At 64.8% G+C, this 55,800-nt stretch carries 56 protein-coding genes, 1 tRNA gene and 1 riboswitch (1 of these 58 only partly in view); of the genes, 17 read left to right on the forward strand and 40 right to left on the reverse strand.

The features are described 5' to 3' along the window. A protein-coding gene (locus AC4D2Q_RS08065) for a Bax inhibitor-1/YccA family protein (RefSeq protein ID WP_490927083.1) crosses the window boundary here: on the reverse strand, positions 1-376 show its 5' end (the start). Its footprint begins 473 nt before the window's first position; the window shows 376 of its 849 coding nt (coding positions 1-376); the start codon lies at positions 374-376; its stop codon lies off the left edge, out of view. A gap of 374 nt (positions 377-750) precedes the next feature. On the opposite strand from AC4D2Q_RS08065, the gene AC4D2Q_RS08070 reads away from it, so the two are divergent. The 4 genes from AC4D2Q_RS08070 (at position 751) to AC4D2Q_RS08085 (ending at position 4,850) form a co-directional block, all read left to right on the forward strand. Then, positions 751-2,058: a branched-chain amino acid ABC transporter permease gene (locus AC4D2Q_RS08070; protein WP_490946216.1), complete on the forward strand. Its 1,308-nt coding sequence runs from the start codon at positions 751-753 to the stop codon at positions 2,056-2,058. A 13-nt stretch (positions 2,059-2,071) separates the two neighbouring features. Then, positions 2,072-3,052: a branched-chain amino acid ABC transporter permease gene (locus AC4D2Q_RS08075; RefSeq protein ID WP_490927082.1), complete on the forward strand. Its 981-nt coding sequence runs from the start codon at positions 2,072-2,074 to the stop codon at positions 3,050-3,052. 107 nt (positions 3,053-3,159) lie between these two features. Then, on the forward strand, positions 3,160-4,107 hold the full coding sequence (locus AC4D2Q_RS08080) for an ABC transporter ATP-binding protein (protein WP_490927435.1): 948 nt from the start codon (positions 3,160-3,162) through the stop codon (positions 4,105-4,107). Next, positions 4,104-4,850: an ABC transporter ATP-binding protein gene (locus tag AC4D2Q_RS08085; protein ID WP_490927081.1), complete on the forward strand. Its 747-nt coding sequence runs from the start codon at positions 4,104-4,106 to the stop codon at positions 4,848-4,850. Before AC4D2Q_RS08080 ends, AC4D2Q_RS08085 begins: the two co-directional genes overlap by 4 nt. A gap of 110 nt (positions 4,851-4,960) precedes the next feature. Here the strand turns inward: AC4D2Q_RS08085 and AC4D2Q_RS08090 are convergent, their stop codons facing one another. The 6 genes from AC4D2Q_RS08090 to AC4D2Q_RS08115 form a co-directional block, all read right to left on the reverse strand. Beyond that, positions 4,961-6,361 (reverse strand): ABC transporter substrate-binding protein, encoded by a 1,401-nt coding sequence (locus AC4D2Q_RS08090; protein WP_490945976.1) that lies wholly within the window; start codon positions 6,359-6,361, stop codon positions 4,961-4,963. A gap of 173 nt (positions 6,362-6,534) precedes the next feature. Beyond that, on the reverse strand, positions 6,535-6,918 hold the full coding sequence (rbsD, locus tag AC4D2Q_RS08095) for a D-ribose pyranase (protein WP_490945977.1): 384 nt from the start codon (positions 6,916-6,918) through the stop codon (positions 6,535-6,537). Continuing rightward, on the reverse strand, positions 6,915-7,856 hold the full coding sequence (locus tag AC4D2Q_RS08100; RefSeq protein ID WP_490927078.1) for a substrate-binding domain-containing protein: 942 nt from the start codon (positions 7,854-7,856) through the stop codon (positions 6,915-6,917). The genes rbsD and AC4D2Q_RS08100 overlap by 4 nt, the downstream gene beginning before the upstream one ends. 49 nt (positions 7,857-7,905) lie before the next feature. Then, the gene (locus AC4D2Q_RS08105; protein WP_400926687.1) at positions 7,906-8,904 is read right to left on the reverse strand and encodes an ABC transporter permease; all 999 of its coding nucleotides are present in this window, start codon (positions 8,902-8,904) and stop codon (positions 7,906-7,908) included. Beyond that, positions 8,901-10,433, reverse strand: coding sequence for a sugar ABC transporter ATP-binding protein (locus AC4D2Q_RS08110; RefSeq protein ID WP_490945978.1), 1,533 nt, complete (start codon positions 10,431-10,433; stop codon positions 8,901-8,903). The genes AC4D2Q_RS08105 and AC4D2Q_RS08110 overlap by 4 nt, the downstream gene beginning before the upstream one ends. After that, positions 10,430-11,419, reverse strand: a complete 990-nt coding sequence (locus AC4D2Q_RS08115; protein WP_490945979.1) for a LacI family DNA-binding transcriptional regulator — start codon at positions 11,417-11,419, stop codon at positions 10,430-10,432. The genes AC4D2Q_RS08110 and AC4D2Q_RS08115 overlap by 4 nt, the downstream gene beginning before the upstream one ends. A gap of 290 nt (positions 11,420-11,709) precedes the next feature. On the opposite strand from AC4D2Q_RS08115, the gene AC4D2Q_RS08120 reads away from it, so the two are divergent. After that, positions 11,710-11,982, forward strand: a complete 273-nt coding sequence (locus AC4D2Q_RS08120; protein ID WP_490945980.1) for a hypothetical protein — start codon at positions 11,710-11,712, stop codon at positions 11,980-11,982. An 8-nt stretch (positions 11,983-11,990) separates the two neighbouring features. On the opposite strand, the gene AC4D2Q_RS08125 is transcribed toward AC4D2Q_RS08120, so the two are convergent. The 18 genes from AC4D2Q_RS08125 to AC4D2Q_RS08210 all read right to left on the reverse strand — a co-directional run bounded on the left by AC4D2Q_RS08125 (position 11,991) and on the right by AC4D2Q_RS08210 (position 32,022). After that, a tRNA-Leu gene (locus AC4D2Q_RS08125) sits at positions 11,991-12,063 on the reverse strand. A 117-nt stretch (positions 12,064-12,180) separates the two neighbouring features. Beyond that, positions 12,181-13,569: an NAD(P)/FAD-dependent oxidoreductase gene (locus AC4D2Q_RS08130; RefSeq protein WP_490927073.1), complete on the reverse strand. Its 1,389-nt coding sequence runs from the start codon at positions 13,567-13,569 to the stop codon at positions 12,181-12,183. A gap of 31 nt (positions 13,570-13,600) precedes the next feature. Then, positions 13,601-14,965 (reverse strand): S8 family serine peptidase, encoded by a 1,365-nt coding sequence (locus AC4D2Q_RS08135; RefSeq protein WP_490945981.1) that lies wholly within the window; start codon positions 14,963-14,965, stop codon positions 13,601-13,603. 62 nt (positions 14,966-15,027) lie between these two features. After that, positions 15,028-16,023, reverse strand: a complete 996-nt coding sequence (locus tag AC4D2Q_RS08140) for a Ppx/GppA phosphatase family protein (protein ID WP_490946217.1) — start codon at positions 16,021-16,023, stop codon at positions 15,028-15,030. 20 nt (positions 16,024-16,043) lie between these two features. Then, entirely contained in the window at positions 16,044-16,718 is a 675-nt protein-coding gene (locus AC4D2Q_RS08145) for a DUF501 domain-containing protein (protein ID WP_490927071.1), read from the reverse strand. Positions 16,719-16,843: 125 nt separating this feature from the next. Further along, positions 16,844-17,710, reverse strand: a complete 867-nt coding sequence (locus AC4D2Q_RS08150; protein ID WP_490945982.1) for an FtsB family cell division protein — start codon at positions 17,708-17,710, stop codon at positions 16,844-16,846. Positions 17,711-17,854: 144 nt separating this feature from the next. Next, positions 17,855-19,138 (reverse strand): phosphopyruvate hydratase, encoded by a 1,284-nt coding sequence (eno, locus tag AC4D2Q_RS08155; protein ID WP_490927069.1) that lies wholly within the window; start codon positions 19,136-19,138, stop codon positions 17,855-17,857. Between the two features lie 160 nt (positions 19,139-19,298). Further along, on the reverse strand, positions 19,299-19,991 hold the full coding sequence (locus AC4D2Q_RS08160; protein ID WP_490945983.1) for a MazG nucleotide pyrophosphohydrolase domain-containing protein: 693 nt from the start codon (positions 19,989-19,991) through the stop codon (positions 19,299-19,301). After that, entirely contained in the window at positions 19,984-21,165 is a 1,182-nt protein-coding gene (locus AC4D2Q_RS08165) for an adenosine deaminase (RefSeq protein WP_490945984.1), read from the reverse strand. The genes AC4D2Q_RS08160 and AC4D2Q_RS08165 overlap by 8 nt, the downstream gene beginning before the upstream one ends. A 61-nt stretch (positions 21,166-21,226) precedes the next feature. Further along, positions 21,227-21,949, reverse strand: a complete 723-nt coding sequence (locus tag AC4D2Q_RS08170) for a DedA family protein (protein ID WP_490946218.1) — start codon at positions 21,947-21,949, stop codon at positions 21,227-21,229. Between the two features lie 125 nt (positions 21,950-22,074). After that, on the reverse strand, positions 22,075-23,364 hold the full coding sequence (locus tag AC4D2Q_RS08175; protein WP_490927066.1) for a thymidine phosphorylase: 1,290 nt from the start codon (positions 23,362-23,364) through the stop codon (positions 22,075-22,077). Beyond that, entirely contained in the window at positions 23,361-23,786 is a 426-nt protein-coding gene (locus tag AC4D2Q_RS08180; RefSeq protein ID WP_490945985.1) for a cytidine deaminase, read from the reverse strand. The genes AC4D2Q_RS08175 and AC4D2Q_RS08180 overlap by 4 nt, the downstream gene beginning before the upstream one ends. 49 nt (positions 23,787-23,835) lie before the next feature. Next, positions 23,836-25,119 (reverse strand): ABC transporter permease, encoded by a 1,284-nt coding sequence (locus AC4D2Q_RS08185; protein ID WP_490945986.1) that lies wholly within the window; start codon positions 25,117-25,119, stop codon positions 23,836-23,838. Further along, on the reverse strand, positions 25,116-26,477 hold the full coding sequence (locus AC4D2Q_RS08190; RefSeq protein ID WP_490945987.1) for an ABC transporter permease: 1,362 nt from the start codon (positions 26,475-26,477) through the stop codon (positions 25,116-25,118). The genes AC4D2Q_RS08185 and AC4D2Q_RS08190 overlap by 4 nt, the downstream gene beginning before the upstream one ends. Next, positions 26,474-28,018, reverse strand: a complete 1,545-nt coding sequence (locus tag AC4D2Q_RS08195) for an ABC transporter ATP-binding protein (RefSeq protein ID WP_490945988.1) — start codon at positions 28,016-28,018, stop codon at positions 26,474-26,476. The genes AC4D2Q_RS08190 and AC4D2Q_RS08195 overlap by 4 nt, the downstream gene beginning before the upstream one ends. 168 nt (positions 28,019-28,186) lie before the next feature. After that, positions 28,187-29,269, reverse strand: coding sequence for a BMP family lipoprotein (locus AC4D2Q_RS08200; protein WP_490945989.1), 1,083 nt, complete (start codon positions 29,267-29,269; stop codon positions 28,187-28,189). Between the two features lie 296 nt (positions 29,270-29,565). Continuing rightward, positions 29,566-30,732, reverse strand: a complete 1,167-nt coding sequence (locus AC4D2Q_RS08205) for an amidohydrolase (RefSeq protein ID WP_490927432.1) — start codon at positions 30,730-30,732, stop codon at positions 29,566-29,568. Between the two features lie 153 nt (positions 30,733-30,885). Next, complete coding sequence (locus tag AC4D2Q_RS08210; protein ID WP_490927060.1) at positions 30,886-32,022, reverse strand: mannose-1-phosphate guanylyltransferase; 1,137 nt, start codon at positions 32,020-32,022, stop codon at positions 30,886-30,888. A 235-nt stretch (positions 32,023-32,257) separates the two neighbouring features. Here AC4D2Q_RS08210 and sdhC point away from each other — a divergent pair, with 235 nt between their 5' ends. The 5 genes from sdhC to AC4D2Q_RS08235 all read left to right on the forward strand — a co-directional run bounded on the left by sdhC (position 32,258) and on the right by AC4D2Q_RS08235 (position 36,647). Beyond that, positions 32,258-32,638, forward strand: coding sequence for a succinate dehydrogenase, cytochrome b556 subunit (gene sdhC, locus AC4D2Q_RS08215; RefSeq protein WP_400926906.1), 381 nt, complete (start codon positions 32,258-32,260; stop codon positions 32,636-32,638). 3 nt (positions 32,639-32,641) lie between these two features. Then, complete coding sequence (locus AC4D2Q_RS08220) at positions 32,642-33,121, forward strand: succinate dehydrogenase hydrophobic membrane anchor subunit (RefSeq protein WP_400926909.1); 480 nt, start codon at positions 32,642-32,644, stop codon at positions 33,119-33,121. A gap of 88 nt (positions 33,122-33,209) precedes the next feature. Further along, positions 33,210-34,976, forward strand: a complete 1,767-nt coding sequence (sdhA, locus tag AC4D2Q_RS08225; protein ID WP_490927059.1) for a succinate dehydrogenase flavoprotein subunit — start codon at positions 33,210-33,212, stop codon at positions 34,974-34,976. Further along, complete coding sequence (locus tag AC4D2Q_RS08230; RefSeq protein ID WP_490927058.1) at positions 34,976-35,752, forward strand: succinate dehydrogenase iron-sulfur subunit; 777 nt, start codon at positions 34,976-34,978, stop codon at positions 35,750-35,752. The genes sdhA and AC4D2Q_RS08230 overlap by 1 nt, the downstream gene beginning before the upstream one ends. Positions 35,753-35,852: 100 nt before the next feature. After that, complete coding sequence (locus tag AC4D2Q_RS08235) at positions 35,853-36,647, forward strand: alpha/beta hydrolase (RefSeq protein WP_490945990.1); 795 nt, start codon at positions 35,853-35,855, stop codon at positions 36,645-36,647. Here the strand turns inward: AC4D2Q_RS08235 and AC4D2Q_RS08240 are convergent. The 6 genes from AC4D2Q_RS08240 to AC4D2Q_RS08265 form a co-directional block, all read right to left on the reverse strand. Beyond that, positions 36,644-37,201, reverse strand: a complete 558-nt coding sequence (locus tag AC4D2Q_RS08240; protein ID WP_490945991.1) for a 2'-5' RNA ligase family protein — start codon at positions 37,199-37,201, stop codon at positions 36,644-36,646. The genes AC4D2Q_RS08235 and AC4D2Q_RS08240 overlap by 4 nt on opposite strands. A 21-nt stretch (positions 37,202-37,222) precedes the next feature. Continuing rightward, positions 37,223-38,257 carry a tryptophan--tRNA ligase gene (gene trpS, locus AC4D2Q_RS08245; protein WP_490945992.1) on the reverse strand — a complete coding sequence of 345 codons (1,035 nt, stop codon included), beginning with the start codon at positions 38,255-38,257 and terminating at the stop codon, positions 37,223-37,225. Positions 38,258-38,269: 12 nt separating this feature from the next. Further along, positions 38,270-39,118 (reverse strand): exodeoxyribonuclease III, encoded by an 849-nt coding sequence (locus tag AC4D2Q_RS08250; protein WP_490945993.1) that lies wholly within the window; start codon positions 39,116-39,118, stop codon positions 38,270-38,272. A 109-nt stretch (positions 39,119-39,227) separates the two neighbouring features. Further along, positions 39,228-39,743, reverse strand: coding sequence for a hypothetical protein (locus AC4D2Q_RS08255; RefSeq protein WP_490945994.1), 516 nt, complete (start codon positions 39,741-39,743; stop codon positions 39,228-39,230). Positions 39,744-39,804: 61 nt separating this feature from the next. Further along, positions 39,805-40,167, reverse strand: a complete 363-nt coding sequence (locus tag AC4D2Q_RS08260) for a VOC family protein (RefSeq protein ID WP_490927052.1) — start codon at positions 40,165-40,167, stop codon at positions 39,805-39,807. A gap of 78 nt (positions 40,168-40,245) precedes the next feature. Beyond that, on the reverse strand, positions 40,246-40,998 hold the full coding sequence (locus tag AC4D2Q_RS08265) for an SDR family NAD(P)-dependent oxidoreductase (protein ID WP_490927051.1): 753 nt from the start codon (positions 40,996-40,998) through the stop codon (positions 40,246-40,248). 194 nt (positions 40,999-41,192) lie between these two features. Between AC4D2Q_RS08265 and AC4D2Q_RS08270 the strand changes: the two genes are divergently transcribed. Continuing rightward, positions 41,193-41,774: an O-acetyl-ADP-ribose deacetylase gene (locus AC4D2Q_RS08270; RefSeq protein ID WP_490945995.1), complete on the forward strand. Its 582-nt coding sequence runs from the start codon at positions 41,193-41,195 to the stop codon at positions 41,772-41,774. Here AC4D2Q_RS08270 and AC4D2Q_RS08275 read toward each other — a convergent pair. From AC4D2Q_RS08275 to glyA, 5 genes are all read right to left on the reverse strand, one after another. Continuing rightward, positions 41,740-42,573, reverse strand: a complete 834-nt coding sequence (locus AC4D2Q_RS08275) for an ABC transporter permease (protein ID WP_490945996.1) — start codon at positions 42,571-42,573, stop codon at positions 41,740-41,742. The two genes, AC4D2Q_RS08270 and AC4D2Q_RS08275, sit on opposite strands and share 35 nt — an antisense overlap. Then, positions 42,570-43,475, reverse strand: a complete 906-nt coding sequence (locus AC4D2Q_RS08280) for an ABC transporter permease (protein WP_490945997.1) — start codon at positions 43,473-43,475, stop codon at positions 42,570-42,572. Before AC4D2Q_RS08280 ends, AC4D2Q_RS08275 begins: the two co-directional genes overlap by 4 nt. Next, positions 43,468-44,433, reverse strand: a complete 966-nt coding sequence (locus tag AC4D2Q_RS08285; protein WP_490945998.1) for an ABC transporter ATP-binding protein — start codon at positions 44,431-44,433, stop codon at positions 43,468-43,470. The genes AC4D2Q_RS08280 and AC4D2Q_RS08285 overlap by 8 nt, the downstream gene beginning before the upstream one ends. Positions 44,434-44,533: 100 nt before the next feature. Beyond that, positions 44,534-45,427 (reverse strand): bifunctional methylenetetrahydrofolate dehydrogenase/methenyltetrahydrofolate cyclohydrolase, encoded by an 894-nt coding sequence (locus AC4D2Q_RS08290; protein WP_490946219.1) that lies wholly within the window; start codon positions 45,425-45,427, stop codon positions 44,534-44,536. A 110-nt stretch (positions 45,428-45,537) separates the two neighbouring features. After that, positions 45,538-46,821 carry a serine hydroxymethyltransferase gene (gene glyA, locus AC4D2Q_RS08295; RefSeq protein WP_490945999.1) on the reverse strand — a complete coding sequence of 428 codons (1,284 nt, stop codon included), beginning with the start codon at positions 46,819-46,821 and terminating at the stop codon, positions 45,538-45,540. Between the two features lie 48 nt (positions 46,822-46,869). Beyond that, a riboswitch (ZMP/ZTP riboswitch) is annotated at positions 46,870-46,957 on the reverse strand. A gap of 133 nt (positions 46,958-47,090) precedes the next feature. Between glyA and AC4D2Q_RS08300 the strand changes: the two genes are divergently transcribed. Further along, positions 47,091-48,212, forward strand: a complete 1,122-nt coding sequence (locus AC4D2Q_RS08300; RefSeq protein ID WP_490946000.1) for an NAD(P)-binding domain-containing protein — start codon at positions 47,091-47,093, stop codon at positions 48,210-48,212. Here AC4D2Q_RS08300 and AC4D2Q_RS08305 read toward each other — a convergent pair. Further along, entirely contained in the window at positions 48,137-48,679 is a 543-nt protein-coding gene (locus AC4D2Q_RS08305) for a GNAT family N-acetyltransferase (RefSeq protein ID WP_490927043.1), read from the reverse strand. The genes AC4D2Q_RS08300 and AC4D2Q_RS08305 overlap by 76 nt on opposite strands. 46 nt (positions 48,680-48,725) lie before the next feature. On the opposite strand from AC4D2Q_RS08305, the gene purU reads away from it, so the two are divergent. The 3 genes from purU (at position 48,726) to AC4D2Q_RS08320 (ending at position 51,450) form a co-directional block, all read left to right on the forward strand. Next, positions 48,726-49,586 (forward strand): formyltetrahydrofolate deformylase, encoded by an 861-nt coding sequence (purU, locus tag AC4D2Q_RS08310; RefSeq protein ID WP_490946001.1) that lies wholly within the window; start codon positions 48,726-48,728, stop codon positions 49,584-49,586. A gap of 44 nt (positions 49,587-49,630) precedes the next feature. Beyond that, complete coding sequence (locus tag AC4D2Q_RS08315) at positions 49,631-50,155, forward strand: gamma carbonic anhydrase family protein (RefSeq protein ID WP_490946002.1); 525 nt, start codon at positions 49,631-49,633, stop codon at positions 50,153-50,155. A 266-nt stretch (positions 50,156-50,421) separates the two neighbouring features. Further along, on the forward strand, positions 50,422-51,450 hold the full coding sequence (locus tag AC4D2Q_RS08320) for a Gfo/Idh/MocA family protein (RefSeq protein WP_490946003.1): 1,029 nt from the start codon (positions 50,422-50,424) through the stop codon (positions 51,448-51,450). Positions 51,451-51,514: 64 nt separating this feature from the next. On the opposite strand, the gene AC4D2Q_RS08325 is transcribed toward AC4D2Q_RS08320, so the two are convergent. From AC4D2Q_RS08325 to AC4D2Q_RS08335, 3 genes are read right to left on the reverse strand one after another with little or no spacing between them, the layout of a single operon-like run. Beyond that, positions 51,515-52,123: a DUF3618 domain-containing protein gene (locus tag AC4D2Q_RS08325; RefSeq protein WP_490927039.1), complete on the reverse strand. Its 609-nt coding sequence runs from the start codon at positions 52,121-52,123 to the stop codon at positions 51,515-51,517. After that, positions 52,120-52,539 carry a phage holin family protein gene (locus AC4D2Q_RS08330; protein WP_490927038.1) on the reverse strand — a complete coding sequence of 140 codons (420 nt, stop codon included), beginning with the start codon at positions 52,537-52,539 and terminating at the stop codon, positions 52,120-52,122. Before AC4D2Q_RS08330 ends, AC4D2Q_RS08325 begins: the two co-directional genes overlap by 4 nt. Further along, positions 52,539-53,345, reverse strand: coding sequence for a hypothetical protein (locus AC4D2Q_RS08335; RefSeq protein ID WP_490946004.1), 807 nt, complete (start codon positions 53,343-53,345; stop codon positions 52,539-52,541). The genes AC4D2Q_RS08330 and AC4D2Q_RS08335 overlap by 1 nt, the downstream gene beginning before the upstream one ends. A gap of 262 nt (positions 53,346-53,607) precedes the next feature. Between AC4D2Q_RS08335 and AC4D2Q_RS08340 the strand changes: the two genes are divergently transcribed. Both AC4D2Q_RS08340 and AC4D2Q_RS08345 read left to right on the forward strand, forming a co-directional pair. After that, positions 53,608-54,147: a hypothetical protein gene (locus AC4D2Q_RS08340; protein ID WP_490927036.1), complete on the forward strand. Its 540-nt coding sequence runs from the start codon at positions 53,608-53,610 to the stop codon at positions 54,145-54,147. A 94-nt stretch (positions 54,148-54,241) separates the two neighbouring features. After that, positions 54,242-55,711: a glutamate-cysteine ligase family protein gene (locus AC4D2Q_RS08345; protein WP_490946005.1), complete on the forward strand. Its 1,470-nt coding sequence runs from the start codon at positions 54,242-54,244 to the stop codon at positions 55,709-55,711. Positions 55,712-55,800 lie beyond the last annotated feature (89 nt).

Genomic DNA, 55,800 nt, shown 5'->3' on the forward strand with positions numbered 1-55,800 from the left:
CCTCAAGCGCGGCGTAGGCCAGAATGAGGGCCGGAGACGGTTCCCGCTTGAACGAGTTCACCAGGCCGAGTACAAATCCGCCCAGCGCGCCGATGATCATCAGCGGTGCCGCAGCGCTCTGCAGCACGAGCATCGGGATGGCAGCACCAACCAGCACCACCGCCAGGCAGGCGAGGGTCTTCATGATGACGTCGTCGTACGTCATCCGACCCGTCTGGCTGGGTCCTGCTGACGGAGCCGTGTACAGCTCCTGAAGCTGCTGCGGAGTCATCTGTCCCGAGCTCTGAGTAGCCAGGGAACCGCGGTTCATCCCGTTACCTCGAACCTGGGTCTTGAAATTCTTTCCGTTAAAGACCGGATTGCCGCCAACTGCCATGAAATGTCCTCCATCTGGGGGGCCGTTTACCTAGAGCCTACCAATGTCAACGGGTAACACGCACTGAAGATTCCTTGGCGGGAGGTGAGCTGCGGTAACAGTTCCGCATAGGCGGCACTCCGGCGGGGACGGCCACTGGCGCGATGGCCGCGGAAGGAAGTCGTTATCCGATCGCGACATTCGGGCCGGGGCAAACGCGTCTCCCTGAAACAAACAGTGGGTAGCATGATCCCCAATCAGTGACAGATGTCACACACGGAACCGCCTAAGTGCCGATTTTCTCGGTGCGCACGGCCTGGGCGCGGAGGAATCAGAATTTGTTGAAAACATCGGCCATTGCCCGGTATCTGGGATTGCTGGCGGCGGTGGCGGCGATGTTCGCCGGCCTGCTGCTGTCTGCTCCAGCCGTGCAGGCAACCACAGCAACCCCGGCGCCGGCAGCGTCGGAGAGCGCATCCCCGCCCGCCGGCGGCCCCACTGACGGTGCCGCCACTGACGGTGCCGAATTCAGCGACCGGATCAGCGGCGTCGTCCGCAACGAAGGCGTTCCGGTCGAAGGCGTGACCATCACGGCTTCAGCCAACGGGTACGAGGGCGAAACCGTTACGGCTGCCAACGGCTCCTGGTCCATCGGCGTTCCGGAACAGGGCGCCTTCGAGGTGGAACTGGATGAGTCCACCCTCCCGGAGGGCGTCGCGCTGGCGGAGGGCCAGGAGAATCCCCGCACCGTGACCTTCGCGGGAACGTCCAACATCACCACGCTGTTCCTGCTGGGCGAGGGCATCGTCCTGCAGCAGGACAGCTTTGGAACCATCCTCACCGAGCGCATGGTCGCCGGACTGAGCTTCGGCCTGCTGCTGGCGCTGAGCGCCGTCGGGCTTTCCCTGATCTTCGGCACCACGGGCCTGACCAACTTCGCCCACGGCGAGATGGTGACCTTTGGCGCGGTCCTGGCCTTTACTTTCGCTGCGATGGGCATGCCGGCCTGGATCGCCCTGCCGCTGGCGGTGATCGGAGGCGGCGCCTTCGGCTACGTCCAGGATGCGGGCCTCTGGAAGCCGCTGCGGCGCCGCGGCACGGGACTGGTGCCCATGATGATCGTCAGCATCGGTCTGGCGGTTGCCGTGCGCTACACCGTGCTGTTCTTCTTTGGCGGCGGCACCCAGCAGCTGCCGGGTTCGCAGAGCCCGCTGCTGGAACTGGGCCCGGTGTCCATTCCGCGGAACACCCTGATTTCCCTGTTCGTGAGCCTGGCGGTCATTCTCCTGATTGCGGTGCTGCTGCTGCGCACCCGCATCGGAAAGGCCACCCGCGCCGTCGCCGACAACCCTGCCCTGGCGGCCGCATCCGGCATCGACGTGGACCGCGTCATCCGCATTGTCTGGGTCCTCGGCGGGGCGCTGGCCGCCATGGGCGGCATTCTGTGGGCGTACTACCGCCCCGGCGTCTCCTTTAATATGGGCCAGCAAATCCTGCTGCTGATCTTCGCCGGCGTCACGCTTGGCGGACTGGGTACCGTATTCGGTGCCCTGATCGGCTCCGTGCTCGTGGGTCTTTTCGTGGAAATCTCCACACTTTGGCTGGAGGCGGACCTTAAATACGTAGGCGCGCTGGTCATCATGATTCTTGTCCTCCTCGTCCGGCCGCAGGGAATCCTCGGCCGCCGCGAGCGCATAGGTTAGGGGCTTAGCTCAGATGGACTTCGCAAACATTCTCCTCGGTGCACTCAACGAGATCATCAGCCCCACCACGGCGGCCTACGCACTGGCGGCGCTGGGACTGGCCGTGCACTTCGGCTATACCGGCCTGCTGAACTTTGGCCAGGCCGGGTTCATGGCAGTGGGCGCCTACGGCTTCGCCATCCCGATCCTGTCCTACAACGCTCCCCTGCCGGTGGCACTGCTGATCGCCCTCGCTGCATCCGTCATCTTCGCGGTGATCCTCGGCATTCCCACACTGCGCCTCAGGGCGGACTATCTGGCCATCGTGACCATTGCCGCCGCGGAAATCATCCGCTACATCGTGACCACCAACGGCATGACGTCAGTTACCGGTTCGGCCAACGGCCTGGCCGCGTTCACCGGAGACTTCTACAGCCTCAACCCGGTGCCTCCGGGCAGCTACGACCTGGGTCCGTTCGCCATGAATGAGCGTGATGTCTGGGTCCGTATTGTTGCCTGGCTCCTGGTCATCGTTGCCTGCCTCCTGGTGTGGATGCTGATCCGCAGCCCCTGGGGCCGTGTGGTCAAGGGAATCCGCGAGGATGAGAACGCCGTCCGCGCCCTGGGCAAGAACGTTTACGCCTACAAGATGCAGGCGCTGGTAATCGGCGGCCTGCTCGGTTCTCTGGCCGGCATCATCTTCACCCTCCCCCGTGATGCCGTTCAGCCGGCCAACTACGGCACCGAGCTGACCTTCTACCTCTACACCGCCCTGCTGCTGGGCGGCATGTCCACGGTCCTGGGACCGGTTATCGGCGCCATGATTTTCTGGGTTCTCCTCTCCGTGACACAGGGCCTGCTCTACGGAGCCATTGAAGCCGGCTACATCACTTTCATTAGCACTTCCCAGGCAGGTCAGATCCGCTACATCCTTGTTGGTGTGGCATTGATGCTGCTGATGATCTTCAGGCCCCAGGGCATCCTGGGCAATAAGAAGGAGCTGGCGTTCGCATGAGTTCCCAGGCAAACGACCCACGGGCCTCGGTCCCCGCCGGAGGCGCGCACGCCGCTCCTTCCGGCGCATCGGCCTCCGGGCCCGCCGGTGACACCGGCACCGAATACATGACCGACACCCGCCCCATCGCCGACGGCCCGGCCGAACCGGGCTGCCGCAAGCGTGACCCCATCCTCGTGGCCCGGAACGTGACCCGGACCTACGGCGGCATTAACGCCGTCGACGTCGACCACGTGGAGATACCGCGCAACAAAATCACCGCCCTGATCGGCCCCAACGGCGCCGGCAAGACCACACTGTTCAACCTGCTCACCGGCTTTGACACGCCGCAGTCCGGCGACTGGCAGTTCGAGGGCCGGGACCTGGCCGGGGTGTCTGCCTATAAAGTGGCGCGGCTGGGCATGGTCCGCACCTTCCAGCTGACCAAGGTCATGGGCAAGCTCACCGTGATTGAAAACATGCGCCTCGGCGCTGCTTCCCAGCCCGGCGAGTCCCTGTGGCGGGCGTTCCTGCCGCCGCTGTGGCGCAGCCGGGAACGGGAGATCACAGAGCAGGCCGACGTGCTGCTGGCCAAGTTCAAACTCGATACCAAGCGCAGCGACTACGCGGCGTCGCTCTCCGGCGGCCAGCGCAAGCTGTTGGAAATGGCCCGCGCACTGATGGTGCGGCCCAAGCTGGTCATGTTGGACGAGCCCATGGCCGGTGTGAACCCTGCCCTGACCCAGTCCCTGCTGGACCACATCAAGAACCTCAAGGCCGAGGGCATGACGGTCCTTTTCGTGGAGCACGACATGCACATGGTGCGGCATATCGCCGACTGGGTCATTGTGATGGCCGAGGGCAAGGTGGTGGCCGAGGGCCCTCCGGGCGAGGTCATGAAGGACCAGGCCGTCATTGACGCCTATCTGGGCGCGCATCACGACGTGGACCTGGGCGATTCCGAGGGCTTCGAGAAGCTGGAAGCCGAGCTGGAACACGACGCCGAATCCTCGGTGGGCACCGAACCTGACGGCGTAGTCGGCAGGCGTATTGATGAGCGGAAGGAACAGGCATGACAGCCGAAGCGTTCGACGGCGATTCCGTCGTCAAAGTGACTGATCTGGTGGCCGGCTACATCCCGGGCGTCAACATCCTCAACGGCTGCAGCATCGAGGCCCGCCGCGGAGAGCTCATCGGGATCATCGGCCCCAACGGCGCCGGCAAGTCCACCCTGCTCAAGGCGATGTTCGGCCTGGTGAAGGTGCACTCCGGAACCGTTGTGGTCCGCGGGCAGGACCTCACCGGCATGAAGGCCAACAAGCTGGTCAGCCGCGGGGTGGGGTTCGTGCCGCAGAACAACAATGTGTTCCCCTCGCTGACGATCGAAGAAAACCTGCAGATGGGTGTCTTCCAGGCACCCAAGACGTTCCGGGACCGCTTCGACTTTGTGGCCGGAGTTTTTCCGGAGCTCGCCAAGCGCCGCGCCCAGCGTGCCGGCTCGCTGTCCGGCGGTGAACGGCAGATGGTCGCCATGGGCCGGGCACTGATGATGGACCCCGCCGTGCTGCTGCTCGACGAACCCTCGGCCGGCCTCTCCCCCGTCAAGCAGGACGAGGCGTTCCTGCGGGTGCATGAGATCAACCGCGCCGGTGTGTCCGTCATTATGGTGGAGCAGAATGCGCGCCGCTGCCTGCAGATCTGCGACCGTGCCTACGTACTGGACCAGGGCCGCGATGCCTACACCGGCACGGGCCGTGACCTGATGAAGGACCCCAAGGTGATCCAGCTTTATCTGGGAACCCTGGCCGACACCGCCTGACCGCAATAATCCAGCACACATAAAGCAGCCCCCGCCGGTACTTCCCGGCGGGGGCTGCTTTATCTGGAACGGGTGGAACTGTGTGGAACTGTGTGGAACTGTGTGAAACGTTAGAGCTTGCCCTCTTCGGAGCGGCTCGGCACCGGCTTGTTGTCGGCGTCGAACTGGTAAATGCCGATGTACGCCTCGGTGGGGTCGCCGTTCTCGTCGAAGGTCACCGGGCCTGAGTAACCGTCATAGTCGATGTCCCCGCCGCCGCGCAGGATGGTCACGCAGCCCGCGTAGTCGTAGCACTTCTCGCCCTCCTCTGATACGCCCTGCAGCTCCGCAGCCATTGCCTTGCCGTCGGTGCTTCCGGCAGCTTCCGCAGCCAAAGCCAGCATGGTCACGGCGTCGTAGCTTTCACCGGCGTAGGACCAGTCCTTAAGGGCCGGATCCACCGCCAGCAGGGATTCCTTGAAGTTGTCCGAAGCGAACGGACCCGGAATGGTGCCCTGCGCCCCTTCGAGCGTTCCGGCTTCCAGGTCGGCGCTGTAGTCGGAGGTGTTGCCGTCCACAAAGAACAGCTGGCTCGGGTCAACACCCTTTGCGGTCAACAGCGGAACAATGCTCTTGGCCTGTTCAAAGCTGATAACCACAATGGCATCCGGCTTGGCAGCGGCAACCTTGTCCACCTGGCTGCTGAACTGGGATTCGCCCTCGTTGAACATTTCTTCGGCAACAACCTGGCCGCCGGCGGCTTCCACCGAGCTCTTGATGTTGCCCTGCAGGCCGGTGCCGTACGCGTCGTTGAGGACAATCATGCCCACTGTCTGCGCGCCGCAGCTCATGATGTAGTTGCCCAGCGTCCGTCCCTGCAGCACGTCCGAAGGAGCGGTGCGCCAGTACAGCCCGTTGTCGTCCCAGGTGGTGAAGTCCGGAGACGTGTTGGCCGGCGAGAACTGAATGACGCCGGCTCCGGTGATCTGGCCGATGACCGTCTTGGAAACGCCCGAGGATGCGGCACCAACAATGGCGCTTACGCCCTGGCCCAGCATGTCCGTGACCGACTGGGTGGCGATGTCAGTGGTGGTGTCACCGGAATCGCGGTGAAGAACCTCCGCATCCTTACCCAGAACACCCCCTGCCGCGTTCACTTCATTGATTGCCAAATTCACGCCGGCAACTTCCGGCGGGCCCAGGAAGGCGAGTGCACCTGTGGCCGGAAGCAGCGAGCCGATTTTCAGCGGGGTTTCCGTGGTGCCGGTGGAGGCGGGAACGGCCGCGGCATCACCCTTGGCTCCGGGATCCGTTCCCTTGCCGCCCTCGTTCGGCGGGCAGGTGATGGGCGAGGCGGCAGCGGGAGCGGAAGACCCCGAAGATGATTCCGAACCCGTCGCCGGGTCGGAAGGGGTATCTCCCCCGCTGCAGCCGGAGGCGACAAGTACCAATCCGAGCCCCACCGCCGCGATTCTGGCCGCCCGGCTGTAACCGTCCAGGCCGGGACGGCCCTTGGTGCGTAGTGCAGTCATAGATTTTTTCTCCCCGATCGAAAGGCGGAGGCCTTTGATGCTCTTGTCAGGTGTTCCTGATTAGAAGAAAAGCTAGTTGAATAATGAGTCAAACATAAGGGTTTAGGGTTACGTCCTTGTAACACTCATCACACTACGCACTCCCGCCTCTTGCACTGGAGACGGGCCGCGGGTTAGAACGTGACGCCGCTGCGCAGCAGGACGTTGGCAAAGGGCGTGGCTTCTCCCGTCCGCACGATCAGCCGTACGGACGGAAGAAGGGCCTTGAACTCCTCATGGCTCACCCTTTCCGGCGCCAGCCCGGCATCCGCCAGCACCCGCTCGACGCCGGTGCCCGCGGCTTCCGCAGCCATGACGGCTCCTTCAACCTCTACGTCGGCCAGCACTGCGGTCAGCACCTGTTCAAAGGACGGAATGCCCTTCACCAGCGCCAGGTCCACTGTCTGAACCCCGTCCGGGACGGGCAGGCCGCAGTCGGCAATCGCTACCAGATGCCCGTGCCCCAGACGGGCAATGGCGGCGTTCAGGGGTGCGTTGAGAATGCCGGTCTTTTTCATGAGGCGAAGTCGGCCAGGTTCTCGGTGTTCACGGTCGTGACCGGAACGGGGATGGTCTTTTCCACGGTTTCGCCCTCAAGGAGCTGGGCCAGGACTTCAACCGAGCGCTTGCCGAGCTCGGCGGGCTGCTGGGCGATGGTGGCCGTGAGCGTGCCGTCCTTGATGGCGGCGAATCCGCCCTCGGTGCCGTCGAAGCCCACGACGCTGACCTCGGCGCCGGCGCGGCTGCCGAGCGCCTGGATGGCGCCCAGGGCCATTTCATCATTTTCTGCGAAGACGCCGGTCACGCCGGGGTGTGCCTGCAGCAGGTTGGTGGCAACGTTCAAGGCCTCGGCCCGGTCAAAGTTGGCCGTCTGCTGTGCGGCGATCTTGATGCCCGGGTACGCCTTGAGCCCTTCGGTGAAACCGGCGCCGCGGTCACGGCTGGCCGATGTTCCGGCAACACCCTGCAGGATGATGATTTCACCCTCCCCGCCCATGGCCTTGGCCAGTTCGTCTGCCGCCTGGCGTCCGCCGGCCTCATTGTCGCTGGAGACCAGGGACTGCACGTCCGCGCCGTTCACCGTGCGGTCCACGGCAACAATCGGGGTTTCGTTGGCCAGCAGGGGGCTCACGGAAGCGGCAGCGGCGTCGGAATCGACCGGATTAATGATGACTCCCTCCGTGCCGGAGGTCGCGGCGGTGGCCAGCTGGTTGGTCTGGGTGGCCGAGTCGTTCTGCGCGTCCAGGACATCGAGCTCCAGGCCGGCGGCTTCGGCGGCGGTCTGCGCTCCGTCGCGCAGTTCGACGAAGAACGGGTTGTTCAGGGTGGACACGGCCAGGGTGACGGTTCCGCCCGAAGCGGCGGCGTCGTCGCCCCGGTTGCAGGCGGTGGCGCCCAGAAGGAGGCCGAGTGAAACGGTGACGGCCGCAGTCTTGCGTGCTGAGGAGAACTTCATTGTTGGTTCCTTTGGATATGGGTTGGGCAGGTGAAGAGGGAGGTGTGCGTCAATGGGTGGAGTTCTTGCGGCGCAGTGCGTCTGCGCCCACGGCCAGGGCGATGACCAGGCCGATCACCACCTGCTGCCAGAACGAGGAAACGTTCAGCAGGTTCAGGCCGTTGCGGATGACCACCAGCACCAGGGCGCCGATCAGCGTGCCGCTGATGCGGCCGACTCCGCCGGCCAGTGAAGCACCGCCAATAACGACGGCGGCAATGGCGTCCAGTTCATAGCCGGAGGCGGCCTGCGGCTGGGCCGAGTCCAGGCGCCCGGAGAGCAGGAGCCCGGCCAGTGCGGCAAACAGCCCCGAGAGGGCGAACACGGTCACCAGGACCCGGCGTACGGGGATGCCGGAGAGCCGGGCGGCTTCGGTGTTGCCGCCAACGGCGTACATGTACCGGCCAATAACCGTGTAGTTCAGGATCAGCGCGGCAACGATGCCGGCAATGATCAGGACCACGATGGGCATGGGGATCGGGCCGACGTTGCCGCCCAGGAAGGAAACCTCATCCGCCGTCGCAATCGGCCTGCCGTCGGAAAGGACCAGGGTCAGGCCGCGGGCCACACTGAGCATGGCCAGGGTGGCGATGAAGGAGGGCAGCCGGCCGTAGGCAACGGCAAAGCCGCTGACCGCGCCGCTGAGGGCGCCGATCAGCAGTCCGCCAAGCAGCGCGATCCACCCGGGCATGCTGCCCTGGGTAAACATCCAGGCCGACCCCATGGCGGACAGTGCGGCCACCGATCCCACCGAGAGGTCAATGCCGGCGGCCACGATTACAAAGGTCATGCCGAAGGCCAGCACCGCAATCACGGAGGCCTGGATGCCGATGTTCAATAGGTTCGGGCCGGTGAGGAAGTCCGGGGTGGCAATGAAGAGCGCCAGCCCAAGGACCACGAGTCCCACCAGGGCACCGTTGTCGGCGAGGAATTTCTTCGCCCGGGCACTCTTTTCCGGTGCCTGCTTCCGCGCAACCGTTTCCGGTGCCTGCACAGCTGCCTTGTTCATGATCCGTCCTTCATCAGTTGGTCTTCCACATCACGCTGTACATCCCGCACTGCCAGCGACATCACTGCGTCCTGGGTTGCCCCGGCCGCGTCAAGTTCGCCGGCAATGTGCCCGCCGCTCATGACGAGGATCCGGTCGCTCATGCCCAGGACTTCAGGGAGCTCGCTGGACACCATGACGACGGCGCCGCCGGCTGCGGTGATGGCGTTGATAAGTTCGTAGATCTCCACCTTGGCGCCCACGTCCACGCCGCGGGTCGGCTCGTCCAGCAGCAACACGGTTGAGCCAGCAACGATCCAGCGGGCAAACACGGCCTTCTGCTGGTTGCCGCCCGAAAGCGAGCCCACCGCCTGGTCCAGGTTGTGCATGCGGATCCGGAGCCGGTCCGCCACTTCCTGGGCGCGCCGCCGCTGGCCGGCAAAGTCCACCACGCCTGCCTTGGCGGTTGAGTTCAGGGTGGCGTAGCCGATGTTGTCGTTGACCGCCGCACCGAGGACCAGTCCCTGGACCTTGCGGTCTTCGGGCACATGTCCAATGCCGGCGCGGATCGCGGCACCGATGTCGCCCTTGGGCAGCAGGGCGTCCCGTACCCGGACGGAGCCTGCGGCATAGGAGTCCGCACCTGCGATGGCGCGCACCACTTCCGTCCGTCCCGCCCCCATGAGTCCGGCCAGGGAAACCACTTCTCCGGCGCGGACCGAGAAGGACACATCGTGGATCAGGCCCTTGGTGGACAGGCCCTTGACCTCGAGCAGCGTTTCGGCCGGCCCGGTGAAGTCGCGGCGGCGGGGGAACTGCTGGTCAATGTCGCGGCCCACCATCAGGCGGACGAGTTCGTCTTCGTGGGTGTCCGCAGGCACCTCGGCAATGAACTTTCCGTCACGCAGCACGGACACTGAATCACCGATGGCCGCAATCTCGTCCAGGTGGTGGGAAATAAACACCATGCCCACGCCCTTCCGGCGCAGGTCCTCGACGACGGCGAACAGGGCGGCGATTTCACGGTTGGTCAGGGCCGCCGTCGGCTCATCCAGGATGAGCATGCGGGCGTTGAGGCTCAGCGCCTTGGCGATTTCCACCAGCTGCTGGCGGGCAATGCCCAGCTCCCCCACCGGCTGGTCCAGATCCACGTCCAGGCCGATCAGGTCCAGGGCAGCCCGGGCACGGGCCTTCATGGCGCGGCGGTCCACCAGCCCGTACTTCCGCGGCATCCGGCCCAGACAGATGTTCTCGGCCACGCTCATGGAACCCACGAGGTTCAGTTCCTGGTGGATGGTGGCAATCCCCAAGGCCTCGGCCGCCTTGGTGTCCGGCAGGGACACCGGCTGGCCGTCCACGAGGATCCGGCCGCCGTCGGGCTGGTAAACGCCGGACATCATTTTGATCAGGGTGGACTTGCCGGCGCCGTTTTCGCCCAGGAGCACCTGGACCTTGCCGGGACGCACCTGCACGGTGACGCCGTCGATCACCGTCACCGGTCCGAAGGATTTGCTGACGCCCTCAAGCGTCAGGATGGGGTTCTCGCTCATGGTTGTTTTCCTTCTGGACGGGATGGTGTGGAACCACGAATGATGAGCCGACTTGGCAGCACCGCGGATTCCGGTGATTCTCCGGCAATTTCCGCGATCAACAGGTCGACGGCCAAACGCCCCATGGCGTGGACGTCGTGCGCAATGACGGTCAGCGCCGGGTTCAGCAGCGTGAAGGCTTCAATGTCGTCGTAGGCCACGAAGGCGACATCCCGGCCGATGGTGAGTGAGCGTTCGTTGCAGACCGCTATGGCTCCGATGCTCATCAGGCTGTCCGCCGCCAGCAGTGCGGTGGGCGGTTCGGCGAGGTCCAGCAGACACCGTGCGCCGGCCGCGCCGCTGGCGGACTGGAAGTCGCCCTGATAGATGAGGCTGCCGTCGTCGTCGGCGCCGGTTTCGGCAACAGCGCAGCGGTAGGCCTGCAGGCGCTGGCGTCCGGTGGAGGTGGACTGGGGTCCGGCGATGTAGCCGATCCGGCGGTGGCCGCGCTGCATGAGGTGATGGACGGCGTCGGCGATGCCGCCGGTGTTGTCCGCCGTGACGGAGGGAACCGCGGCACCGTCCACCACGCGGTCCACGACGACCGTGGGCACCTCGCCGGCGAGCAGCCCGGGCAGGTCCTGTGCGTCGCCCTGCGGCGCGGCGATCAGTCCGTCCACGCGCTGGGACAGCATGACCTCCACGTAACTGTCCTGCTGCGTCTGGCTCTCGTTGGCATTGCCGAAGAGGGTCAGGTAGCCGAAGTCCCGGGCTCGCTGTTCGACGGCGTGGGCCAGGTCAGCGAAGAACGGGTTGCGGATGTCGGGCAGCAGCAAACCGATGGTCTGCGTGCTGGTCTTGCGCAGGGAGCGGGCCTGGGCGTTGGGACGGAAGCCGAGCTCCGCGGCGGCTGTGCGCACGGCCTGGCGGGCTTCCTCCGACGTGGCGGAGTGCCCCGAAAGAACGCGGGAGGCAGTGGCCGCGGAGACGCCGGCCTTCTGCGCCACGTCCCTGATCGTCGTTGACCGCACACTGCTCCCTACACCGTTGTGGAATCGATTCCATGGAATCGATTCCAAGTATGGGGCAGATCATGGTGTGGCGTCAAACACGTCGAGTTTCGGCCGCACTGCGGGCCGGAGGGGAAGCTCTGGAATACGGACGGGTGCTTCAGTAAAGGCGCAGGTCAGACGGAAATCCCATCGTTTCGCCCTCGGCCCGGAGCACCGCAGAAATACTGGTGGACAAAGATCCGCACGCCAACCATCTATGCACGCCGCGCCACCGAATAAGAGTCATGACCCAGCAGCATGCAAGCAACAACGCCCAGCCTCCGCTTCGGGAATGGTCCGGCACATACGGCGGGTTCTATCTGCTTCCCGGCGATGCCTGGGGTGTCTCGACGGCGCCGGACGGCAGCCCGCAGGCCCGCTGCTGTTCCTGCAGCTGGGAACACGATGCCGCTACCGAGGAAGAATCGGTCCGGATGCTCACTGCACACCTGCGGGTGGCCCACCCCGACCAGCCCGGGGTCGTGAACCCCTCCGACCGGCCGGCGGGTGAAGCGTAGTCCAGCGGTACCCCAGGTCGGACTCGAACCGACAACACGCAGATTTTAAGTCTGTTGCCTCTGCCATTGGGCTACTGGGGCTGAAGCGAAAGCTTCTGCTCAAGCCTACTGGATGCGCACATGCAGCCGGAAACAGCAGCGGCGGCCCCTCCCGAAGGAGGAACCGCCGTCGTGCATGCCAATGCGAGGAGGAAGGGCCTACTTGCCGGCCATTTCCTTCTTCTTGGCCGGGGTGGCGGCCGCAACGAACGCCGAACGCGGGTTCTTCAGGTTGCGCAGACCGGTGAGGTCGCGGCCGAAGCTCACGTTCAGCAGCCAGCCGGAGATCACGCGGAACTTGCGCTCGAACATCGGCATGGCCAGGCCGTGGTAGCCGCGGTGTGCCAGCCAGGCCGGGAAGCCCTTCATGCCGAAGCCCATGATGTTGGCAATGCCCTTGTACTGGCCCAGGCCGGCCACGGCGCCGAGGTTCTTGTGGTTGTACTCTTCGATGCTGCCTTCGCCGTAGCGTGCTGCCAGAAGGTTCTTGGCGAGCAGCTTGGCCTGGCGGACGGCGTGCTGTGCGTTGGGAACGCAGAACCCGCCGACTCCGCCGCCGGAGAGATCCGGAACAGCAGAGACGTCGCCGGCAGCCCAGGCGCCGTCGATGGGGCCGTCGTCGCCGGTGATGCGCAGTTCGGCGTTGGCACGGACGCGGCCGCGCTCGTCAACCGGGAAGTCGGTGGCGCGGACCATCGGGTTGGCCTGCACACCGGCAGTCCAGATGAGGGTGTCTGCGCCGAATTCGCCGGCCGGGGACTTGTCCGCCATGTTGATCAGCTTGAGGACGCCGTCCTCAGCCGAGGCCAGGGAGGTGTTCAGCAGGACCTCGATGCCGCGGGCACGCATGCTGGAAACGACCCATTCGGCCTGCTCCGGCTTGACCTCGGGCATAACGCGGCCCATGGCTTCGATCATGACAAAGCGGAGGTCTTCACGCTTCAGGCGGCTGTTCTCGCGGACGGCGTCGCGCGCCATGTCCTCGATTTCAGTCAGGGTTTCGATGCCGGCAAAGCCGCCGCCGACGACGACGAACGTCAGGGCGCGCTCGCGCTCCGGACCTGCGGGCATCAGGGAAGCGGTTTCGATGCGCTCGAGCACGTGGTTGCGGGTGGCCACGGCTTCTTCGATGGTCTTCATGCCGATGCCGGCCTCGGCGAGGCCCGGGATCGGGAAGGTGCGGGTGATGGAACCTGCAGCCAGGACAACGTCCTGGTACGGCAGTTCAAACGGCTCGCTGCCGTCAGCCGGTTCAACAACGGCCGTGCGGGCCGCGTGGTTGATGGAGGTCACCTTGCCGGTGATCAGTTCCGTGTCCTTGAGGTGCATGCGGTGGGAAACCACGGCGTCGCGGGCCTCGATGGTGCCTGCGGCCACCTCGGGAAGGAAGGGCTGGTACGTCATGTAAGGCAGCGGGTCCACAACAGTGACGATGCCACCCTCAGCCTTGACCTTATTCTGGAGGTTCTTGGCTACGTAGAGTCCTACGTAGCCACCGCCTACCACCAGGACGCGCGGACGGTCTGAAAACTGTGTTGTAGATGCCATGCCTACATGGTACCTGAGTTTGTGAAAAGCTTCACGAGAGATTTGGCTGCTCCGGAGGCAGTATTTTCGTCTCGTCAAAGGCCGGATTCTCCTGCCCCCGGCGGCGTGCCCGGGCAATGGCGACCGCCCCTGCCGCTGTGACCAAAATCAGCAGCGCGCCAAAACCGATCACAATGGTTCCGGGCAGCAGATCAGTCTCGGTTCCGGGTGCCAGTGCTGCCGGTACCGTCGGTTCCGGCAGGTCCGGCGCCATGGGTTGCGCCGCGTCCGGAACCTCGCCGGCCGGAGCCGGAGCGGTGTCGCGGCGGTGGATGCGGATCCAGTCCGCAATGCTGCCCAGCGGATTCGCGGCCACGGAGGGAACGTCGGCGGTGAGAGCTGCACCGGCATCCAACAGCCCGTATCCGTAGAGGGTGTCCTGGCCCGGGGCACCGGCCTCGCGGGCGGTGGCGGTGATCCGGTTGATGACATCCGCGGCGCTGAGGTCCGGATACGCGGACCGGATGAGCGCAGCGGTTCCTGCCACCAGCGGCGCGGCCCCGGAGGTTCCGCTCCAGTCCGCATAGCGGGCCGGGCCTCCGGGCAGTCCGCCCACGAGGTCCTCCGCCGGCGCGGCCACGCCGATGCTGATCCCCTCCGAGGAGGAATCCCGGCTGGCTGCGCCCAACCGGTCCAGTCCGGCGACCGTGAGGACCCCGGGAATGGTGGCCGGAGCGCCCACCTGGACCATGCCCACGCCGCGGTTTCCGGCGGCAGCCACCACCACCACGTCCTGCTCCTCGGCGTACAGGAAAGCCTCATCCCAGCTTTCCGGCCAGGAGGGAGAGGTGCTGCCCAGGGACATGTTGATGACTTGGGCGCCGTTGTCCACGGCCCACCGAATGGCCACCGGGATCTGGTCTTCGATCGGAATTCCGGCCGGATTCTCCGGACCGATCCAGGCGGAGACCGCCAGCAGCTCAGCTTTGGGTGCCACACCGATGATGCCGTCGGACTTGGCCTGTTCCGCGGCGGGTGACGGTGACGGGTCTTTCGGAGCTTTGTCCGTATTCTTGCCGGTCTGGGCGGGCGACGGCGGGGCGGCCGGGGCGGCCGGGGCGTGTCCGCGCCCCGCGAGCAGGGTGGCCACAAGTGTCCCGTGCGAGGGGTTGCTTCCGAGCCCTCTGCCTCCGGCCGGATCTCCGACGCCGGACACGTCTGTACCGCCGGTGACCGCGCCGGCCAGATCGGGATGGGTCGGATCGATTCCGGTGTCGATGACCGCGACCTTCACGCCCTCGCCCTGGCTGACCGCCCAGGCTTCATCAAAACCGTAATCGGCCAGCCAGTACTGCTTGTCCCGCCATTGGTCGGCGGCAGCCGGACTGGCCGGAAGGAAGGCCAACAGAAGGAGCACCGCCGTGAGGACAGCTCCCCTGCCCTTCCGGTGTCCCGGTCTTAAACCTGCCGACGCACGGGTCACCGGGCAGCGCTCAGGGCGATGCCGTCCAAAATGTCGTGTTCGCTGGTCACCGCTGAAGCAACCTTGCCGTCGGTCAGCTCCGAGACCCGGTCCACGATGGTCTGCCAGATCAGGGCGCCGGCGCCGATCACGTCCACCCGGCCCGGATGCATGTAGGGCAGTTCCGCCCGTGCGTCCCGGTCCATGTGCAGCAGTTCACCGGCAGCCTGGTCAATCCGGGCTTCGTCCAGCTCGGTCCCGTGGATCGCCTCGGCGGAGTATTCCGGCAGGTGCAGGGCGTGGGCGGTGACCGTGGTGATGGTGCCGGCGACGCCCACCAGGCGGTCTGCCTCGGCCAGCGGCACGGTGGCCAGGACCTGGGCAATGATGTCCAGGATGTCTCCGCGGGCCATCGCAATTTCCGCTTCGGTGGGCGGATTGGACGTGAGGTGGCGCTCAGTGAAGCGGACGCAGCCCATGTTGGTGCTCTTGGCCGCCATAACTCCGTCAGAGGTGCCCAGCACAAACTCCGTGCTGCCGCCGCCCAGATCCACAACCAAAGTCTTGGACCCGTTGCTGCTGCCCAGGACGCTGGTAGCCCCGGCGAAGGACAGGCCTGCTTCTTCGTCTCCGGAGATGACCTCGGGCTCCACGCCCAGCCGCTCGCGGATGCCGGCCACGAACTCCTCGCGGTTTTCGGCATCCCGGCTGGCGGACGTCGCGACGAAGCGGACGCGCTCGGCACCGTGTTCACGGATCAGGGCGGCGTATTCGTCGGCTGCCTCGAAGGTGCGTTCCAGCGCCTCGGGAGCCAGGCGTCCAGTAGCGTCCACGCCCTGCCCGAGCCGGTTGACCCGCATCAGGCGCACGACGTCGGTCAGCCGGGGCACGCCGTCGTCCTGCGTGACGTCGGCGATCAGCAGGCGGATCGAATTGGTCCCGCAGTCGACGGCGGCTACGCGGACAGTGGGACGGGAGGCTTCGGCCTCCGCGCTGTCGGCGCCCGGCTGGATCGGTGCGCTGGCTGAATTGTTCACGGCTTCCCCTGCTGGTCGGCGTCGGCTGCGGCCTGGACGGCCTCTCGGCGGGCGGCACGCTTGGCGTCCAGTTCCTCTGCTGTGAGGCCCTGGGTCTTGGTGTGCCGGCTCAGGTCGCGGCTCGGCACTGCTCCTGTGGTGTCCCACGCGCCCTCACAGTAGCAGCGGTCGCGGGTCCACCACGGCGAAATGCGTTCCAAAGCTTCGTCACCCAGCGGGTTCACGCCGGGACCGGCGGCCAGGGAGTGGCCCACCAGCACATGCAGGCACTTCACGCGGGTGGGCATGCCGCCGGCCGAAACGCCGTCGATCTCCGGAACAGGGCCGACGCCGGTGCGGGCGCCGATTTCGTCGCGCACCTGCAGGTACGCCTCGTGGGCGGCCCGGTAGCGGTCCGCAAGCTCGGGATCCTGCTCCAGCCGCTCGGTCATTTCATTCATGACGCCGGCAGCTTCCAGCCGCGAGACCGCAGCAGTGATGACCGGGTGCGCCAGATAGTAGGTGGTGGGGAACGGAATGCCGTTGCTCAGGCGCGGAGCCGTGGTGGCAACAAGCGGATTGCCGCACACGCAGCGGGCGCCGATTTCCACGACGTCGCGTGCCGGCCTGCCGAGCTGACGGCTCAGTGTCTCCAGATCTTCGGAGGTGGGGGTGAGCTGCTCCTGGGTCATGCCGGAGGTTCCTTCCTGGGGGCCTGAACAAGCCCCGGGTGAATAATGTCTGCGCTTCTAAGATTACTGTGCGCAGAAGGACGCCGGAGCCGCAGCCACGGGATTCCGGTGCTGCAGCTGCCCGGCTAAGGTGCGTTGGCGGACCGCTTGACGGAGTCCCACAGGGAGTCCACCCACTTCAGGTCCGTTTCCTCTTCCTGTGCCTCCTGCTCCACGGTTTCCACGCCGTCCTCGCCCTTGACGAGATAGCGCGTCTCACCGGGCATCACCAGGAAAATCCGTTCCCGCGCCTGCTGCTTGATGTAATTGGGGTCCTCCCAGCGCTGAAGCTGGGACTCCAGGGTGGCGGACTTCTCTTTCTGCTCGGCAATCTCCGTCTGCAGGGCCGTGATGTCCGACCGCTGGTGCACATAAGTGTTCACTGACGGTGTCAGAAGGACGATCACCACGATCATCACCATGGCGAGGACCAGCAGCCTGCCGGAGAAGGCCTTCGCCGGAACCGGGCGCAAATGGTCCGAGGATTCGTCCGCGGAGGAAGCGGAAGCCACAGAGGAACCTTCGGCGAGGATCCGGGAACGCTGCCGCAGCCGGCCGGCCGCAGCGGCTGCCCTGCTCCGCGCCGAGGTGTCCGAGGTGTCAGCGCCGGCCGACTTACCGGCAGCCTTGCCGGCAGCCTTCGCCTGGGAGCCCGCAGCCTTGGGTGCGGAAGTCTTCGCGGAAGAGGTCGCAGCCGAGGATGTCTTGGGGGTGGATGTCTTGACGGTGGATGTCTTAGCAGCGGATGTCTTGGCAGCAGGGGCCGCCGTTGCGCGGGGTGCCTGGTCTGAGGCGGGATCCACCGGCTTGGTGGCACTGATGACGTCCGGATCCGCTGCGGCGGTCTTTCGTCGAACGGACCGGGCCGCGCTGCGGCCGGCGGTGTCCCCGCCGGTGCCGGAACCGTCAGGAGCGGAGCCTGCCTTGGGAACTTTCGGACGTCGGGTGGGCATGGAACTCCTTGGTGCAGCGGAACTGGCTTGGCGCGCCCAGCAGAGACGGCGGTCTCGGCATCGGCTGTGGAACAACTTACGTAAAGGGGCTTAAACACAACTGGCGGGCACCCTCTATAAAGAGGGTACCCACCAGCAGCAGGCTTACTCTGCCGTGAAACGCGGGAACGCGCTGCGTCCTGCGTAGCGTGCGGCGTCGTCGAGCTCTTCTTCGATGCGCAGCAGCTGGTTGTACTTGGCAACGCGCTCGGAGCGGGCGGGGGCACCGGTCTTGATCTGGCCCGCGTTGGTGGCAACGCAGATGTCAGCAATGGTGGTGTCCTCGGTTTCGCCGGAGCGGTGCGAGGTGATGGTGGTGAAACCGGCACGCTGGGCCATGGTGATGGCGTCCAGGGTTTCGGAAAGGGTGCCGATCTGGTTGACCTTGACCAGCAGGGAGTTGGCGGCGTTCATCTTGATGCCGGTCTCCAGGCGGGTGGGGTTGGTGACGAAGAGATCGTCACCCACCAGCTGCACCTTGTCGCCCAGACGGGCGGTCAGTGCTGCCCAGCCTTCCCAGTCATTCTCATCCAGCGGATCCTCGATGGAAACCAGCGGGTAGTCGCGGACCAGTTCCTCGTAGTACGCGGACATTTCCTCGGCAGTGCGGTTCTGGCCTTCGAAGACGTAGGCGCCGTCCTTGAAGAATTCCGAGGAGGCAACGTCCAGGGCCAGGGCGATGTCCGTGCCCGGGGTGTAGCCGGCACGGGTGATGGCCTCGAGGATCAGGTCCAGGGCTGCACGGTTGGAAGGCAGGTTCGGAGCGAAGCCGCCCTCGTCGCCCAGACCGGTGGAGAGGTTCTTTTCCTTCAGCACGGACTTGAGGTTGTGGTAGACCTCAACACCCCAGCGCAGGCCCTCGGAGTAGGTCTGCGCACCCAGGGGAACAATCATGAATTCCTGGATGTCGACGTCGGAATCCGCGTGCGATCCGCCGTTGAGGATGTTCATCAGCGGCACCGGCAGGATGTGAGCGTTGGGGCCGCCCAGGTAGCGGTACAGCGGCAGGGCTGCGGATTCTGCTGCGGCGCGGGCCACGGCCAGGGACACACCAAGCATGGCGTTGGCGCCCAGGCCGGACTTGTTCTCCGTGCCGTCCAGGTCAATCATGGCCTGATCGATGGCGCGCTGATCGGCGGCATCGAAGCCCAGCAGCGCCGGCTGAATCTGCTCGATGACGGCTTCAACAGCCTGCAGGACACCCTTGCCCTGGTAACGGGTCTTCTCGCCGTCGCGGCGCTCGTTGGCTTCGAAGGCACCGGTCGAGGCGCCGGAGGGAACCGCGGCGCGGCCAAACGTGTCATCATCCAGCAGAACCTCTACCTCAACGGTCGGGTTACCGCGGGAATCCAGGATTTCGCGGGCGTGAATGGCATCGATGATTGCCATGGGAATGCTCCTGTTCGTTGGAACGCTAGGGGTAACTACAGCCCGGCCTATGAAGCGGGCCACGCTGTCTGCTTCCAGCCTAGTTGAAACCGGCGCCGTAGTAAGGCCCCTTGGCGCCAATCCGGCGTTCTGTTTGGGCTGCGGACGGGCCCTGTGTGCCTTAGCGGCCGGCCGTGAACCGGCGCACTGCCTCCCGGAGGGCAGCTTCCGCATCCAGTCCCTGCGCCTGGGCCTGCGCAACGACGTCGAACAGGTGATCTCCCAGCTCCTCGGACCCATGCCAGGTGCGCCCGGATGCGGCTTCCGGGGTGGCCGAAGGCACCTCCAGCCCGGCACGGCGGGCCCGCTCCTGCGTTTTGGCGGCCAGCAGGAGCGCCGGCAGACCGGCGGGAATTCCGTCGAAGGGTGAGGTCCGTTCCGGCTTTTCCCGGCGCTTCGCTGCGTCCCAGGCCTGCTCTATTTCGGCGGTATCCGCTGTGGTGGCGGCCCGCACCGAGCCGTCGGGGGCAAAGACGTGCGGATTGCGGCGAATCATTTTGGCTGTGAGCGATTCCACTACATCGGCAATGCCAAAGTGGCCGGATTCCTCCTGCAGCCGTGCATGCAGCAGCACTTGGAACAGGACGTCGCCCAGTTCACCGGCCAGTTCCCGGGCGTCTTCGGGGCCGGTGTGTCCGGTCTCCACTGCCTCCGCCACTTCATAGGCTTCCTCAATGAGGTACTCCAGCAGGGACTGATGTGTCAGCGCCCCGGTCCACGGGCAGCGCTCACGCAGGATGGCCACAACCTGGGCCAGGCGGGTAAACCGCCGGCCCAGGTCACCGCCGTCGCTGGTGGGCTCCTGTTCAGCCACGGGCCTGGTTGAAGCCGTCCGTCACGTAGGCGGCCAGGGCGTCGCGCTCTTCCAGCGGAAGGAAGGCGGCATCCACTCCGTTCATGGTGAGCTCCAGGATGTCGTCCAGGTCATAATCAAAGGCGTCCGCCAGCAGCTCGAATTCGCCGGTCAGCGTGACGCCGCTCATCAGCCGGTTGTCGGTGTTCACCGTGACCTGGAAACCGGTCTGGTACAGCAGGTCGATGGGGTGGGCCTCGATATCCTCGCCGAAAGAGGCGATGGCACCGGTCTGCAGGTTGGAGGAAGGGCAGATCTCCAGCGGAATTCCCCGGTCCCGGACCCATGCGGCCACCTGGCCGATGGAAACCAGGCCCACCTCGGCGTCCGTCTCCTGCCCGGCGGCGCCGTCGACGCCCTCTTCGACATCGGCGTCGAACTCGGCGTCGAACTCCACGTCAATGTCCTCGGCAATCCGGACGCCGTGGCCCAGCCGCAGTGCCCGCCCATGCACCAGGGCATCCCTGATGCTGTCTACTCCGGCAGCCTCGCCGGCGTGGACGGTGACGGGGAACTGGTTTTCGGCCAGGTACGTGAAGGTGTCGGCAAAGCGGGACGCCGGGAAGCCGTCCTCGGCGCCGGCTATGTCAAAGCCAACGGCTCCGTTGTGGCGGTGCCGGACGGCCAGTTCGGCGAGTTCCATCGCCCGGTCGGCATGCCGCATGGCGGTGATGAGCTGGCCCACCTGGATCAGGTGCCCGCCTTCTTCAACGGCTTCCACTCCGGCTTCCAGGCCTTCCTGCACCGCTTCCACCGCTTCGTCCAGGCTCAGGCCGCCGCTAAGGTGCTGCTCGGGAGCCCACCGGATCTCGGCGTACACCACGCCGTCATCGGCCAGGTCTTCAACGAACTCGCGTGCCACCCGGATAAGGCCTTCACGGGTCTGCATCACGGCAATCGTGTGGTCAAAGGTTTCCAGGTAGCGCTCCAGCGACCCGGAATCGGCGGACTCGCGGAACCACTCCCCCAGTGCCACGGGATCCGTGGAGGGAAGCTCGTGTCCCGCCAGCGCGGCAAGTTCAATGATGGTCTCCGGGCGCAGACCGCCGTCGAGGTGGTCATGCAGCGACACCTTCGGCAGGCTGCGGATATCGAGAGTCGGGTCAGAGGCAGGAAGCAGTATGGGCTCAGTCACGGTGCCAACTCTACGTGAGCTGCGGCACGCCTTCCGAGTCCGCCGGGTTCGTCCGGCGGGGTTAGGGGGCTTCGGACCTGTCTTCGGCTTTCGGGGCGACGCTGCCGGAGGTCCGGGCGGGGTGTGCCTTCCGGGCTGCCTGGGCCGCTTCATGGCGGAGCCGGGCTTCTTCGCGGCTGGTTCCCAGCGGCGTCGGGCCGCGCAGCTTGGTGATGATCCGGTCAATGATCAGGCCCAGGACCATGGCAACCGCGATGGCCACCACCACGCCCAGAAGGTGGTTTTCCTTGAACCATCTTCCGGCCAGCGCTCCGATGGCAACGCTGTAACCGGCCCAGGCCACCGCTGACATGGCGGTCAGCGAGACAAAGACGCGCCGCGGAAAACCTGTGCCTCCGGCGGTGAGGTTAACCACCACGCGCCCGATGGGAATGAAGCGGGCCACCAGGATGAGCGAGACGGAGCGGTGGTCCAGTTCCTTCCGGGCCCAGACAAATCCGCGCTGCATCCGGGGCCCGCGCATCCACCGGAACCGTTCGATGCCGATCCGCCGGCCCAGCAGATAGGCGAAGTTGTCACCCAGGAAGGCACCGCACGCGGCAGCGGCCATGACCAGCCAGGGGTTGGGCCCGGCACCGGTGGCAACCAGGGCGGCCAGTCCCACCACCAGGGATTCGCTCGGGACGGGCGGGAAGAAACCGTCAATCAGGCAGAACGCGAACAACGCCAAGTAGACCCACCATGCATCGGCGGAAATCAGGATGAAGTTGTTGATGCTGTCCATTGCGGTGCTCAGCACGTCCAGACGGGTCTCCTCGGCTCGGTCTCTGGTACCTACAACGATGCCACCAACACATCGGTGCCCGCCAACCGGCGCGCCCGCCCAGGGGCGCGCCGGTCAGTCAATGGTCAGCTGATGCGGTCGAGAATCAGCTTCTGCACCGGACGTGATCCCTCGGGAGCAATGACGACGGCGTCCGCCAGGGCTTCGCGGGCACGCTCAAACTTCTCGGGCGTATCCGTCAGCAGGGTCATCAGCGGCTGGCCCGCGCGGACCGGGGCGCCGGGCTTGGCGTGCATGCGGACGCCCGCGCCGGCCTGGACCTCGTCCTCTTTTCGGGCCCGGCCCGCGCCGAGCCGCCAGGCAGCCACGCCAACGGACAGGGCATCGAGTTCCACCAGGACACCGTCTGCGGGTGCGTAAATGGTTTCGGACTCCCGCGCCTGCGGCAGCTTGGCGTCCGGATCGCCGCCCTGTGCGGAAATCATGCGCCGCCAGACGTCCATGGCCCGGCCGTCCTTCAGCGCGGCTGCCGGATCGGCGTCGGGCAGGCCGGCAGCTGCCAGCATTTCTTCGGCCAGCCGGACCGTCAGTTCCACGACATCCGCCGGACCGCCGCCGGCGAGGACCTCAACGGATTCCTCCACCTCAATGGCGTTTCCGGCCGTGAGGCCCAGCGGAGTAGACATGTTCGTCAGCAGCGCCACGGTGTTGACCCCGGCGTCCTTGCCCAGGGCCACCATGGTTTCGGCCAGTTCGCGGGCGTTGGCAACATCCTTCATGAAGGCGCCGGATCCCACCTTGACGTCCAGGATCAGGGAGCCGGTGCCTTCGGCGATCTTCTTGCTCATGATGGAGGAGGCAATGAGCGGGATGGCCTCGACCGTCCCCGTCACGTCGCGCAGGGCGTACAGTTTCTTGTCCGCCGGAGCCAGGCCGGTGCCGGCGGCACAGATGACGGCGCCGACGTCGGCCAGCTGGGCCATGATCTCGTCATTGGACAGATTGGCGCGCCACCCGGGGATGGCCTCCAGCTTGTCCAGGGTGCCGCCGGTGTGGCCCAGCCCGCGGCCGGAAAGCTGCGGAACAGCCACGCCGAAAACGGCGACGAGCGGTGCCAGCGGCAGGGTGATCTTGTCCCCCACGCCTCCGGTGGAGTGCTTGTCGGTGGTCGGCTTGCCCAGGGAGGAGAAGTCCATCCGGATGCCGGAAGCGATCATGGCGGCCGTCCAGCGGGAGATTTCCTGCCGGCTCATGCCGTTGAGCAGGATGGCCATGTTCAGCGCGGCCATCTGCTCGTCGGCGATGGCGCCGCGGGTGTAGGCGTCAATGGTCCAGTCGATCTGTTCCGGAGAGAGAGTGCCCTTGTCCCGCTTGATGCCGATGATGTCCACGGCGTCGAATTGTTCGCTTTTCATGCGTGATCCTGCCCTTCCAGGTGCTGGGGTCCAAAGGCATCCGGCAGGACTTCGTCCATGGTCCGGATGCCGCTTACGGTCATTAGCTGCATGGTTGGTGCCCGGAACTCGTACAGCAGCTGCCGGCACCGGCCGCACGGCATCAGGATTTCCCCGGCACCGTCCACGCACACGAACGCCGCCAGGCGCCCGCCGCCGGTCATGTGCAGTGAGCTGACCAGGGCACACTCGGCGCAGAGAGTCAGTCCGTAGGAGGCATTCTCCACGTTGCAGCCGGAGATGATCCGGCCGTCGTCGGTGAGCGCGGCTGCTCCCACGGGGTACTTCGAATAGGGCACGTAGGCGTGGGCCAGCGCGGCCCGTGCGGTGTCCTGCAAAACATCCCAGTCGATGGGTGCGGCCGGGGTTTCTTCGTTGGTCATAACAGTCCTAGCTAGTGGCGGGCGGCCGGAGCCGCCCGCCGGGTTGAACTTATTCCTTGACGTACGGCACTCCGCTGGCCGCCGGTCCCCGGGACTTCCCGACCACGCCGGCCACCGCAAAGATCGTCACGACGTACGGCAGCATGGCCAGGAACTGGTTGGGCACCGAGGTGCCCAGCAGGCTCAGGACGTACTGGAGGTTGGTGGCGAAGCCGAACAGGAGCGCTGCCAGCAGTGCTCCGAGCGGGTTCCAGCGGCCCAGGATCAGCGCTGCCAGGGCAATGTAGCCCTGGCCGCCGGTCATGTCCCGGTTGAAGGCGGACACGGAGACCAGGGTGAAGAAGGCACCGCCGATTCCGGCGACCACACCGGCCAGCAGGACGTTGACGAACCGGGTGCGGTTCACATTGACACCGAGCGTGTCGGCAGCCTTGGGGTGCTCTCCGACGGCGCGGGTGCGCAGGCCCCACTTGGAGTGGAACAGGCCGAAGTAGACCGCGGCCAGGGCAATGTACATGAGGTAGCCGACGACGGACTGGTTGAACAGGATCGGTCCGATGATCGGGATGTCCGCCAGCAGCGGGATCCGGATGGGCGGCAGCGACGGCGGACTGTTCCACTTGGCGGTGTCCGAGGACAGCAGGGTGGAGAACAGGAAGCCGGTCAGGCCGGAGACCAGCACGTTCAGGACCACGCCCACAATGACCTGGTTGACCAGGTACTTGATGCTGAACACTGCCAGGACCAGCGATACAAGGGCGCCGGCCACTGCAGCGGCGAAGAGCCCCACGAAGGCATTGCCGGACAGCGATCCCGCCACGGCGGCAGCGAAGGCGCCGAAGAGCAGCTGCCCTTCAATGGCGATGTTCACCACGCCGGAGCGTTCGCAGAGCACGCCGGAGAGCGAACCAAAGATCAGCGGGATGGCCAGGGCAAAGGAGCCCGAGAGCAGTCCGTACAGGGCCACGTTGGGGGTCTCGGCGCTGCCGACGACCCAGGTCAGGAAGCCGACGACGAAGGCCACTCCGAAGACGGCCACCAGCCATCCGGGCACCCGGTCCCCGCGGCGGGTCAGCAGGAAAGCCCACGCTGCGGCAGCGAGCATCACCAGGGCGGTGATCCAGCCAACCAGGGGTGCCGAGACCACCGCGGCGGGCAGCACCAGAGCCTCCCCGGGGTCGGAGAGACGGAAGGTGACGTCGTTGGACGGCGCACCCAGGGCGAAGACGGCCAGCCCCAGCAGGGCCAGGACAATGAGGATGACCGGAGTCTTCCAGCTGCGGACGCCGACGGCGGCAGGCTTTGGTTCCAGACGCGTTGTTGCGGTACTCATGCTGCGCCTCCGGCGGACTTGGTCTTCGTGGACGTTCTCTTGCCGGACGTCTTGAACGCTCCGGGTGCCGGGATGCGGAACAGCGACCGCACCAGCGGCGGGGCCGCAATGAACAGCACGATCAGTGACTGCACCACCAGGACAATGTCGATGCTGGTGCCGGTGTTGGTCTGCATGGTCACGCCGCCGGCACGGAAAGCGCCGAACAGCACGCCTGCCGCGAAGGTGCCCCAGGGGCTGGAGCGGCCCAGCAGGGCAACGGTGATGGCGTCGAAGCCGAAGCTGGCAGCGACGCCGGAGGTCAGCACCTTTTCCGTGCCGGATACCTGGGCCACGCCGGCCAGGCCGGACAGGGCGCCGGCGATCAGCATCACGATGATGTAGCCCTTGGTGGTGCTGATGCCTGCGTTGCGGGCGGCCGACGGGTTGGCGCCCACGGCCTTGAGCTCAAAGCCCACGGTGGAACGGTTCATCAGCCACCAGATGAAGATGGTGGCCAGGACGGCCAGCACAAAACCCCAGTGCAGGCGGAACCCGCTGCCCAGCAGCGGCGGGAACATGGCGTTCGCATCCAGCTGGGGGCTGATCGGGTTTGAGGACCCGGGGCGCTGGAAGGCGGGGGTGCTGAGCATGAACAGCACCAGGTTGATGGCCACGTAGTTGAGCATGATGGTCACAATGACCTCGTGGGCACCGGTCTTGGCCTTCAGGACACCGGCGATGCCGGCCCAGATGGCGCCGCCGAGCATACCTGCGACGATAACCAGCAGCAGGTGCAGGCCGGCGGGCAGGTGGACGGCGAAGCCCACCCAGGCAGCCATGGCGGCGCCGATGATGATCTGGCCCTGCGCACCGATGTTGAACAGACCGGTGCGGAAGGCGACGGCGACGCCGAGCCCGGCCAGGATCAGCGGGGTTGCCACCGTGAGGGTCTGGGTCAGCGGGTAGAAGAAGCGCGCCGGGGTTTCAGCCTCGAAGTTCAGGACTGATCCCTGGAACAGGGCCATGTAGGCGCCTGACGCGGCCGACCAGGCTGCGGAGAGCAGATCGGTGGGCCGGGAGAAGAAGTATGACGCCGAGGCGCCCACTTCCTCATCGGTGGCGGCAATCAGGATGCCGCCCACAATGAGGGCCAGCAGAACGGAGAGGACCGAGACCATGGCGTTGCTGGACAGCATCCGCCGCAGGGCTGACTGCTGGGGACCTCGGGCCTCGCTGTCCGCAAGCGGTGGCAGGATCGCCGGCGGAGGTGCCGCCGTGCCCGGTTCGTCTGCTGCACTCTCGAGCCGGGCGATTTCGGCAGCGGCTACGCTGGCCTCCCCCGGCGGGTCCTGCTTGGTGGAATCGTCCGGGCTCATTGGGCCCCTCCCTTGGAATCTGTGTGGTGCGCTGTTGCTTCATCCGCGTGCATGCCGGCCATCATCAGGCCCAGCACGTCGCGGGAGGTGTTGGCCGGAACAATGCCCATCAGCCGTCCGCCGTAGAGCACGGCAATCCGGTCCGCCAATTCCAGTACCTCGTCCAGCTCCGTGGACACGATCAGCACCGGAGTGCCGACGTCGCGTTCGGAGATGATGCGCCGGTGCAGGAATTCGATGGACCCCACGTCTACGCCCCGGGTGGGCTGTGAGGCGATGAAGAGCTCCAGCGGGCGGGAAAGTTCGCGGGCCATCACCACCTTTTGCTGGTTTCCGCCGGACAGGGTGCCGGCAGCGGCGTCGGCCGACTGCGTGCGGATGTCGAACTCGGAGATCTTTTCGGCTGCGTTCTCCTGGATCACTGCCGGACGCATGGACAGGCCCCGGGCGAAGGGGGCTGTGTCGTAGCGGTTCAGGATCAGGTTTTCGGCCACCGAGAAGGTTCCCACCAGGCCGTCAACATTGCGGTCTTCGGGCACAAAGCCCACGCCGGCATCGATGATCTCGCGGGTCTTGCGTCCCACCAGTTCCTCGCCGTTGAGGCGGATGGACCCGCTGACGTGGTCCTGCAGGCCCATGATGGCCTCGGTCAGTTCGGTCTGCCCGTTGCCCTGAACTCCGGCCAGGGCGAGGATCTCACCGCGGCGGATGCCAAAGCTGACTGAGTTGAGGAAGGCAGGTCCGGCGGCGGAGGCGACAGTGAGGTTTTCAACCACGAAGGTCTCATCCCCCGGAGTGGCCGGTTCCTTGTTGAGGTTCAGGCTGACGGAGCGTCCAACCATCAGGGAAGCCAGTTCCGTGGTGGAGGCGCCGGGATCTGCGGAGCCGACCACCTTGCCCCGGCGGATCACCGTGATGACATCCGATACGGCCTTCACTTCCCGCAGCTTGTGCGAGATGAAGACCACCGATTTGCCGTCGTCGGTGAGCTGGCGCATGATGCCGAGCAGCTCGTCCGTTTCCCGCGGCGTCAAGACAGCGGTGGGTTCATCCAGGATCAGGACCCGGGCGTCCCGGATCAGGGCCTTGATGATTTCCACCCGCTGCTGCACGCCCACCGGCAGGTCTTCCACCACAGCGTCGGGATCAACGTCGAACCCGTACTGGTCGGAAATTTCCCGGATGCGCCGGCGCGTCTGGTCCAGGTTCAGCATCCCGCCAAACGTGGTTTTCTCGTCGCCGAGCGCCACGTTTTCCGCGACAGTGAAGACGGGCACCAGCATGAAGTGCTGGTGCACCATTCCGATTCCGGCGGCCATGGCGTCAGAGGGTCCGCTGAAGGTGACGGGCTTGTCATCAACCAGGATTTCGCCCTCGCTGGGCTCGTACAGTCCGTACAGCACATTCATGAGCGTGGACTTGCCTGCGCCGTTTTCGCCGAGCAGGCTGTGGACCTGCCCGGGTTCAACCACCAAATCAATGTGGTCATTGGCCACGAACGTGCCAAACCGCTTCGTGATGCCCTTGAGTTCGAGTTTCAAAACCCCAACCAATCTGTTTTTGGGTAAATAAGGGAGAACATTACCGACACAGAACAAACGCCGTTTTCCCGGCAGGCAAGGCTGCCGGGAAAACGGCGGTCATTTGGTGCGTTCGGTGCTTTCGGTGTCCGGACCGCTGTCCGGGCACCGGGAAAAAGCGCCCGGGGGTTACTTCGGGCTTGAAGCGGATTCGACCGTGATCTCTCCGGAGATGATCTTGGCCTTGATGTCCTCGACGGAGGTCTTCACCTCGTCCGGAACGCTGGCTTCCTGGTCGTGGAACGGCGCCAGTGCAACGCCGCCGTTCTCAAGGGTGCCAATGTACGGGGTGTTGTCGAAGTTGCCGTCGACGTCGGTGACGATGACGTCTTCCACGGCTTCGCCCATCAGCTTCATGACGGAGGTCAGGATGACTTCGTTGCCGGAGGAAACAGTCTCGTAACCGTCGGAGTCCACCCAGATGACCTTGGCGTCCTTGCCGGAGGCGTTGGCAGCCACTACAGCATCGATGGTACCGGCGCCAACCGGACCGGCGACGGGCATGATGATGTCCGCGCCTTCGTTAAGGAAGTTCTGCGTGGTGGTCTTACCTGCAGAGACATCGTCAAAGCTGCCCGTGAAGGAATCCATGCCGAGGACGGCAACATCGGTGCCGTTCTGCTCGTTGTAGTACTTCACGCCCTGGTCGAAGCCGTCCATGAAGATGGTCACCGTGGGAATGTCCAGGCCGCCGTACGTGGCAACCTTGCCGGTCTGGGTGGAGCCGGCGGCGACGTAGCCTGCCAGGAACGCAGCTTGGGCCGTGTCGTAGATGATCGGCTTGACGTTGTCAGCCTCGATGGACTGGTCGTCAACGATCGCGAAGTTCAGGTCCGGGTTGGCCTCAGCCGTTGCCTTGGTGGCATCCGCGAGCAGGTAGCCAACCGTGATGGTCAGGTCGCAGTTGGCCTGGACCATGCTGTCCAGGTTCGGCGTGAAGTCCGTTTCAGACTGCGACTCGGCTTCCTTGGTTTCGATCTTGAGGTCATCCTTGGCCTTCATCAGACCGTTGTACGTGGATTCGTTGAACGAGTTGTCATCGAATCCGCCGGAGTCGGAAACCATGCAGCCCAGGAAATCGGTGGCTCCCTCAGCGGAGCTGCCTTCTTCCTCGGGGGCCGCGCCGCAGCCGGAGAGCAGGAGTGCCGAAACGCCGAGCATGGCGGCGGAGACGCCGGCATTGCGCTTGAAGCTGCGCGGGAAGTTCTTCAATGTTCCTCCAGAAAAGAAATGGGGTGCCACGCGCAGAAATACTCTGTTCCTGCCGCTCAATGAGGGCTGGCGGTACCCGCCGCTCAATGAGGGCCGGCCGTCGCGTGGTGCGGCGCTCCGCACATCGTCGGATCGCAGCACCCCCAATCCTATGGCCTGGAACACACTGCTTGAGCCAGATGACGTGTTGGAGGGCACATTGTTTACATGTTGTTATTTTTTGCAAGCAAAATACGCAGATCGTCTGCGCATGCCCTCCAAAGAGTTATCCGGCCGCACTGCAGCAGGCGGCGGAGCTAGTGCCGCAGCCCCCGGGTCGCGCGCACAGCCGCTGCTGCCATCACGCTTACTCCGGTGCTGACCGCAAGTTCATCAGGGTTGTAGTCACCGCGGTGCAGGTCGTAGGTTTCACCGCCGGGCGTCCGGGTTCCCAGCCGCATGAGGGCTCCGGGGACTTCCTGGGTCATCCAGGCGAAGTCCTCTCCGCCCATGGACTGGGGGGCCAGCACAATGGAATCGTCACCCAGCTCCGCCCGGGCCGCCGCCTCGATCAGGCTCGTTTCGGCGTCGGCGTTGATAACCGGCGGCACTCCCCTGATGTGTTCCAAAGTGACATCCACGCCGAACGGTGCCGCGGTCTGCCGTACGACGTCGTCAAGGAGAACACCTGCAGCGTGCCAGGCCTCTGCATCGAGGCAGCGCATGGTGCCGGACATGAAACCGTGTGCGGGGATGGCGTTGGGTGCGGATCCGGCATGCATCTGCCCCCAGACAACTGACACGCCGCTGCGCACGTCGATGCGCCGGGAAAGAACTGCGGGGACGCTGACGGCAATCTCCGCCAGCGCGAACACGAGGTCCTCGGTGAGGTGCGGCCGGGAGGTGTGCCCGCCGCGTCCGGCCAGTTCAATGCGGATGGTGTCGGAGGCGGAGGTGATGGCCCCGATGCGGGTGCCCACCTGCCCGACGTCGATCCTCGGGTCACAGTGCAGCGCCAGGATCCGCGGCACTCCGTCGAGGATGCCCTGGGCGATGACGCCGAGGGCCCCGCCGGGCATTACCTCTTCAGCGGGCTGGAAGATGACCCTGACCCGCCCGCCGAGTGTGCCGGCGGCGTCGAGCTTCGCCAGGATCCGTGCCACGCCCACCATGACAGTGGTATGGATATCGTGGCCGCAGGCATGGGTAATGCCGGTATTGACAGAGGCATAGGGCAGCCCGGTCTCTTCGAGCACCGGCAGCGCATCGATGTCCGCACGCAGGCCGATCCGCAGCGGACCCTCGCCGATATCCACGTAAGCGCCGGTGCCTTCGAGCCGGACGGGCTTCAGCCCTGCGTCCTGCAGCGCGTCCACAATCCTGTCGGTGGTACGGATTTCCTTCGTCGACAGCTCCGGGTGCTGGTGCAGGTCCCGGCGGAACGAGATCAGCTCGCCCAGGATGGGGGCAACGCTGCCCCGCATGGAAGGAACCGATGAACTGTTCAGTGGGATGGTAGGCACAACTTAAAGGTTAGCCACTGAGGCTGCTGTTGCGGGAACAGTGTGACGATGTTCCGCCATACGGACACCAAAGCGGCGCCGCGGAAGAACCGCGGCGCCGCTTTGGAGGCTCCCCTACAGGACGTCGGTGTCGCCGCTGGCCTTCAGGTGCTCCACTGCCTTCTTGACTTCCTGGGCATGTTCCTTGGTGGTCACCAGCAGGGCATCCAAGGTGTCCACGATGACAACATCCTCGATGCCGATCAGGGCGATAACCCGCTTGGTATCGGACACGACAATGCCTGACGCGTTTTCCGAGTAGACCCGGGCACCCTCGCCCATCACTGTCAGCTCGCTGTTTTCGGCAGCGGGGTTCAGGCGGCCGATCGCGGCGAAGTCTCCGACGTCGTCCCAATTGAAGATGCCCGGAATCATGGCAACATCGCCGGCCGCCGCAGCGGGCTCCGCCACCGCGTAGTCGATGGCGGTCTTGGGCAGAGTGGGCCAGACGCGGCGAACCACGGCGCGCCGGTTGGGGGTGTCCCAGGCCTCGGCAATTTCCATCAGCCCCACGTGGAGTTCGGGCTCATTGGCTTCCAGGTGCTTGAGCATCAGGTCCACCGGAGCCACGAACATCCCTGCGTTCCAGCTGTAGTGGCCGTTCTTCAGGTAGGTGCGGGCCACTTCTTCCGAGGGCTTCTCCACGAATTCGACGACGGCGTGCGCACTGGGTGCGCCGGCGATGTCCAGGGGCTCCCCGGCGCGGATGTAGCCGAACCCGGTTGCAGCATGCGTGGGGTGGATGCCGATGGTCACGATGTACCCCTGCGCCGCGGTGTGGATGGCTTCCCGGACGGCGTCCTGGAAAACGTCCACGGGCGCAATGACCTGGTCCGCAGCGAAGGAACCCATGATGATGCTGGGATCCCTCTTGTAGAGGATGGCCGCCGCAAGACCGATCGCGGCTGCGGAATCCTTGGGCTCCAGTTCCAGCACCAGGTTTTCGTTGGTGATTTCCGGCAGCTGCTTCCGGACCGCCTGGCGGTGCAGGGTGCCCGTCACCACCATGACCCGGTCACCGCTGAGCGGGCGCAGCCGGTCATACGTGGCCCGGATGAGGGTGGATCCCGAACCCGTCAGGTCATGCAGGAACTTGGGGGCAGCGGCACGGGACAGCGGCCACAGGCGGGTACCCACGCCGCCGGCCGGGATTACGCCGTAGAAGCGGTCAAAGTCCGCGGAGGAAGTATTGGGGCTCGGTTCTGTACTCATCAGTGCCAAGATTAGCCGACGCACGGGCCTGCGAACCGGAAGGACGCTCGTGTTCTGTTCGGCACGGCCGCTGAATGCCGCCGCAGTGTAACGAGGGTCACATGATAGGGCGACCTAAATTGAAAGCGCCGTCACGGAGACCTAGATTATGCTTGAGCTTATATTGCTGTCGCACCGGCGTCATCACTGCGTGGAAGACACGCCAGCGCCGCTGCGTCGCAGGGAGGAAAATTCAGTGTCGAAGTTACCAGCAGGCACTCTCTACCGCGGCCGTGAAGGCCAGTGGTCCTGGGTTGCCCACCGCATTACCGGCGTGGTGATTTTCTTCTTCCTGTTGGTCCACGTTTTGGATACCTCACTGGTGCGAGTTTCACCTGAGGCCTACAACGTTGTGATTGGCGCGTACAAGAACCCCATCATGGGCCTCGGCGAGCTCGGCCTCGTCGGCGCCATTGTGTTCCACGCTTTCAACGGCGTGCGCGTTATCCTGATCGATTTTTGGAAGAAGGGCCCGAAGTACCAGCGCCAGATGCTGTGGAGCGTCGTCGGCCTATGGGTGATCACCATGATCGGTTTCTCCGTTCGCCACCTTCCCATCGTTTTCGGGGGTCACTAAGCCATGAGTACAACAACCAACGAGGCCGTCTCCATCGAGGCTCCGCGGTCCGGCCGCATCTCCCCCAAGTACGTCCGCACCCCGGGCGGCAAAGGCAACTTCGAGATGCTGGCATGGCTCTTCATGCGCATCTCCGGCGCCATCCTGATCGTGCTGATCTTCACCCACCTCTTCGTCAACCTCATGGTGGGCGACGGCGTCCATGCCATCGACTTCGGCTTCGTTGCCGGCAAGTGGGCCAGCCCGCTCTGGCAGGTCTGGGACCTGGTCATGCTGTGGCTGGCCATGCTGCACGGCACCAACGGCGTCCGCGTGATCATCAATGACTACGCAGACAAGAACACCACCCGGATGACGCTGAAGAGCATTCTCTACATCGCTTCCCTGGTGATCATCGTGCTCGGCACCCTGGTGATCTTCACCTTCGATCCGTGCCCCGCCGGCGCCCCCGCTGACCTCATCGCCGATTTCTGCAAGGCGTAACTTCCTTCAAGGCGTAAGAGCCGGGTCCGGACACGGAGCCACGGAGCACTACTAAGTTTTCTCAGTTTCAACAGAAAGAGCATCTGGTATGCAGGTCCATAAGTACGACGTCGTAATTGTCGGCGCCGGCGGCGCCGGTATGCGTGCCGCCATCGAATCAGGCCAGCGCGCACGTACGGCTGTACTGACCAAGCTGTACCCCACGCGTTCGCACACCGGTGCGGCACAGGGCGGCATGTGTGCAGCACTGGCCAACGTCGAAGAAGATAACTGGGAATGGCACACCTTTGACACCGTCAAGGGCGGCGATTACCTGGTGGATCAGGACGCTGCGGAGGTTATGGCGAAGGAAGCCATCGACGCCGTGCTGGACCTGGAAAAGATGGGTCTGCCGTTCAACCGCACACCCGAGGGACGCATCGACCAGCGGCGTTTCGGCGGCCACACCCGCGATCACGGCAAGGCTCCGGTCCGCCGCGCCTGCTACGCCGCTGACCGCACCGGCCACATGATCCTCCAGACGCTCTACCAAAACTGCGTCAAGCACAATGTGGAGTTCTACAACGAGTACTACGTGCTGGACCTGCTGACCGTCGAGGACAGCTTCGGCCAGAAGCGCGTCTCCGGCGTCGTCTCCTATGACCTGGCCAGCGGCGAACTGCACGTCTTCCAAGCCAAGTCCGTGGTCTTCGCTTCCGGCGGTGCCGGCAAGGTCTTCAAGACCACCTCCAACGCACACACCCTCACCGGTGACGGCATGGGCATCGCGTTCCGGCGCGGCATCCCCCTGGAAGACATGGAGTTCTTCCAGTTCCATCCGACAGGCCTCGCCGGCCTGGGCATCCTGCTTTCCGAAGCAGCCCGCGGTGAAGGTGCCATCCTGCGCAACTCGGAGGGTGAGCGCTTCATGGAGCGCTACGCCCCCACCATCAAGGACCTTGCTCCCCGTGACATCGTGGCCCGCTCCATGGCCAATGAAGTCCGTGAAGGCCGCGGCTGCGGCCCGAACAAGGACTACGTCCTGCTGGACCTGACGCACCTGGAGCCGGCACACATTGATGCCAAGCTCCCGGACATCACCGAGTTTGCCCGCACCTACCTCGGTGTGGAGCCCTACACGGAGCCGGTTCCGGTCTTCCCGACCGCGCACTACGCCATGGGCGGCATCCCCACCAATATCAAGGCCGAGGTCCTCCAGGACAACGACACCGTTATTCCGGGTCTGTACGCCGCCGGTGAAGTCGCCTGCGTTTCCGTGCACGGCTCCAACCGCCTTGGCACCAACTCCCTGCTGGACATCAACGTCTTCGGCAAGCGCGCCGGCATCAACGCCGCCGAGTACGCCCTGACCGCTGATTTCGTGGACCTGCCGGAAAACCCGGAAGCCACCACGATCGAGCTGCTGGACCTGGTCCGCAACTCCGAAGGAACCGAACGGGTTGCCGAAATCCGCCGGGACCTGCAGAACACCATGGATGCCAACATGCAGGTGTTCCGCACTGCAGACACCCTGAACCAGGTCCTGACCGACATTGCCTCGCTCGAAGAGCGTTACAAGAAGATCAGCGTCCAGGACAAGGGCAAGCGCTTCAACCTGGACCTCCTGGAAGCCGTGGAACTGGGCTTCCTGCTGGAGCTGGCCAAGGTCATGACCGTGGCGGCCCTGCACCGCGAGGAATCACGCGGCGGGCACTTCCGCGAGGACTTCCCGGAGCGCGATGACGAGAATTTCATGAAGCATTCGATGGCGTACAAGGTTGACGAAGCAGCCAATGACGAGCACACCGCCGGCATTCGACTGGACACCAAGCCGGTCATCTTCACGCGCTACGAGCCGATGGTGAGGAAGTACTAATGACAACCGAAATTGCGGAGCCAGCCTCCAAGATTGATCTTCCGGAATCTGTGGGCGGGGAAATCCCCTCGTTCGAGATCACGCTCAAGGTCCGCCGCTACAACCCCGAGGTATCTGACGAAGGATACTGGGACGAGTGGAAGCTGACCATGTACGGCACGGACCGCGTGCTGGACGCCCTGCACAAGGTCAAGTGGGAGCATGACGGCTCGGTTTCCTTCCGCCGCTCCTGCGCCCACGGTGTCTGCGGATCCGATGCCATGCGCATCAACGGCCGCAACCGGCTGGCCTGCAAGACCCTGCTGAAGGACCTGGACACGTCCAAGCCCATCCTCGTGGAACCCATCAAGGGCCTCCCCGTGGAAAAGGACCTGATCGTGGACATGGAGCCGTTCTTCCAGTCCTACCGCGAAATCATGCCGTTCCTGATCACCAAGGGCCACGAGCCCACGAAGGAACGCCTGCAGTCCGCAGAGGACCGTGAACGGTTCGACGACACCACCAAGTGCATCCTGTGCGCTGCGTGCACGTCCTCCTGCCCGGTGTTCTGGACCGACGGCCAGTACTTCGGCCCGGCCGCCATTGTGAACGCCCACCGCTTCATCTTCGACTCGCGCGACGACGCCGGAGACATGCGCCTGGAAATCCTCAATGACAAGGAAGGCGTGTGGCGCTGCCGCACCACCTTCAACTGCTCCGAAGCATGCCCCCGCGGCATCCAGGTGACCAAGGCAATTGCCGAGGTCAAGCAGGCTATCCTGAGCCGTTCCGTCTAGCATTTACGCTCCACCCGCCGGAGGCGGCGTCGGGCAGTCCCTTGCGGCTGCCGGACGCCGCCTCCGGCCGTTCCACAGATCTAAGGTTGGTTTTTCCCCTATGCCCGTATCCGAGTCCGTATCCTTTCCCGGCGTCAACAACACCACTCTGGCCGGCACCATTGACGTGCCCGACGGCGGTGCCCGGGCCTGGGCGGTGTTCTGCCACGGATTCACGCTGGGCAAGAACAGCGCCGCTGCTTCCCGGATTTCCAAGGCGCTGGCCAAGCACGGCATCGGCGTCCTGCGCTACGACGCCGCAGGTTTGGGCGGATCCACGGGCGCGTGGGAAGACGGAACCTTCACCACCAAAGTGGCTGACATTTCCAGCGCCGCCGCCTTCCTGCGCGGCCAGGGACGTGAGGTCTCGCTGCTGATCGGCCATTCCCTCGGCGGTGCGGCGGTTTTGGTTGCGGCCGCTGAGATTCCGGGGCTTCGTGCCGTGGTCACCATCGCCGCTCCCTTCCGGCCCTCCCATGTCCAGCACCTCTTTGAAGAAGAGGTCCAGACCATCCGGCAAGAAGGTTCGGCGGAGGTGGACCTGGGCGGCGGAAGCCTGCGGATCCGGGAAGAGCTGCTGAAGGACCTGGCCGCGTATGACCTGACAGAATCCATTAGGGAACTGAACCTGCCGCTGCTGATCATGCACTCCCCCACAGACAACACCGTGGGGATCGACAATGCCAGCGAGATTTTCTCCACCGCGCGGCATCCGCGGAACTTCATCTCGCTGGAAGGCAGCAATCACCTGATGGTGGACCGTGCCCAGACACGCCGCGCTGCGGACATCATTGCCGCCTGGGCCGACATCTACCTGCCCGGGTCCGCCCCGGACGGTACCGCCAAAGGCGCCTAGCCCCGCAGCGGGACGTTCTCGCGCAGTTTCCAGATGCCCGCGGCATCATGCTCGTACAGCCCCACGGTGCGCACCGTGAAACGTGCCTCGTAGTCCCGCAGGGCCTCCAATGCACTGTCCATGCCGGCCTCGCTGACATCGTGGGCCACGGTGACGTGCGGGTGGTAGGGGAAGGGCAGGTCCCGGGCGAGCGGGCCGCTCTGCATTTCCCTGTGCAGGGCAATGCATTCCTCGTGTCCGCCTTCGAGCTGCACGTAGACCACGGGCGAGACCGGGCGGAAGGTGCCCGTACCCCGCAGGGCAACCTCGAACGGTGCATGACTCCGGGCCACCGCGCGCACATGCGCTGCGGTGGCTTCCCAATCATCCGTGTAGGTGGTGGTGACCACGGTGATATGCGCCGGAATGACGGCGGCCATCGGGTCCCCGAAGGAGGCCCGTGCCCGGCGCAGCTCCGAGGCCATCGGCTCCGGTACGCCGATCACGATACCCACGCACGCGCACGCGGACGCGTCCGTGCCGCCGTCGTCATCACCGACGGCGGCTTGAATCATAGGATTCGAAAGACTCATCGGTTAGACCGCGGAGGAACCCAAAGGCAGGAAACCAACTTTGTTGTACACATCGGCCAGTGTAGCCGACGCCGTCTCCCGGGCCTTCGCGGCGCCTACCGCGAGCAGCCGGTCCAGTTCGGCAGGATCTTCGAGCAGGCTCAGAGCCCGTTCCCGGATGGGACGAACATGCTCCGTCACAACCTCCGCCAGATCGCCCTTAAGATGTCCGTACATCTTTCCTTCGTATTCCTTCACCAGGGTGTCCACGCTCCGGCCCGAAATCAGCGAGTAGATGGACAGGAGATTGGAGACCCCGGGCTTGGTTTCCCGGTCGAAGCGGATTTCCGTGCCGTCGTCAGTCACTGCGGACTTGATGCGCTTGGCAATGACCTTATCCGTATCCAGCAGGTTGATCAGTCCCGCCGGCGACGCCGCAGACTTGGACATCTTGGCTGTCGGATTCTGCAGGTCGTAGATCTTTGCGGCTTCCTTCTGCACAAACACCTCGGGAACAATGAATGTTTCCCCAAAACGGGAGTTGAAGCGCTTGGCCAGGTCCCGGCTCAGTTCAACGTGCTGGCGCTGGTCCTCGCCCACGGGGACGCCGTGCGGGTTGTAGAGCAGGATGTCCGCAACCTGGAGGATGGGGTAGGTGAACAGACCAACGGACGCGGCGTCGGCACCGAAGCGCTGCTGCTTGTCCTTGAACTGCGTCATGCGGGAGGCTTCCCCGAATCCGGTGAGGCAGTTCAGGACCCAGGCGAGCTGGGCGTGCTCGGGAACCTGCGACTGCACAAACAGCGTTGCCTTGTTCACGTCCACGCCGCCGGCGATGTACTGGGCCGCGGTGACCCGGGTGCGCTGGCGCAGGTCGGCAGGGTCCTGCGGCACGGTGATGGCATGCAGGTCGGGAATGAAGAAGTACGCGTCGTACTCGTCCTGCAGCCGGACCCAGTTCACCAGGGCACCGAGGTAGTTGCCCAGGTGCAGGGAGTCCGCGGAGGGCTGCATTCCGGAAAGGATGCGCTGGCGGCCGGAGGGAATGGATGTGCTCATGATGTAGGGCCCTTAGAACTGGTAGTCGACCACAACGGGGGCGTGGTCTGAGAAGCGGCTGTCATAGGTGGCGGCACGGTCGACGACGGCGGATACGGCGCGTTCGGCCAGCCCGGTGGTTGCGAGGTGGTAGTCGATGCGCCAACCGCTGTCATTGTCGAAGGCCTGCCCGCGCCAGGACCACCAGGTGTACGGCCCGGGAACCTCGCCGGCCAGCTTGCGGGCTACGTCCGTGTAGCCGATTTCCTCGCTGAAGAACCGGTCAAAGTAGGCGCGTTCCTCCGGCAGGAAGCCTGCCCGCTTGACGTTGCCCTTCCAGTTCTTGATGTCCAGGGGAGTGTGACCCACGTTCAGGTCACCCACCAGCAGGACAAAGTCACTCTCCTGCTTCAATGCGGGAAGCCGCTCGGTCATCACGTCGAGGAAGCGGTATTTGTCCACCTGTTTGGGGGTATCCACCTCGCCGGAATGCACGTAGGCGCTCACCACGGTGAGCGTCTTTTCGGCACCCTCAACGCTGACTTTGAAGTCTGCCTCCACCCAGCGGCCGGAGAGCGCAAAGTACTCGTCACCAATGTGTTCACGGGTAGCCACCGGCTCCATGCGGGAGGCAATGGCAACACCGGCGCGTCCTTTGGCTTCGGCCTCGGCATGCAGGATGTGCCACTCGTCGCCGAGGAGTTCACGAACCACCGCATCGGGGGCACGCACTTCCTGCAGGCACAGGATGTCGACGTCCCGTTCCGCCAGCCAATCTGCCATTCCGCGCTTGTACGCGGCGCGGATTCCGTTCACGTTCACCGTGGCAATGCGCAGTGGCTTTGCCGGACCGGATGATTCTCCTGCTGATGCCAAACTCACGCGAATAACCATACTCCTCAGTAGCCTGCGGTTCATGTTGGGGCGCGGGGGGCGTTGCGTTCCGCGCGGCTGGTTCCGGTTCTCCTGCAGGGGCCCGGTTCCGGGACTGTTAGTCCACCAGGGTGCCCTCCACCGGGCCGCCGTCGTCCTTCTTGATCATGGACCGGGCGTTGTGCGAGGTGATTTCGATGGTCTCCAGGGCACGGTTCACCTGTTCTTCGTCCCGGCCGAGGTTTTCCCGGATAACGCGGGCCTGAACCTGGACGATCTTGAAGCTGTGGTCCAGCTTCTGGTCCCTGATGGTGGTGGCTTCGTCAACGACCTGGACGCCGGGGGTGATGCCGGCTGCCATGTTCAGGGAGTCCTGGGCCTGGGCAATCTTGGCGCCGGCCTTGCGGGCGGCACCGCGGACACTGAAGACCACAAACGAAAAGAGGCACAGCCAGCCCAGCGAGATGACGACAACCGCCCACCCGATGAAGTCGTTTTCATTGGCTGCGAAAACCACGGCAACCAGGAAAACCAAAAGCATCAGGGACATGCCGAAGGTTGCCATTTTCTGGCTCACCCCGCGGCGGGGTTTGGACGAGGGCTGCGGCTTCTTGCCGTGAGGGAGCGACTGCATGGCTTCATTGTCTCAAACTCGGAAGCGAAGCCGTTAAACCGTCCTCCCCCGGCGAAATCTCCTACCAGGCGACAAGGCAGAAGGGATGTCCGGCAGGGTCCAGGAATACCCGGAAGGTTTCACTTCCGCGGTCCATGCCGGTGGCGCCCAGCGCTACGGCCTGGGCCTCCGCAAGATCCAGGTCCGCCACGCGGACGTCCAGGTGCATCTGCTGGGGAATATCCTGTCCGGGCCACTGCGGCGGGGTGTATCCGGGCACCCGCGCAAACGCGAGCGCAGGGCGGTCCGGCGCATCCCCGATGGTGATCCAGGATCCGTCGTCTTCATGGTCAACCCGGATCATGCCCAGCAGGGATTCGTAGAAAGATGCCAGCGAGTCCGGGTCCGGGCAGTCGATGACGGTTGCGTGCCATGATCCGATCATCGGTGCTTTCCTTTCTCAAAAGGCGAGTACCCGCTGCCCTGTAAGCGGACGGCAGGCAGCGGGTACTTGCCCCGGAGCCTACTGTGTGGTGTACGCGCCGTCCACCGAGTATTGGGCGCCCGTGACGAAGGCCGCCTGCTCGGAGAGCAGGAAGAGGACCACGTGGGCCACCTCCTCCGCGGTGCCCAGCCTACCGGCGGGGTGCAGTCCCACCAGGGACGCATAGACGTCCCGGGGCAGGGCCTCCAGGAGCGGGGTGTCGATGTACCCGGGATGCACCGAGTTCACCCGGATGTTCTGGTCCGCGTAGCCGAGTGCCGCGGCGCGGGTCATGCCCGTCACCCCGTGTTTGGCCGTGACGTAGGGAACGGCAGTGGCTGAGCCAACCACTCCCAGGATGGAGGACATGTTCACGATCGCTCCTCCCCCGGCCTTCTGCATTTCGGGGATCTGGAAATACATTCCGTAGAAGACCGAATTGAGGTTCACGTCAATGACCCGGCGGTACCCCTCCAGATCAATCTCCGTCAGCAGCCCCAGCGGACCGCTGATCCCCGCGTTGTTGAAGGCCAGGTGCAGTCCGCCGAACTCGCTGACGGCGGTGTCCACGGCGCCCTTCACATCTTCGGCCGTCCCCACGTCACCCACGGAAGGAACCGCGGTGCCGCCCGCTTCCGAGATGGAGTTCACCACAGCCTGTGCGGCTTCCAGGTCCAGATCGTTGACGACGACGCTGGCGCCCTCCGCTGCCAGCGCCACCGCCGCAGCTTTTCCGATGCCCGACCCTGCGCCTGTCACAAGGGCGGTCTTTCCTGCGAACCGATCAGCCATGGGAACTCCTCCGGTTGGTTGCTTCATTGCCTGGCCGCAATCGTCCCGAGGGGTACCGGCCCGGCCTGTCCCCCTCCATGGTCCCGTCCTGCCTGCGGATGCGGAAGACACCAAACGGGGTACGGGGCGGGTGCCGCCTAACTGATGGTGGGGAAACTGGCGGGCAGGGAACTTCGAGTGCCACACTGGGCCGCATGCAGATCCTGATTTCCACCGGAGACATCACCACCAACACTGCGGACGCCATCGTGAATGCCGCGAACTCTTCCCTGCTGGGCGGCGGCGGAGTGGACGGCGCAATTCACCGCGCCGCCGGTCCGGGACTTCTGGCTGCCTGCCGGGAGCTGCGGGCCGGAGCCTACGCGCAGGGGCTTCCCACCGGCGACGCCGTGGCCACCCCCGGTTTCGATCTGCCCGCCGGCTGGGTCATCCACACGGTAGGGCCCAATGCCCGTGCGGGCGAAACCGATCCCGCACTGCTGGCCTCGTGTTTCCGCCGCGCCCTGGATATCGCCGAAGAACTCGGCGTGCAGTCAGTGGCCTTTCCTGCCGTCAGTGCAGGGATCTACGGGTGGGACCCTGCTGTGGTGGCGGACATCGGTCTGCGAACAGTGCGGGATTATCCGGCGCGGTCGGTGCGCCGGGTGGAGTTTGTGCTCTTCAACAGCGGCACCGAGCAGATCTTCCGGTCCGCCTGGCAGGAGCTGCAAGCTGCGTCCGAAGAAACGAACGCCGCAACACCTACTTCAGGAACAGGGACCGAAGACGCCGGGTAGTCACCACCAGCCCCAGCGCGATCATCACCACGAAATACAGCAGGTGACCGGCGGTTCCCCAGCTCAGCATCCCCACGCTGATCTGCCGCATCATCTCCACGCCGTGCCACAGCGGAAGCGCCTGAATTACCCATTGGAGGCCCTGCGGGTACACGCTCAGCGGATAGAACGTTGCGGAGAACAGGAACATGGGCAGCATGACAAAGTTCACCCATTCCAGCTGCTGGAAGGTCTTCATGCAGCTGGTGATCGCCATGCCGAAGGAAGCAAAGCCGAAGGCCACCACCACGGCGGCGGGAATCATGAGCAGCGCCCAGGGAGACGTCACCAGCCCCATGGCCGCCATGACAGCAGTGAAGCCCGTGGCATACATGGCACCGCGGAGCAGGGCCAGCAGGATTTCCCCGAGCGCGACGTCGAGCGGCCCCAGTGACGTGGCAAGCATGCCTTCATAAAGCTTGGCGTAGTTCAGCTTCCAGAACACATTCATCGTGGAGTCGTATACCGCTCCATTCATGGCTGAAACGGCCAGCAGTGCGGGGGCAATGTAGTTGGCGTACCCGATCTGTTCGCCTCCCGGGCCGGCGACGGTGCCAATCAGGGAACCCAGTCCAATACCCATGGCTATCAGGTACAGCACCGGTTCCACGAACCCGCTGACCAAGACAGCCCAGTTGCTGCCCCACGTGGCCTTCAGCCCGCGGGCGAACACTGAACGGATGTTGCGGGCATAAAGCGAGCCCAGGAAACGGTCGGACGGCTCCAGGCTAGTGGGAGCCAAACGGTCCTGCGTACTCATTTTGCGAGCCTCCGGGTGAAGTTCCGGCGTGCCAGGACCCAGCCGACAAAGCCGAGAAGCAGCAGATACGCCACATGGACCACGGTCAGTGCCGGGGGCTCGGCGTAGCCGTAGCTGAGGATCCGACCGAGCTCGGTGGAGTGCCACAACGGAGAAATCCAGCCGATCCAGCGGATGGCTCCGGGCAGGGACTCCAGGGGAAAGAAGGTGCCGGAGAACAGGAAGAGCGGCATCACGATGAAGCGCTGCACCATGGCGAACTGCCCCTTGTCTTCCTCCAGCGACGCACTGTAGGCCATCAGCGGCATGCCGAACGCCGCGCCGCCAAGAATCGCGGTGAAAATCATCAGCCAGGCCGTGCCCTGCTGCTCCACTGCGCCGAAGAGCAGCAGGAAGACATAGTACGGGGCGGTGGTGATCAGCATCCGGACCGAAAATCCGATCAGGTGCCCGTCCACCAGCTGACTACTGGAAAGCGGCGACGCGTTGGGACCGTAGTAGGTGCGGTGCCATTTGAATCCACCCATCACCATGTAGGTATTTTCTTCGGCTGCCACCATGATGGCTGCGGTGGCCAGCAGAGCCGGAGCCACGAAGACGAGGTAGGAGACCGTGGTGCCGTTCCCGGCGTCGAAGGACGCATCGCCGGTGTCCACCAGCGATGCCAGCCCTACGCCCATACCGAAGAGATACACCAGAGGAGTGCCCACCGCAGTCATGAGCACGGTCCACCCGTAGCCGCGCATGCGCCGGATCCAGTGCTCGGCATAGTAGACAGCGCCGAAGCGCCGTGCCCGGGATGCGGTCTGCTCCGGTGTCAGCGGAGAACGCAGCCCCAGCACAGCGTGCTGGGTTCCTCCCGCTTTCCCCACCGGTGCGCCTGATAGCTGCTGATCAGTCAATGAGGCTCCTGCCGGTAAGCCGGAGGAAAACATCTTCCAGCGAAGAACGACGCACCAGCGAAGTGATGGGATTCAGCCCGCGGGAGCTGACCGCTTCCAGAGCGGCCTCACCGTCGTCGGCATAAATAAGGACGCGGTCCGGGAGGGTTTCGATCCGGCTGCCGATTCCCAGCAGTTCGCCTGCCACCGTGGTGTTGCGTTCGGAACCAAAGCGCAGCTCCAGCACTTCCCTTGTGGAGTATTCACGGATCAGGGCAGCGGGAGATCCTTCCGCCATGATTTTGCCCTTGTCCACCACCACCAGGCGGTCGCAGAGCTGTTCCGCTTCATCCATGTAGTGAGTGGTCAGGATCAGCGTGACCCCGGCTTCCTTGAGCCGGAACAGCCGGTCCCAGAGGATATGGCGCGCCTGCGGGTCCAGTCCCGTGGTGGGTTCATCCAGCAGCAGGATCTTGGGGTCGTTGATGAGGGACCGGGCGATGGTCAGCCGCCGCTTCATTCCACCGGACAGGGACTCCACCCGGCCCTTGGCCTTGTCCGTCAGCTGGGCGAATTCCAGCAGCTCGTCCGCCTTGGGTCCCAGGTAACTCTTGGGCAGGCCAAAGTAACGGCCGTAGGCCAGGAGGTTTTCACGCACGCGCAGGTCTTCATCGAGGTTGTCCTGCTGCGGCACCACTCCCAGATGGGCGCGCACCTCGGGCCCGTACCGGTCCGGGTCCAGCCCCATGACGGTGAGGTCCCCGGAGGTGCGTGACGAGACGCCGCCGATCATTTTCATGGTGGTCGACTTACCGGCGCCGTTGGGGCCGAGAAGCCCAAAGGACTCCCCCGCGGGGACGTCGAAGCTGATCCCGTCCACGGCATGAAAATCGCCGTAGGTCTTGCGTAGGTTTCGGGCCGAAATGACGGTGGAAGAGGCGGTCTTGGGGACAGTCGGGGAGGGTGTGATCTGCGGCACTCGAACAGCCTAGTGCACTGCCGGGCTGTTGGGGAACGTTTTGCGGCCGGGCGGCGGGATGCTGCTCCCGCTGCCCGGCCGCCGTCGTGCTGGTAACTACCTAGGCGAGAATGCCTGCCGTGCGCTCCGCAGCTTCCACCACGTTGGACAGGAGCATGGCCCGGGTCATGGGACCCACTCCCCCGGGGTTCGGGGAAATCCAGCCGGCCACATCTGCGGCTGCCTTTTCCACGTCTCCGGTGAGGGTGGTCTTGCCGGTGTCGGGGTCGGTGACCCGGGTGACTCCCACATCCAGGACAATGGCTCCGGGTTTGAGGTCCTCGGCCTTGATCATTTCCGGGAACCCGGCAGCGGCCACCACCACGTCGGCCTCGCGCAGGTGCTCAAACAGGTCCACGGTGCCGGTGTGGGCAAGGGTCACGGTGGCGTTGATCGGACGGCGGGTCAGCAGCAGCCCCAGCGGACGGCCCACGGTGACGCCGCGGCCCACGACGAGCACCTTCTTGCCGGTCAGAGCGATCCCGTTGCGCACCAGCAGCTGCACAATCCCGTGCGGGGTGCAGGGCAGCGGCGACGTCATCGGTTCGCTCACGTTCAGGACCAGCCGGCCCAGGTTCACCGGATGCAGTCCGTCAGCGTCCTTTTCCGGGGCGATCCGCTCCAGGATGACGTTGGTGTCCAGATGCGCGGGCAGCGGCAGCTGCACAATGTATCCGGTGGTAGCCGGGTCCGCGTTCAGCTCATCGATGACCTTTTCCAGGTCCGCCTGGCTGATCTCCGCCGGCAGGTCCCGGCGGATGGAATTAATCCCCACCTGCGCGCAGTCCTTATGCTTGCCGCCCACATAGGAATGGCTGGCCGGGTCATCTCCCACCAGCACGGTCCCCAGTCCCGGGGTGATGCCGTGCTCGTCTTTCAGCACGCGCACCCGCTCGGTCAGTTCATCCTTGATCTCGCGGGCAGCTTTGCGCCCGTCGAGGATCCGGGCGGCCACCGGCGTTCCGAAGGGAGTTTTCTCTTTCTTCTCCCAGCCGAGGTTAACGCTGTCATTTTCGGGGGTTTCCGTGACGGAACCTTCCATGTTGTTTCCCTTCTCCATACTCGTTACCACTCTTCCTGTCCGGGATACAGCGGAAAATCTTCTGCCAGCGCGCTGACCCGTGCGCGCAGCGCGTCGATGTCGGGGGACGGCTTCAGCGCGGCGGCAATAATTTCGCCCACCTCAGTGAACTCTGCAGCCCCGAAGCCGCGGGTGGCCAGTGCCGGTGTGCCGATCCGCAGGCCCGACGTAACCATAGGCGGACGGGGATCAAACGGTACGGAATTGCGGTTTACCGTGATTCCCACGGAGTGCAGCAGGTCTTCGGCCTGTTTGCCGTCCAGAGCCGAATGCCGCAGGTCCACCAGGATCAGGTGGACGTCGGTGCCGCCGGTGAGCACCGAGACGCCGTGGCCGGCGACGTCGGGCGCGCTGAGGCGCTCCGCAATAATCCGGGCGCCTTCCAGCACCCGTTCCTGCCGCTTCCGGAATTCTTCCGTGCCGGCGATCCGGAACGCCACCGCCTTGGCGGCAATGACGTGCATCAGCGGACCGCCCTGCTGGCCCGGGAAAACTGCGGAGTTCAGCTTCTTCGCGTATTCCTGCTTGGCCAAAACCATTCCTGAGCGCGGACCGGCCAGCGTCTTGTGCACCGTGGAGGTGACGACGTCGGACGCGGGCACCGGGGTGGGGTGCAGGCCGGCGGCCACGAGGCCGGCGAAGTGCGCCATGTCCGTCCACAGATAGGCGCCGACTTCATCGGCAATGGAACGGAACGCGTCAAAATCCAACTGGCGGGGATAGGCGCTCCAACCGGCGATGAGGACCTGCGGGCGCTCGGCTTTGGCCTGCTCCCGGACTTTGTCCATGTCCACCCGGCAGGTTTCCTCGTCCACCCCGTAGGCGGCCACTTCATAGAGCTTGCCGGAGAAGTTCAGCTTCATGCCGTGGGTCAGGTGCCCGCCGTGGGCCAGGTTCAGTCCCATCAGCTTGTCCCCGGGCTTGATGAGTGCTGCGAGTGCCGCGGCGTTGGCCTGTGCCCCGGAATGCGGCTGCACGTTGGCGAACTCTGCGCCGAACAGGGCCTTGGCCCGCTCGATGGCCAGGTTCTCCGCCACATCCACATGCTCGCAGCCGCCGTAGTACCGGCGTCCGGGGTATCCCTCGGCATATTTGTTGGTCAGGACCGAGCCCTGCGCTTCGAGGACGGACCGCGGGGCGAAGTTCTCCGAAGCGATCATTTCCAAGGTGCTGCGCTGGCGGGCCAGTTCATCGTTCAGGACGGCGGCGATTTCCGGGTCGACGTCGGATAACTTCGCGTCCGTGACGGGCTGGGTGGATAGTCTCACAAAGATCTCCTGGGGACGGCGTTTTATGGGTCAGGCGACTAAGGCTTGACCTTCGGCCCAGGCGTGCGATCCGTGGTCTGTGCTGCTTGGCCGCTCCCTGGTGGTGACCCACCTAACGCCAGTTGCGACGTAATCATCCTATCGGACGGCGGTCTGCGGCTGCCGAATATGACTTGGCGCGGGCGGGTGGAATAGGTGTCCGGGCGAACCGGTTGATACACAAATGCATGGATGTTGCCTCGTCGAGGCAGCCAGCGGGCGGAGGACAGGTGACCGTGGAGGACCGGGACGTTGAGGTAGCGGTGATCGGTGCCGGCCAGGCCGGCCTGAGCGCTGCCTTTTATCTCCAGCACCGCGGGTTGGCTGCAGGGCCCGGTTTTGTGGTGCTGGACGCCAATGCCGGCCCCGGCGGAGCCTGGCGCCACCGCTGGGATTCGCTCACCCTCGGATCTGCCCACGGCATCCACGACCTGCCGCGCTTTCCGCTGGGTACGCCGGATCCCCGTGAACCGGCGTCTTCCGTGGTCACCCGGTATTACGGAGCCTATGAGGCGGAATTCGGGTTGGAGGTGCAGCGGCCCGTCCGCGTGCTGGCGGTCACCCGTGCGGCTGATGACCGGCTGCACATCAGCACCGACCGCGGAGTGTGGCGTGCACGGCAGGTCATCAACGCCACCGGAACCTGGGACAAGCCCTATTGGCCAAGCTATCCGGGCCAGCGGGAGTTCCGCGGGAAACAGCTGCATACCCGGGATTTCCGCAGGGCCGGCGATTTTGCCGGCCGCAGGGTCCTGGTGGTGGGCGGCGGAACCTCCGCGGTGCAGTTCCTGCTCCAGCTGCACGACGCCGGCGCCCGCACCGTGTGGTCCACGCGGCGGCCTCCGGAGTTCACCAGCCGCCCCTTCGACGCCGAATGGGGCCGCGGCGTTGAACGCGCCGTCCGCGAGCGCACCCGTGCCGGGCTTCCTCCCGTCAGCGTGGTTTCCACCACCAAGATTCTTCTGACCCCTCAATATCAAAAGGGCATTGACGACGGCGTCCTGATGTCGCGCGGTCCGCTTGCCCGGCTGACTCCGGACGGGGCGGTGTTCGCGGACGGCAGCTCCGCCGCTGCCGACGCGGTGCTCTGGGCCACCGGCTTCCGGGCCTCCCTGGACCATCTGGCTCCCCTGCATCTGCGCGAACCCGGCGGGGGCATCCGCATGGACGGGCCAAGGGTTGTGAAGCTTCCGCAGCTGTTCCTGGTGGGCTACGGGGAATCCGCCTCGACCCTTGGCGCCACCCGTGCCGGACGGGCCGCAGCTCTGGCCGCACTTCAGGGCAGGTCCACGTCCTCCCGGGAGAACTCGGTCACGGTTCCCAGCTCCCAGTCGCGGCGCAGCACGGCGTAGGTGACTGAGGCAATCCACCGCCCGTCATCCAGCGGCCAGTCGTCCCGGTAGTGGGCCTCCTTCAGAAACCCCGACCGCAAAAAGGTCTTGCGCATGGCAATGTTGTCTTCCCGGGTCCGCCCGGCAAACCGGTGCGCCCTGGGCGCCTCATTGAAGACGAGCGAAGTCAGGGCCTGCAGCACGGGAACACCGCTGCCCTGACCCCGGGCCTCTTCCACCAGCCGGAGGTCAAAGACGGGACAGTGGCTCTCAAGCCGCTCCAGGATCGCCAGCCCAAGCCGCTGGTTGTCCCCGAACACCCAGTAGGTGCGGACGCCGTCGGCATCAAAACGGCCGTCAACAATCAGCTGCCGGACCAGCTCCTCGGACGGAGCCGTAATCCGGTGGAAGGGAAAACTGTTGGTGGTCAGGAATTTGACCAGCTCTTCGACGTCCTTATCGGAAAGGGGCATGAAGGTTACGTCCATTTCCCTAGCCTAAGCGAGCGCTTCCCGGGCGGGTAACCTAGAAACCGTGACTGATTTCTCCGCCGCCTCCGCGTTCACCCTGACCCTGTCCTGCCCGGACCAGCCGGGCATCGTCCATGCCGTGTCCGGAGGCCTGGCCGCCGCCCGGGGCAACATCACCGAATCCCAGCAGTACGGCAGCCCGGAAACGGGCACGTTCTTCATGCGGGTGGACTTCACCGCCCCAGGCACCCACGCAGACGTGCAGGCCGCCCTGGCACCGGTGGCAGCGGACTTCGGCATGGAGTGGCAGCTGCATGAGGCCGGGAGCCCGGTGCGTACCCTGATCATGGTCTCCAAATCCGGACACTGCCTCAATGACCTCCTGTTCCGGCAGCGGTCCGGCACCCTGCCCATCGAGATTCCCGCCATCGTGTCCAACCACCGGGACCTGGCCGAACTGGCCGCCTTCTACGGCATACCCTTCCACCACATCCCCGTCACGCCGGACACCAAGGACAGCGCCGAGGACCAGCTGCGTGCCTTGATGCAGGACCTGGACATCGACCTGGTGGTGCTGGCCCGCTACATGCAGATCCTCAGCAACGACCTGTGCCGCGACCTCGCCGGCCGGGCCATCAACATCCACCACTCTTTCCTGCCCTCCTTCAAGGGCGCACGGCCGTATCACCAGGCCCATGCCCGCGGCGTGAAGCTGATCGGCGCCACCGCCCACTACGTCACCTCGGACCTGGATGAAGGCCCCATCATCGAGCAGGAAGTGATCCGCGTGGACCACTCCCGGTCCGCCGCGCAGCTGGCGGCCCTGGGCAGCGACGTCGAGGGCCGCACCCTGTCCAAGGCCGTGCAGTGGCACGCCGAGCACCGGGTCCTGCTGGACGGCAAGCGGACCATCGTCTTCAACTGAGGTTCGGTGACGCATCCTGCCCGGCGCGCCGCTAGGCTGGCGGGATGGCATACCTCATCCCGCTCCGGGGCGAGACTCCGCAGGCAGATCCGTCCGTTTTCCTCGCCCCCACCGCCTCGCTGATAGGCGACGTGGTCATGGCTGAGGATTCCAGCGCCTTTTACGGCGTCTGTGTCCGGGGAGATTCCAACTCCATCCGGGTGGGCGCCGGCAGCAACCTGCAGGACAACGTGGTGCTGCACGCAGACCCCGGTTTCCCCACCACGGTGGGCCAGCGGGTCAGCATTGGTCACAGCGCTGTTGTCCACGGCTGCACCATTGAGGACGACTGCCTCATCGGCATGAGCGCTACTGTCATGAACGGCGCCGTGGTAGGTGCCGGCTCACTGGTGGCGGCCGGAGCGGTGGTGCTGGAGGGAACCGTCATTCCGCCGCGTTCCCTGGTGGCAGGCGTACCGGCCAAGGTTCGGCGTGAACTCACCGAGGAGGAGTTCGACGGCGTGCGGCAGAACGCCGTCAGGTACCTGGCCACAGCCGCCGCTCACCGCGAAGCGGTCCGAACCGCCTGAGCACGGGTGGCAATAGAAACCCCCGGGACCGGGGAACCGGTTCCCGTCTTGACCGAACGTTCCCCGGGCGTTGTACTGACGTAGCACGCCTCTGCGATTCATCGTTGGTTCTCACGGGCTGCAGAAATGACAACGGCGTCTTTCCGGGAGGGCTGGGTATCACCATGCGAGCGCGAGCATCAGTGCCACAACCCGGCGAGGACAGCACCCCCGGGAGCCGGCACATCCCCGCACCGCCGTGCGTGTACACAGGGGCGCCCAGTCCGGTGCAAAAAACCGGCCGGACCCTGCGGTGGGGTGTCGTTGCCACGGGCAATGTGGCAACGAAGGTCACCGAGGATATTGCCCGGCTCGAAGACGCGGTCCTGCATGCGGTCAGCTCCTGCACCGAGGAGGCAGCAGCGCAGTTCGCAGAACACTTCGGATTCACCCGAACCTATTTCGACGAGGCAGGGGTGAAGGGCTACCGCCTCCTGATTGATGATCCCGAGGTGGACGTTGTCTACATTGCTGCCCCGCACGCACAGCACTACGACATTGCCCGGGATGCCCTGCTTGGAGGAAAGCACGTCCTCTGTGAAAAACCCCTGACGGTCAACGCCCGGGAATCCGAAGACCTGATCGCGCTGGCCTCCTCCAGCGGACTGTTCTTGATGGAGGCGGTCTGGACCCGGTTCCTGCCCTGCATCAACCGCATCTGGGACATCCTGAGCCAGGGCGAACTGGGCGAGGTGCGCTGGGTCCAGGCTGATCTGGGATTCCGGGCTCCGCCTGATCCCGCCAGCCGTCTCTGGGATGCGGCAGACGGCGGCGGAGCTTTGCTGGACCTGACCATTTATCCCCTGACGCTGGCACTGGGCGCGCTGGGGTTCCCCCTGCACATATCCGCCGTCGGCACCTTGGACGACGACGGCGTGGACACCCAGAATGCTCTCCTGCTCACCTACGCGTCGGGGGCCTCGGCGCAGCTGGCCTCTTCGCTGGTTTCGGAATGCACGCGCACGGCCACGATCTCCGGGACCGAGGGGTGGCTTCGCACCGGAACTCCCCTGCACAACCCGGTGGAACTCACCGTGCAGCCGCGCGGCGGAGAGCAGCGGGTAGAACGCTTCCCCCAGATAGGCAACGGATACACCTATGAGCTGCGCGAAGCGACCCGGTGCATCCAGTCCGGGCTGGCCGAATCACCGACCATGAGCTGGGAACACTCGCTGGCAAGCATGCGTCTGTTTGATGAAGCCCGGCGCCAGATGGGCCTGAAATACGTCAGTGATACCCCGGCCCGCTCCGGCTAACGGAAATACGGAACGCAAAAGCGGTCCCGCAAAGTGCAGGACCGCTCTTGATGTGTAAGGCTACTCAGGCGTTGCGGACGTTGTCCTTGGCCTCTGTTGCGCTCCCCTTGACGTCTTCAGCAGCGGACTGGCCTTCCTGCTTGACGTTCTGGGCGGCGTCAGTTGCTGTTGCCTTGACGTTCTCCATGGCTTCCTGCGCGGGCTCCTTGAGCCCCTGCGCCATTTCCTTGGCTGCGTCGGTGACCTGGTTCGTGAGGGGCTCGGCAGCGGTCTTGAGGTTGTCCGCTGCGACGCGTTCCTTGTCTGTGGCCGGGATCAGCGAAGCCGCCAGCAGCCCGGCACCGAAAGCAATCAGGCCTGCGGCGATCGGGTTGCCCTGGGCCTTATTGGCAAGGTTCTGCGGCGCATCGCCCACCGCGGAGCCGGCACGGGACATGCCGCTGGCGGCCGAATCGGTGCCGGAGTGCATTTTGTCTGTCATCTGATCTGCTGCTCCCATCACTTTGTCCTTGACACTGTCCTTGACGCCGAAAACGGCGTCCTTAACCTTGTCCGTCTGTCGCTGGACAATGTGGGAAGGCGTCACCTTGTCAGCCACGGCGTCCACGTTGGTTCCGAGGCGGCGGCGGGTCTCTTCAATGTCTGCGCGTATTGCGTCCGGGTTATCGCTCATCGTGCGTCCTCATTCGGTTTCAGGGTTCCGGGTATTTCCTGCAGCGTTTCGGAGGTCTGCGGCATGCCCTTGATCTTTCGCATCTCCTTGCGTCCGCGCATAGCGAGGATCGCGGCAACGATGCCCCAGATCACGGCGACAATCAGCCCCGACCAGCCAAGGCCGATCAGGTCACCGAGTGCCTGCCAGAGCGCGATGGACAGGAACAGGAGCACAAAGTAACCGGCCAGTGCAGCACCGGCAAACATGCCCGCTCCCTTGCCGGCCCGGGTGGCTGACTGCTTCAGCTCAACCTTGGCCAGCTCCACCTCTTGGCGCATGAGGGTGGACATATCCGCCGTCACCTGGCCAAGGAGATCGCCCAGTGACGTGCTTTCAGCTGCTGTGGGCGGCGGTTCAGGGATTTCGGTACTCATTAGTGCCGACCACCGTTAAAGGGATCAGCCGCGCGGGTGCCCGATCCGGGAAGCTGATCATCGGATACCGGAGGACGGCCAGTCGGGACAGTGGGCTCTGTGCCGAACGGATCCTGGGAGACTCCCCCGGGGTTCACTGTCCCTGTACCGGCTGCGTAGGTGGGCTGTACGGCGGGTTCCGGAGGGTAGATCGTTTCCGGAATGGTGGTGGTGCCCGTGGCGGCACCGGTACCGGTAGCCGTCGGCGCGCCGGTTCCTGCAGTCTGGCTGGGAACTCCTGCGCTAAGACCCTTGTTCATGCGGCCAGCCAGGAAACCTGCTCCTGCAGCCATGGCCAGGAAGGCGACGGGGCGACGACGGGCGAAGCCCTTGACTTCCTCCACCAGCGAACCCGGGTTGCGGTTATCCAACCACGAGGCCACAGATGAGGAACGCTCTGCGGCCTGGCGCACCAGATCGGTGGCAACACCGGACTGTTCGGAATTCTCCGCCATGGAGTGCAGCTCGCCGGCCACCGAGCGGAGTCCTTCAGCAACCTTCTGCTGCTGCGCTCCTGCCTGCTCCGTCAGGTCGCTCCGCGCCTGGTCAAATAGGTCGCGGGCATTTGCTGCGGCTTCGGAGGCAACGCCGGCCGCTTCCGTCTTAGCTGTTTCGGCAACGTGAGCAGCGCTTCCGGCTGCATCCCGGGCCACACCTGATGCCTCGTCCTTGGCAGCTCCGGCCTTTACTGCCTTGGGATCCGCTGAACTGCCCTGGGTGGGGGTAGCAGCATGGCTTCCGTCTCTGGGCCACTCGTTCTCTGTCATCGTCACTCTCTCTCCTAAATCGTTGCGGATGAAGAATCAGAATCCTGCCGATGAGGATTACCGTTACTGATGACATGATCATAAGCACACTTAGTATGGATTCGTAAAGTTGAAGCTAAGCAGACTTAGCTTCATTCTGCCGGGGAACAGCTGCACTCTTGTGGACGGTGGCCAGGGCGTGGTTGGGTGGCATTCACGGCGGGCACCGATTCTGCGGACAGCGGTGCCGCCCCATGTGTCCGCAGTTACAAGGGAGATTCCAGTGGCAGGAAATTTGTTCGCTCGATCTGTTCACGACCTCACCGCGGCAGCCTGGTTCGGCGGCTCATTGATGGGTGCGGTAGGCCTCAACGGGGCTGCCGCCGAGGCGAAGGACCCGACGGAACGGGCCAGGCTCTCCAGCTTGGGCTGGAAGAAATGGGCACCGCTTCAGGCGGCCGCCATCATCGGCCACTTTGTGGCAGGCCTGGCCATTGTCGGGGAAAACAAGGGCCGCGTGGCCAAGCAGGACGGCGTTGGATCCCTGACCGTTTACAAGACCGGCGTCACCGTGATCGGCGCCCTGGTGACGTTCTACGCAGGGATGGTGGGACGGAAGGTTGAAAAGTATTCGGAGGAGGGTGCGGTTGGTGCAACCGAGCCGAATCCCACGGCGTCCAAGGAGCTGCAGTCGGCCCAGCGGCAGTTGAAGCTGCTGCAGTGGTGCATCCCCGTTTTCTCCGGAGCAGTGATCGTCATGGGAGCCCAGCACGGTGAGATGCAGCGCGCTTCCAACGTTCTCAAGGGCCTGATGAAATCCTAGGTTCTCCGTCGCGGAGGCGGAGCCGGACACACGTTCTGTCTCACCCCCCGAAACACGCTATACATCCTTCGGCGCCCATGGTTATCTTCAGACGATGGGCGCCGAAGTTAACAGCAAGACATACAGCCGGGAGCAGCGGACACGGTACCGCCAGCGACTCCTTGAAAACCTTGACCGGTTTGCCGGTTACCTTTCAACGGCGCAGTTCGCAGACACTGCCAGTATTGGCTTGGAACTGGAACTGAACCTGACAAACACGGACTTCACCCCCGCGCTGCGCAATGCCGCCGTTCTGGAGCAGATCGCCGATCCTGCGTTCCAAACCGAAATCGGCGCTTTCAACATCGAAATGAACCACCCCGCACTGTCTATCGGCGGCTCAGGCCTGCGGGATCTCGAGGACAGCCTCCGCTTCCAGCTGAACCGGGCAGACTCCCGTGCGGCCGAGGTGAATACGGATATTCTCATGGCGGGAATCCTGCCCACCCTCCGGCCAAACCTTTTGGAAGACAAGGAATGGCTCAGCGCCGGCAAACGCTATGCCGCGCTGAACACCTCGGTGCTCCAGGCACGCGGTGAAGACGTGCACGTGGACCTGCGTGGTATTGAGTCGCTGTCCTTCTACGCCAAAAATATTTCCCCCGAAGCCGCCTGCACGTCAGTGCAGTTGCACCTGGAGGTGAGCCCGGAGGACTTTGCACCAGCCTGGAACGCCGCCCAGATGATCGCCGCTCCCCAGGTGGCGCTTGCTGCAAATTCGCCCGTCTTCATGGAACGAATTCTGTGGCATGAAACCCGGGTTGAGCTTTTCAAGCAAGCCATCGACACCAGGCCTCCCGAAATGCGCAACCAGGGAGTGCGGCCCCGCGTGTGGTTCGGAGAACGCTGGATAACCTCAATCTTCGACCTCTTCGAGGAGAATGTCCGGTACTTTCCCGCGCTGCTCCCTGAACTCTCCCGCAGCAGCGGCGGGTCCACGGCCGCCGGAGCCCCTCTGCTCCCGGAGCTCCGCCTTCACAACGGCACCGTCTACCGCTGGAACCGGCCCATTTATGATCCCGGCGAGCACACACCCAACCTGCGGCTGGAGAATCGGGTTCTCCCGGCCGGCCCCACAGTGCTGGACGTCGTGGCCAACGCAGCGTTCTTCTACGGCCTGGTCCAGCATCTGCGCACCTCCGAGCGCCCGCTCTGGACCCGGCTGGCCTTCAAGAGCGCCGCAGACAACTTCCTGGCCTGCGCACGGAACGGTCTGGAAGCCACGGTGTACTGGCCCGGCATCGGGGAGACGCCGGTGGCCGAGCTGATTCTCCGCCACCTGATCCCCCAGGCAGCAACGGGACTGGAGGAACTGGGCGTGGACCAGGAATTAATCGGCCGCTATCTGGACGTCATCCGGGAGCGTGCCCGCACCGAGCAGAACGGCGCCTCCTGGCAGATCGCGTATCTGCGCCGCTTGGAGAGTCAGGGCATGGAACGCAGGCCTGCACTTGTAGAACTCACCCGCAGATACTGGGAAAACATGCACACGAATGCCCCCGTCCACGAGTGGCCGGTGGACTGAGGCCCTCTGCCGCGGATTTTTGGTTCTGCACTTTTTGGCATCAATTTCGGCCTCGGTTCTGGCAGTCAGATTGTGTGACTGCTAACCTA

Source organism: Arthrobacter sp. TJ-178, from assembly GCF_058269275.1.

Coding starts and splice junctions, on each gene's coding strand:
- AC4D2Q_RS08070 (WP_490946216.1), top strand. CDS start 751: ATGTTCGCCGGCCTGCTGCTGTCTGCTCCAGCCGTGCAGGCAACCACA.
- AC4D2Q_RS08075 (WP_490927082.1), top strand. CDS start 2,072: ATGGACTTCGCAAACATTCTCCTCGGTGCACTCAACGAGATCATCAGC.
- AC4D2Q_RS08080 (WP_490927435.1), top strand. CDS start 3,160: ATGACCGACACCCGCCCCATCGCCGACGGCCCGGCCGAACCGGGCTGC.
- AC4D2Q_RS08085 (WP_490927081.1), top strand. CDS start 4,104: ATGACAGCCGAAGCGTTCGACGGCGATTCCGTCGTCAAAGTGACTGAT.
- AC4D2Q_RS08090 (WP_490945976.1), bottom strand. CDS start 6,361: ATGACTGCACTACGCACCAAGGGCCGTCCCGGCCTGGACGGTTACAGC.
- rbsD (WP_490945977.1), bottom strand. CDS start 6,918: ATGAAAAAGACCGGCATTCTCAACGCACCCCTGAACGCCGCCATTGCC.
- AC4D2Q_RS08100 (WP_490927078.1), bottom strand. CDS start 7,856: ATGAAGTTCTCCTCAGCACGCAAGACTGCGGCCGTCACCGTTTCACTC.
- AC4D2Q_RS08105 (WP_400926687.1), bottom strand. CDS start 8,904: ATGAACAAGGCAGCTGTGCAGGCACCGGAAACGGTTGCGCGGAAGCAG.
- AC4D2Q_RS08110 (WP_490945978.1), bottom strand. CDS start 10,433: ATGAGCGAGAACCCCATCCTGACGCTTGAGGGCGTCAGCAAATCCTTC.
- AC4D2Q_RS08120 (WP_490945980.1), top strand. CDS start 11,710: ATGACCCAGCAGCATGCAAGCAACAACGCCCAGCCTCCGCTTCGGGAA.
- AC4D2Q_RS08130 (WP_490927073.1), bottom strand. CDS start 13,569: ATGGCATCTACAACACAGTTTTCAGACCGTCCGCGCGTCCTGGTGGTA.
- AC4D2Q_RS08145 (WP_490927071.1), bottom strand. CDS start 16,718: ATGACCCAGGAGCAGCTCACCCCCACCTCCGAAGATCTGGAGACACTG.
- AC4D2Q_RS08150 (WP_490945982.1), bottom strand. CDS start 17,710: ATGCCCACCCGACGTCCGAAAGTTCCCAAGGCAGGCTCCGCTCCTGAC.
- eno (WP_490927069.1), bottom strand. CDS start 19,138: ATGGCAATCATCGATGCCATTCACGCCCGCGAAATCCTGGATTCCCGC.
- AC4D2Q_RS08170 (WP_490946218.1), bottom strand. CDS start 21,949: ATGGACAGCATCAACAACTTCATCCTGATTTCCGCCGATGCATGGTGG.
- AC4D2Q_RS08175 (WP_490927066.1), bottom strand. CDS start 23,364: ATGAAAAGCGAACAATTCGACGCCGTGGACATCATCGGCATCAAGCGG.
- AC4D2Q_RS08180 (WP_490945985.1), bottom strand. CDS start 23,786: ATGACCAACGAAGAAACCCCGGCCGCACCCATCGACTGGGATGTTTTG.
- AC4D2Q_RS08185 (WP_490945986.1), bottom strand. CDS start 25,119: ATGAGTACCGCAACAACGCGTCTGGAACCAAAGCCTGCCGCCGTCGGC.
- AC4D2Q_RS08190 (WP_490945987.1), bottom strand. CDS start 26,477: ATGAGCCCGGACGATTCCACCAAGCAGGACCCGCCGGGGGAGGCCAGC.
- AC4D2Q_RS08205 (WP_490927432.1), bottom strand. CDS start 30,732: ATGCGGGGCAGCGTTGCCCCCATCCTGGGCGAGCTGATCTCGTTCCGC.
- AC4D2Q_RS08210 (WP_490927060.1), bottom strand. CDS start 32,022: ATGAGTACAGAACCGAGCCCCAATACTTCCTCCGCGGACTTTGACCGC.
- AC4D2Q_RS08220 (WP_400926909.1), top strand. CDS start 32,642: ATGAGTACAACAACCAACGAGGCCGTCTCCATCGAGGCTCCGCGGTCC.
- sdhA (WP_490927059.1), top strand. CDS start 33,210: ATGCAGGTCCATAAGTACGACGTCGTAATTGTCGGCGCCGGCGGCGCC.
- AC4D2Q_RS08230 (WP_490927058.1), top strand. CDS start 34,976: ATGACAACCGAAATTGCGGAGCCAGCCTCCAAGATTGATCTTCCGGAA.
- AC4D2Q_RS08235 (WP_490945990.1), top strand. CDS start 35,853: ATGCCCGTATCCGAGTCCGTATCCTTTCCCGGCGTCAACAACACCACT.
- AC4D2Q_RS08240 (WP_490945991.1), bottom strand. CDS start 37,201: ATGATTCAAGCCGCCGTCGGTGATGACGACGGCGGCACGGACGCGTCC.
- trpS (WP_490945992.1), bottom strand. CDS start 38,257: ATGAGCACATCCATTCCCTCCGGCCGCCAGCGCATCCTTTCCGGAATG.
- AC4D2Q_RS08255 (WP_490945994.1), bottom strand. CDS start 39,743: ATGCAGTCGCTCCCTCACGGCAAGAAGCCGCAGCCCTCGTCCAAACCC.
- AC4D2Q_RS08260 (WP_490927052.1), bottom strand. CDS start 40,167: ATGATCGGATCATGGCACGCAACCGTCATCGACTGCCCGGACCCGGAC.
- AC4D2Q_RS08265 (WP_490927051.1), bottom strand. CDS start 40,998: ATGGCTGATCGGTTCGCAGGAAAGACCGCCCTTGTGACAGGCGCAGGG.
- AC4D2Q_RS08270 (WP_490945995.1), top strand. CDS start 41,193: ATGCAGATCCTGATTTCCACCGGAGACATCACCACCAACACTGCGGAC.
- AC4D2Q_RS08275 (WP_490945996.1), bottom strand. CDS start 42,573: ATGAGTACGCAGGACCGTTTGGCTCCCACTAGCCTGGAGCCGTCCGAC.
- AC4D2Q_RS08305 (WP_490927043.1), bottom strand. CDS start 48,679: ATGGACGTAACCTTCATGCCCCTTTCCGATAAGGACGTCGAAGAGCTG.
- AC4D2Q_RS08315 (WP_490946002.1), top strand. CDS start 49,631: ATGGCATACCTCATCCCGCTCCGGGGCGAGACTCCGCAGGCAGATCCG.
- AC4D2Q_RS08325 (WP_490927039.1), bottom strand. CDS start 52,123: ATGAGCGATAACCCGGACGCAATACGCGCAGACATTGAAGAGACCCGC.
- AC4D2Q_RS08330 (WP_490927038.1), bottom strand. CDS start 52,539: ATGAGTACCGAAATCCCTGAACCGCCGCCCACAGCAGCTGAAAGCACG.
- AC4D2Q_RS08335 (WP_490946004.1), bottom strand. CDS start 53,345: ATGACAGAGAACGAGTGGCCCAGAGACGGAAGCCATGCTGCTACCCCC.
- AC4D2Q_RS08345 (WP_490946005.1), top strand. CDS start 54,242: ATGGGCGCCGAAGTTAACAGCAAGACATACAGCCGGGAGCAGCGGACA.